Here is a 54785-nt window from a genome sequence, read left to right on the forward strand (position 1 = left end):
ATCCACCCCCAACGCCGCCTCCCCCGGCACGATCTGCGCCACCTGTTGCCTCAGCCACCCCTGCAGCGCGATCCGGTGCGTGCGCTCGTGCCACACCATCACCGTCTCGATCGACGGCACCTTCGTGGGCACCGGGTGCACCGTCAGCGGCAGAAAGCCCGCGAAGTGCCGGCACATCCAGAGCGGCAGCGTGGCGAGATGGTCGGAGCCGGCGACGATGTACGGGATCAGCATGACCGAGGACACGCGCACCATGCGCCGGCGTTCGAGGCCGGCGTCGGCCAGGCCTTGCGTGAGCGTCAGCTCCATCGTCGAGCGCGGTGAGAAGGGTGAGCCGAAGACGACGTGCGGCCGGGCCAGGTAGTCGTCGAGCGTGATGGGCTTCTGGCCCGGCGTGCGCGCGGTGATGCAGGCCAGCGGCTGGTCGAGCAGTGGCATCACGCGCAGTTCGGGCGCGGGCTCGGGGAAGTGGCCGATCGCGATGTCGCACTCGCCTTCGCTGAGCCATTCGCGCAGGTGCGTGGGGTCCGGCGCGCGCGCGTTCAGCGTGAGCCCGGGCGCCGCGCGCGACACGACCTGGGCGAGCGCCGGCATGTAGGCCATGCCCATCGAATCGGCCAGCGCCAGCGTCACCGTGCCGCTCGCGCTGGCCAGGTCGAGTGGGCCTTCGTCCGCGAAGATCTCGTCCATCAGTTCCAGGCCGCTGCGCACCTTGTGCGCGATGGCCTGGGCCCGCTCGGTCATGAGGAAACCATTGCCGGCGCGGATTAGCAGCGGGTCGCCGGTCAGCTCGCGCAGGCGGGCCAGGGCATTGCTCATGCCGGGCTGGCTCATGCCCAGGCGCTCGGCGGCGCGGGTGACGGACTTTTCGGTCAACAGCGCGTCGAGGCAGATCAGCAGGTTGATGTTGCTGCGTTTCATCGTCAGGGAGCAAAGGGCAGGGACAGGGACAGGGGGGAGAGGGCATCACGTCCACCGAATGGCGGCATTGCACGCGCCTCATTGTGGCGGCGCGGCGCGGGTGCTCGAATCGGTGGATATTCCCACCCCACGCCCCCACCCACGAAAGACTGCACACGACATGACCATCGCCACCGTCAAGCCCGCCCGATCCGAGGTCGTCTCCGGCCTCGCCCGCTTCGGCGACCTGCAGCGCTGCGAGGACGGCCTGCCCGACATGCAGCTGCCCGAATGCCGCCGCGCTTTTCTCAACGTGCTCGGCTTCGACCAGCCCAAGGGCGATGGCCAGTTCTCGCCCTTCGGCGACAAGGCCAAGGCGCGCGTGTCGCACATCAAGGCCGGTTTCGGCGTGTCCTTCATCGCGGCCGCGCCGGGCAAGGGGGTGCTGATGCACACCCACGACACCATCGAGACCTTCATGGCCATGAAGGGCCGCTGGAAGCTCGAGTGGCAAGGCGACCAGGGCGACGAGCACGTGATCCTCGAGCCGCTGGACTTCATCGCCATCGAGGTCGGCGTCCAGAGGCGCTTCGAATGCGTCGAAGCGCCGGCGGGCGAGGCCGAGGGCCTGCTGCTGGGCATGATCGGCGGCAACGCGCCGGCCGCCGAGATCGCACCCGAAGGCATCGAGCGGCTGGTGGAGGCCGGCATCTTCCAGCGCGAACCCGCAGCCGCCTAGCGCGACCGGCGCCGACGAGGGCAGGGCGAAGCGCCCACCCCTGCGACGATCGAGAGAGAAAAATCAGGAGACAACACGATGAAGACCGTTCTGCTGGCCGCCGCGGCATTCGCGCTGGCGGCGCCGCTCGTCCATGCCCAGTCGGCATGGCCCAACAAGACCCTGCGCATCGTCGTGCCCGCACCCGCAGGCACGGGCCCCGACATCATGGCGCGCGTCTACGGCGAGCACCTGAGCCGCAGCCTGGGCCAGCCGGTGGTGGTGGAAAACCGCGCGGGCGCCTCCGGCAACATCGGCGCCGAATACGTCGCCCGCGCGGCGCCGGACGGCACCACGCTGCTGTACGCCTACAACCAGATCCCGACGATGAACCCGCACCTGTTCGGCAAGCTGTCGTACGACATGCAGAAGGACCTGGTGCCGATCAGCATCACGCTGTCGACCGGCTACGTGCTGCTGGCCAACAACGACTTTCCGCCGAAGACGTTGGCCGAGGCCATCACCTACGCGCGCGCCCAGCCCGGCAAGGTGGCGTTCGCGAGCTATGGCCCCGGCACCGCGTCGCACCTGGCCTTCGAGATCATCCAGGAGCAGACCAAGACGCAGTTCCTGCACGTGCCCTACAAGCAGGGCCAGGTGACCGACGTGATCGCCGGGCAGGTCGCGATGGTGTTCGAACCCTTTCCCTCGGCCATTCCCTTCGCGGCCAGCGGCAAGACCAAGGCCATCGCCGTGACGACGCCCAAACGGCTGGCGGCGCTGCCCGATGTGCCCACCCTTGCCGAAGCCGTGCCGGGCTTCGACCTGCTGGGCTGGCAGGGCGTGTGGACCACGGCCGGCACACCGCCGGAAGTGCAGGCCCGGCTGCAGTCGGAGTTCGTCCGCATCACCCAGCTGCCCGAGATCCAGAAGCGCATCCGCGACCTGGCGTCCGAGCCGGTGGGCGGCAACGCGCAGGACATGGCGAAGCAGATCCGCTCGGAATACGACCGGTGGGGAACGGTGATCAAGGCGAAGGGCATTCGGCTCGACTGAACGAGCAGTGCGCGGCCCGAAGCGGCGCGCTCATCGGCGTCGCTGAGGTTTGAGGGTTGCATTCGCCATCAGCAACTCCGCAAACGCCTGCGCCGCCGGCGACAGGCTGCGCCCCGCCCGCCGCGTGATGCCGATGGTCCGGCTGATGGCCGGCCGTTCCAGCCGCACGCCCACCACCGCCGCTGGCTGGCGGGGCAGCGTGAGCTGCGGCACCACGGCGATGCCCATGCCGTTCTCGACCATGCCGATCAGCGTGGAGACGTGGCGCACCTCGCACACCGGCCGCGGCAGCGGCGGCAGCTCGGCGAGCGCCTGGTCGATGAAGAGCCGGTTGCGGCTGGCCTGCGACACGCGCGCGTGGGGGTACGCGGCCAGTTCCTCCCAGCCGACCGAGCGGCGCCGCGCCAGCGGATGGTCGGCGGGGCAGGCGAGCACGTAGGGCTCTTTCAGCAGCGGCGTGAAGTCGACCTCCGGGTCCTGCATGCCGATGTAGTTGAGCGCCAGGTCGGCCTCGCCCTGTTTCACGCTGGCGAGCACCTCGTCGGCCCCTTCTTCGATGATGCGTACCAGCACGTTCGGGTGTTTCTTGCGGAAGGCGTTGATCAGCGGCGGCATGAAGTGATGGACGGTGGAGAGCACGCACCCGATGGTCACGTCGCCCGTCTCCAGCTCGGCCGCGTCGCGCAGGCTGGTCACCGAGCGGTCGAGCTCCGCGACCAGCCCGCGCACTTGTCCCAGGAAGCGCCGGCCCAGCAGCGTGAGCTCGACGTTGCGCGTGGTGCGGTCGAACAGGCGCACGTCGAGCAGGTTCTCCAGGTGCGAGATGCGCCGCGACAGCGCGGGCTGCGACAGGTGCAGGGCACGCGCCGCCGCCGCGAAGCTCTGCGTCTCGGCGACGGTGACGAAGGCGCGCAGGTCGGCAAGCGATGGCTGGGTCATGGCGGGTGGCCTGGTTCTCACTCATGCAAGGAATGCAACAAAACACCAGAAGTTCGCAATTTACTGCAAGGGCCCGAATGCCGAAGATGCGTTCACAACAAGGAGACATCGATGCAACGTCGCCATCTGCTGCAGGCCGCGTCGGCGGCCCTCGCGCTGCCGGGCCTGGCGCTCGCGCAGTCCTACCCGGCCAAGCCGATCCGCTACATCGTGCCGGTGGCGGCTGGCGGCGGCAACGACATGATCGCCCGCGTGGTCGCCGAGCGATGGGGCCGCCTGCTGGGGCAGAGCATGGCGGTCGACAATCAGAGCGGCGGCGGCGGCGTGGTGGCCAGCCAGATCACCGCGCACGCGCCGCCCGACGGCTACACGCTGATGCAGGGCTACGTGGCCACCCACGGCACCACGCCGGCCACGCGCAAGGTGAACTACGACGCCATCAAGGACTTCACGCCCATCGGCATGATCGGCGCCACGCCCAACGTGCTGGTGGTCAATGCCTCGGTGCCGGCCAAGACCATCGACGAATTCGTGCAGTACCTGAAGAGCAGCGGCGCCGCGGTGAGCTACGGTTCGGCCGGCGCGGGCTCGCTCACGCACTTGACGATGGAGCTCTTCAAGCAGGAGACCGGCACCACCATCGTCCATGTGCCCTACCGCGGCATCGCGCCGGCCATCAACGACCTGCTGGGCGGGCAGACGCAGGCGATGTTCCCGGGCCTGGCGGCGGCCTTGCCGCACCTGCGCTCGGGCCGCATGCGCGCGCTGGCCGTCACCGGCAAGCAGCGCAGCCCGCAACTCAAGGACGTGCCTACGATGGAAGAGGCCGGCTTCAAGGGCTTCGATGCAATGCAGTGGTACGGCTCGGTCGGCCCGGCCGGCATGCCGGCGGACATCGTGCGCCGCCTCAACGAGACACAGGTGGCGGTGCTCAAGTCGCCCGACCTGGCCGAGAAGCTGGCCGGCGAGGCGGTGGAGCCCTGGCCGATGACGCCGGAGCAGTTCGGCCAGTACATCGCCACCGACATCGCACGCTGGACCGCGCTGGCCAAGGCCAGGAACATCCGGCTCGACGAGTGAACCGCTCGGCGGATTTCTCTTTTTCAACCCTTCTTCAACCATCTTTCCAACTTCCACCGAAGACTTCCCGTGGCCCGCAACACGCACGTCCCCGCCGACACCTCCGCACCGCCGATCACCGCCATCCTCGCCCGCTTCGTGGCGGGCCACCGCTCGCGCGGCTGGTCCGACGCGGTCGATCGCGAAGCGCATCGCACCTTCTACAACTGGCTGGGCTGCGCCATCGGCGCCGCGCGGCATGAAGCGGCCGAGGCCGCGCTGGACGCGGTGCAGATGCTGCAGCCGGCGCCGCAGGCCACCGTGCTGGGGCGCAACGAGAAGGTGGACATGGCCAGCGCCGCGTTGATCAACGGCATCACTTCGCACACCTTCGATTTCGACGACACGCACCTGAAGACCATCATCCATCCCGCCGGCCCCGTGGCCTCGGCCGTGCTGGCGCTGGGCGAGCAGCGGGGCGCCAGCGGCCGCATCGTGCTCGACGCGCTGGTGCTGGGCATCGACGTGGCCTGCCGCATCGGCAACACCATGTACCCCGACCACTACGACCGCGGCTGGCACATCACCGGCTCCACCGGCACGCTCGGCGCCGCGGCCGGCTGCGCGCGGCTGCTGGGGCTGGACGAACGGAAAACGGCCATGGCCTTGGGCATCGCCGCGTCGCAGCCGGTCGGCCTGCGCGAGCAGTTCGGCACCATGACCAAGCCATTTCATCCGGGCGGCGCGGCGCGTGCGGGGCTGCTGTCCGCGTTGCTGGCGAGCCGCGGCTTCACGGCCAGCGAGCGCGCGCTGGAGGCGCCGCGCGGCTTCGTGCAGGTGGTGTCGGACAAGCGCGCCTGGCACGAGGTGACCGATGAACTCGGCGAGCGCTTCGAGATCTCTTTCAACACCTACAAGCCCTTCGCCTGCGGCATCGTCATTCATCCGAGCATCGATGCCTGCGTGCGCCTGCGCGGGCAGGGCGTCACGGCGTCGCAGGTCGAACGCATCGAGCTGCGCGTGCATCCGCTGGTGCTCGAGCTCACCGGCAAGAAGACGCCCAAGGACGGCCTGCAGGGCAAGTTCAGCGTGTACCACGGCTGCGCCGTCGGCTTGCTGTACGGCCGGGCGGGCGAGGAAGAGTTCTCCGATGCGGTGGTCAACGATCCGCAGGTCTTCGCGCTGCGCGACAAGGTGCAGGCCACGGTGGACCCGGCCATCGACGAGGCGTCGGTCGCCGTCACGGCCGTGCTCACCGACGGCCGCCGCGTGGAGATGCGCGTGGACCACGCCATCGGCTCGATGCAGAATCCCTTGAGCGACGCGCAGCTGCAGGCCAAGTTCTATGCGCTGGTGGCACCGGTGCTGGGCCAGGCCCGCGCCGATGAGATCACTGCCGCCTGCCGGGCGCTCGACTCGGTGGAGGATATCCGCAGCCTCACCGCGCTCTGCGCAGGCTAGAACGATGACGAGCCAGACCCCCCTTCGCATCGGCGTCCTCGACGGCGACGACATCGGCCACGAGATCGTGCCGGCCGCCGTGCAGATCGCCCGCGCGGCCGCCGAGATGCACGCCGTGCAGATCGACTGGCATCCGCTGCCCATCGGCGCCCGCGCGCTGCAGACGCACGGCCACACGCTGCCGCCCGACACGCTCACGGCGTTGCAGACGCTCGACGGCTGGCTCCTCGGCCCCATCGGCCACCGTGCCTATCCCAAGGTGCCCAACGCGATCAACCCGCACCCGATCCTGCGCAAGCAGTTCAACCTGTTCGCCAACGTGCGGCCGACGCGCTCGTACCCCGACATCGGCTGCCTGCACGACGGCGTGGACCTGGTGATCGTGCGCGAGAACAACGAGGGCTTCCAGCCCGACCGCAACATGGTCGCGGGCTCGGGCGAGTTCCGGCCCACCGACGAGGTCACGCTGTCGGTGCGCGTCATCACCCGCACCGGCAGCCGCCGCGTGGCACGCGCCGCCTTCGAGCTGGCGCGGCAGCGCCGCAAGCACCTGACCTACGTGCACAAGGACACGGTGTTCAAGCTCGGCTGCGGCATGTTCGTGGAAGAGTGCCGCAAGCTCGCGGCCGAGTACCCCGACGTGCGCGTGGACGACGTGATCGTCGACACCTTCGCGATGCGGCTGGTGCGCGATCCGCAGACCTTCGACGTGGTGGTCACGACCAACATGTTCGGCGACATCCTGTCCGACGAAGCCGCGGGTCTGGTCGGCGGGCTGGGCATGGCGCCGGGGCTGTGCATCGGCGACGGCGACGTGGCGATGGCGCAGGCCACGCACGGCTCTGCGCCCGACATCGCGGGGCAGGGCGTGGCCAACCCGTACGCCATGATCGAATCGACCCGCATGATGTTCGAATGGCTGGGCCACAGCCGCGGCAACGAGGGCGCGGTGCGCATGGGCACGTCGATGGCGCGGGCCACCGCAGCGGCGCTGGCCGATCCGCAGGCGCGCACCGGCGACATCCGAGGCAGCGGCAACACCGGCAGCTTCACGCGGGCCGTGATCGACAATCTTTCTCCCTGAAACCCGACGGCGAAAGACGAGGCACCCATGCAGTCCTACTGGATGCAGATGAGCGACACGGGCACCACGCTGGAACTGCGCGAGACGCCGCCTCCCGTGCCGGGCCCCGGCCAGTTGCTGGTGCGCATGCAGGCCGCGGCGCTCAACCGCGGCGAGTTCCTGCTGGGCCACGGGCTGCACGGTCAGCCCGGCAGCTGGAAGGCGATCGGCGGCGAAGGCGCGGGCGAGGTGGTGACGGTGGGCAGCGGCATCGGCGGTGCTGGCGGCTTTCGCGGCGGCGACCACGTCATGGGCCGCTGCGCCGGCGCTTTTTCAGAGTATGCGTTGATGGAAGCGGCCGAGGCCATGCCGGTGCCGCCGGGGCTGTCGTTCGAGGAAGCGGCCGGCATTCCGCTGGCCTTTCTGGTCGCCTTCGACATGCTGGTGCTGCAAGGCCACTTGAAGGCGGGCGAATGGCTGCTGATCAACGGCGTGTCGTCGGGTGTCGGCGTGGCTTCGCTGCAGCTCGGCAAGATGCTCGATGCGAAGGTGATCGGCACGTCGGGCTCGGCTGCCAAGCTCGAGGCGCTGAAGTCGCTCGGGCTCGACGTGGGCCTGGCAACGCGCGCGGCCGACTTCGCACCGGCCGTGATGGAAGCGACCGGCGGACAGGGAGCGAACCTCATCGTCAACACCGTCGGCGGATCGGTCTTCGCCGAAGACATGCGCGCGCTCGCCTTCGAAGGCCGGCTCGCCACCGTCGGCCACGTCGACAACGTGCTCCATGCCGACATCGACCTGGAAGCGCTGCACCGCCAGCGCCTCACGCTCTTCGGTGTGTCGAACAAGTTGCGCTCCAAGGCTCAGCGCGCGTCGGCCGTGCCGCGCTTCATCGCCGAAGTGCTGCCGCATTTCGCGAGCGGCGGCCGCATGCGTCCGGTGGTCGACCGGGTGGTGAGTTTCGACCGGCTGCCCGAGGCCAAGGCCGACATGGAAGCCGGCGCGCACGTGGGCAAGATCGTGATTCGCATGCCCGGTGCGGCATGAAAGGAGACTCGATGAACGGCCCCATGACGACTCGACGCGCTGTGCTCGCCGCAGGCGCCCTCATGCTGGGCGGCTGCGCAGGCACGTCGCCGGCCGACACCCGTGCTGCCCGCCAGGCGATCGCGCCCGGCGGCACGCTGCGCGCGGCCATCAACTTCGGCAACCCGATCCTGGCCAAACGCGGCGCGGGCAACCAGCCGCAAGGCGTGTCGGTGGACCTGGCGCGCGAGGCGGCCAAGCGGCTCGACCTGCCCATCGAACTCGTGCAGTTCGATTCGGCCGGCAACGTGGTCGAGGCCCTGAAGGCGGGCCGTGTGGACCTGGCCTTCGTCGCCATCGATCCGGTGCGCGGCGCCGACATGGACTACACGGCGCCCTACGTCATCATCGAAGGCGCCTACCTCGTGCGCAGCGGCTCGGCGCTGCAGCGCAACGACGAGGTCGACCGCGCCGGCACGCGCGTGGTGGTGGGCCGCGGCAGCGCCTACGACCTGTTTTTGACGCGCGAGCTGAAGTCGGCGACGCTGGTGCGCGCGCCGACCTCGCCGGCCGTGACGGACATGTTCATGACGCAGAACCTCGACGTGGCCGCCGGCGTCAAGCAGCAGCTCGAGGCCGATGCGCGGCGCGTGGGTGGCGTGCGGCTGCTGCCGGGCCGCTTCATGGTCATCGAGCAGTCGATGGGGGTGCCCAAGGGCCGGGCCGCCGCACAGGCATGGCTCAGCGGCTTCATCGAGGAAATGAAGCGTTCCGGCTTCGTGGCGGCTGCGCTCGAGCGGCATGCGATCGAAGGCGCCGCCGTCGCGCCGTTGCGCGCGGGCTGATCCGCTGACGGGCTGAGCCTGAACTGTGGCCGAGCCACTCGGCCGTCACTCTTTCGCCGACGCCGCTGCGCAGGGCAACCATGCTCTATCGCATGGGCTTCGTGCTCGCGCCCGTGAGGCTTTTTCCTACGCCCGTGTCAGCCGCCGAGCATCGCCGTGCAGCTCAAGGGAAACCACTTAATGCCTTCGACTTGCCGGTGTAGGACAGCGGCAAATTCGGTTGAGCTTCGGCTCCGATTTTTCGGTTGTTGCGAGATGCTTCAGCTGCGAACAACACGCGGAAGAGGGCGCCACTTGTTCGGCAAAGGGCGCTGCGGCGAGCCACAACGAAGGCGGTTGGCTGCGGCAGGGGACGGTCTTTCTTGCAGGAGCATGAAGTGAAGATGCATCGACTCGTATGTACCGCGGCCGTGGTGGCCGCACTGGCCGCACTGGGCGGATGTTCTTCCAGCGGACGCGCTGGCTTCGCCCTCGGCGGCACGAGCAACGGCACGCCGGGCGGCATCGGCGACGGCAGCGGTGGCGCCAGCGGCGGTGCGAATGGCGGTGCCACCGGAGGCGCCGGCGGCGACGTGGCGGGTGGCGGCGGTGGCTCGGCCGGCGGAGGCGGCGGTACGGGTGGAGCGGGCGGCAACGGCGGCGGCACCGGCACGGTCGCCGCGTCGGCCACCGGCACCTTGCTCGGCAACGCGGGCAAGACGGTCAGCGGCCTGGGCACCACCGTGTCGGGCATCGGTCAGAACGGCGCTGCATCGGGCGTGCTGGCAAATGCCGGCAGCACGGTCGACAGCGCGGGCCTGGTGGTGAGCAACGGTCTCGGCAAGCTCGGCACCGGCAGCGACGCGATCGGCGGCACGCTGAGCGGCTTGCCGCTGGTGGTCGACAACACCGGCAAGACCGTGTCGAGCACCGGCGAACTCGTGACCGGCATCGGCAGCAACACGCCGCTGCGGCCCGTGACTGCGGCCGCGGGCGGCCTGGTCGACGGGGTCGGCAACACGGTCAGTTCCGTCGCGGGGCAACTCGGCGGCGTCACCGACAGCGGCGCGGTGCGCCAGGTCACCGGCCGGGTCAACGACCTGGTGGTGCCGATCGATCGCGGCGTGAGCACGCTGACCCAGCGCATCGGCGACGGCACCGGCATCGGGCAACCCGTCGCGGGCCTCACGCAGCAACTGGGCAGCGGCATCGCCGGTGGGCAGACCGAAGGCTTGCGAGCGAGCCTGGGCAGCACCGTGGCCTCGGTGGGTGGCATCGTGCATGCGCCCGACGGCAGCGCGCCGGGCAACGGCAACGGCTTGCTGGGCGGCACGCTCGGCGTGGGCGCGGGGCTCGGTGCGGTCGTCGGGGTCGGCGCGGGCACCGGGGCCGGCGGCCAGGGATCGAGCACGGGCACGGGCACGGGCACGGGCATTGGAGCCGGCGTGGGCGCGGGTGCGGGCGTGGGCCTTGCGAGCGCCGCGGGCACGGGCACTGCGGGCACCGTGGGCGGCCTCACCAACACCTTGGGCACCACCGTCAACAGCGTGACGGCACCGGCCGGTGCGCTCGTCCAGCCCGTGCTGGCACCAGTGACCGGCGCACTCACGGGCGGCAGCACGGCAGGCGGCAGCACGAACGGCAACCTCGTGAGCAACACGCTCGGCACCGTGAGCAGCCTGACCAACGGGCTGGTCGGCGGTCTGACGCAACCTCGCCGCTGACGGCGCGCGTGCCCCACGTCGTCGTGCGCCGCGGCGTGGCGCTCGGGTTCGCGCTCGCCGTGTGCGCCACCGGGCTGCATGCCCAGGCGCCGGCCGGCAACCCGTTGGACCGCTTGCCAGCGCCGCAGCCGATCGCGCCCACCGCGGGGCAGGCGCCGCGCGTCGACGTGCAAGCGCCACCGGGCCCGGCCGGCGACGTGCTGCAACGGCGCTTCACGGTGCGCCGCGTCGATGTCGAAGGCGTGGCCGCCTTGCCCTTCGCCGACATCGCCGGCCTGTTCGCGCCCTTCGCCGGACAGGAGGCGAGCGTGGCGCAGCTCGTCGCGGCTGCGGGGCAGGGCACGGCCGCTTACCGCGACCGCGGCTTCGCGCTGTCCTTCGTCTTCCTGCCGCAGCAGGACTTCGCCGATGGCGTGGTGCGCGTGGTGGCGGTCGAAGGCTACATCGCCGACGTGCGCATCGAGGGCGATGTCGGGCCTGCGGAGCCCAAGCTGCGGGCGATGGCGCAAGCGCTCCAGGGCGAACGGCCGTTGCGGCTCGAGCGCTTCGAGCGCGTCACGCAACTGCTGGCCAGGCTGCCCGGCATCACGATGGCGGCCGAGGCGGCGCGGCCCTCGACCACCGGCGGCGCCACGACCCTGGTGCTGCGTGCCAGGCGCAAGCCCTACAACGTGACGCTGGGCGCCGACTTGCGACAGCCGCGTTCGCGCGCGGTGCTCAGCGGCGTGCTCAACGATCCTTTCGCGCCTGGCAGTGAACTCAGCGCCTCGACGCTGGCAGGCGACTTTCGGCGCGAGAAGCTGCTGACCCTGGGCTACACGCAGTTCGTTGGCATCGACGGGCTCGCGCTGAAGGCGGCGTTCACGCGCTACAGCGGCTATCCCGACGCGCAGAACGGACGCGGCAGCGCCATCGAGCGCTTCAACACGAACCGCCGGCTCGAGTTTTCGGGCAGCTACCCGCTGATGCTGCGCGCCGCATCGAGCCTCACGCTGAGCGGCGGCTTCTATGCCGTGGACAACACCGACGACTACCGCGTGCAGGCCAGCGGCGCCCAGTTGTCCGAAGACACGCGGGTGCGCGCGCTGTTCGCACAGCTGGCCTACGCCGAGACGCGCGCCGACCGCAGCCGCGCCGCCAGCCTGATGCTGGCGCAAGGCCTCGACGGCGCCGGTGCGCTGGCGCGCAACCGCAGCAACGTGGCCGGGCTCGCTGGGCCCGGCAGCGCACGTCTCGACTTCACGCGCCTGCTGCTGGAAGCGAGCCAGCGCGACCGCTACGCCAACCAGTGGGGCACGGGCTTTTCATTCGCCGCGCAGCACAGCCCGCATCCGCTGGCAGCGTCGGAGCGCATCTCGTTCGGCGGGCCTCGCTTCGGCCGCGGCTACGCGCCCGGCGATGCCGCAGGCGACGCCGGCTGGGGCATCGGCCTCGAACTCAACCGGATGTTCAGGATGGAGGGCAACTGGCTCAAGCAGGTCGAGCCCTATCTGCTGCTCGAAGCCGCGCGCACGCGCCTGCATGCCCGGTCGGTGGCGCAGGGGCCGCAGAAGCTGCGCTCCGTCGCGCTGGGCATCCGGCTGTCGGACGCGAAGCGCTACAGCCTCGACCTGGCGGTGGCCAAGCCCACCGGCGATGCGACCAGCACCAATCCGAACCGGCGCGCGCGCCTGAGCGTGCTGCTGGCCTGGCAGCTCGAGCCGCAGTGAACGACAGGGCGCCTCAGTCGGTCACCGGCGCCGACGAGCGCGTGAGCCGCCAGCCCAGGTTCATGCCGGCCGCCGCGATCAGGATCGCGGCCGAGCCGACGAGCTGCAGCGGCTTCAGCCGATGATCGAAGGCCACGAAGTCCACCACCATCGCGAAGATGGGGTACAGGAAGGACAGCGCGCCGATCGAGTGCGTCGGCAGCTTCTGGATCGCACCGTAGAGCAGCGCGAACACCAGGCCGGTGTATACCGCGCCCATCACCACGAAGTCGACCCAGGCGCGGGTCTCCGTCGGCAGATGCGTGAGGTTGGCGAAGGGCGCGATCATCACCGTGCCTACGCAGACATGGATCAGCGCGATCAGGTGCGGCGGCTTGTCGCCGAGCTTCTTGGTCACGATCGCCGCGATGGCGTACAGAAACGCGGCGCCCAGCGCCATCAGCACGCCTGCGACGTACTCGCTCGACGGCCCGGCATAGGCGGCGGCCGAAGGGCGGGCATACACGATCAGCAACACGCCGGCGAAGGCGATGCCCAGCCAGCCCACCATCGTGGCGGTGATGCGCTCCGAAAAGAAGATCGCGCCCAGCGCGACCAGGATGAAGGGCTGCGTGTTGTAGACCGCGATGGCCACCGAGATCGAGGCCCGTGAAAACGACTCGAAGATCAGCAGCCAGTTGAGCACGATCGCGGTGCCGCCGAGAACCGCCCAGCCCAGTTGGCTCCACGTCAGTGCGCCGCCCTTCAGCGACCCCGTGAGCCAGCAAACGATCAGCAGCGCCGCGGCCCCGAAGACGCAACGCCAGAACAGAAGTTCGGTGATGGGTTGACCCGAATACACGACGAACCAGCCGATGGTCCCCGATATCAGCATGGCCGCAATCATCTGGAGCGTGCCGATTGTTTTCTTGTTCATGCTCGGTAGGTGACAGTGGGACTCCGCACTGTAGCGCCTCGGAAGCGCGTTCTCGTTTTATCAGTAAAACGTTGTTGCCGGCCTGCTTGTCCGCATCGCCGGCAGCCGAGCACGCAGGGCCACTACATGAGTTCCTTGCTCGACACCGCCGCGGCCTGCAGGTCGGGCACCAGCGTGAGCAAGCGGCGGGTCAGCCAGTACAGATGGGACGGGTCGATCGGGTTCGGCAGGCGAAGGATCTTGATCAGGCGCTGCGGCCGGTCACCGAAGGCGGGCGCCGCGCTCAACGGCTCCAGCATGCGTGCGAGCTCGGCGCGCACCTGTTCGTCGAGCAAGTCGTGTTCGTCGAGGCTGCGCCAGATGGCCTGCACCGCGCGCCTGCACAGGTCGGCATGCGACGACGGGCCCAGCACCGCCTGGTAGTTCGCGGTGTCGAGCGGCATCGAAAGCGTGCCGTGCGTGTCTCCGTATGCGGTGCTTCGGGATGAAGGCATGCAAGCCCTCCTTCACGCCGCCCACGATACGCCGCGGGCACGGCGATGGCAACGGGCGCCGCCCCGATGTGGTGCAAGCGCCTATGCCGCGCCGCGGAAGCAGGACAGGCCCCAAGGCGTGAGCTTCACCGGAAGGTGGTAGTGCTGCGAAGGGTCGGCCACGCCGAAGCGGAAGCACTGCACGTCCATGAAAGCCGGCTCGGGCAGGGTCTGTCCGCGCGCCCGGTAGTAGCCGCCGACGTGCAGCCGCATCTCGTAGACGCCCACGTCGAACACCTGCGCCTCTGCTTCGATGCCGTCCACCACGCCGTTGCGGCCGACCGTGCCGGTGACCATCGGCTCCCAGCGCTCGGGCCGGCCGCGCTCGACCTCGCCCTTGCGCAGGATCTCCACCTTCATGCCCGTGGCCACGACGCCATTGGCCACGTCCACCACATGAATCGATACAGCTTGCATTCCCGCCTCCTCGCGTGTTGCATGACCGACAGAGGCGTGACTGTAGTGGATCGTGGCGTGGACGGAGCCGGCTGTTTTCAGTTCGCTCGGCGTCTCACGCCTGTCGTCGGAATTTCGCAGGCACGCACTCTGCGACGTTGTGGCTGACCGACACGATCAGTTGCCACAGGATGGCCGGACATGCCGGTGGATGCGGGTGGTTCGGAAATCGGCGGCCACCTTCGACCGCGATCTCGCGCTCGCATCCCGTACAGCGATAGATGCCGCTGTAGGCCGCGTCCATATGAGGCCCGAACGTGCGGTCGAACGCCTTCGAGGACGAAGGTCGCACCCTGCGCATCTCCTTGAAGATGGCCATCGCGCTCTCCCGGTTTCGACCGGCTGGAAGCGTTCCGGCGGAATGCTCCTTCAACGGTCGCACCGTAAGCGTAGGCGGCGCCGAAAGGCTTGCCTGTAGGGCGGCATCTCGTGCTGAAAGGCACTGTGAACTTTCACTCAGCTGTGTACTAACTGATTCACTGCTCGCTGAATGCTTAGGGTTTCAGCTGAGTACATCACTTCGTGCGCGTGTGCAGTAGTCGACGTTTGGAGCACAGCCCCGGCGACCTGGAAATCGCGCCGCGCCTTACAAACGCGCCGCGGCATCAATCCTCCAGTTCAATTTTTCTACCCCACCACCATGACTCTGCTTCCTTCGTTTCAACTGAACCGTCTCGTGATCGCCTCGGCCGTCGCCGCAGCGCTTTGCGTGGTGTCCGGCTGCTCCTCCAGCGGCCGTGCCGGCTTCGCCCTGGGCGGTACCAGCGGTGCCACGCCAGGTGGCCTGGGCGCCGCCGCGAGCGCCGACGCGTCCACCGCGAGCAGCAGCCAGACATCCGCCAGCGGCGGCGGCACGACCGGCCAAGGCAACGGCGGCAATAGCGGCAACGGCGGCAACGGCGGCAACGGCGGCACCGGACCCAGCGTCGTGATCGGCGGCGGGCCGATCCCCGGCGTTCCGGACGTCGGCGACGGCACCATCACCGTTGCGAACGTCGGGAACGCAAAGACCGGCAACATCCTCGACGGTGTCGGCCAGGCCGTGACCGGACTGGGCTCGAAGGTCGAAGGCGTCGATGCGGGCGCAGCCACCGGCCTGCTGCAGAACGTGGGCCGCACCGTGGGCAGCACGGGCGAAGCCGTCAGCAATGGACTCGGCCGCCTCGGCCGAGGGACCGAAGCGATCGGCGCAACGCTGGATGGCGTGCCCGCCGTGATCGACAACGCGGGCAAGACCGTGTCGAGCGCGGGCGACCTGGTGCGGCAGATCGGTGCGAACGGCGCGCTGGAACCCGTGACCGGCAGCGCGGGCCGCCTGGTCGACAACACCGGCCGCGCGGTCAGCGGCATCGCTGCGGGCGTCGACAGGGTGGTGGACGGTGTGGCCGTGCGCCAGCTGACCCGATCCGCCAACGACCTGGTCGTGCCCATCGAGAGCGGACTCACCACGTTGACGCAGCGCGTCGGCGACGGAACCGGCGTCGGACCCGTGGTGGCCGGTGTCGCCAATGCAACCGGCGACGCGCTCGCGCGCCAGCAGTTGCTGGGCCTCGGCAACGGCTTGGGCCAGACCTTGAACGCGGCGGGCACGCTGGTGCATGCGCCCGCGTCCGTCGCCGGCGCTTCGTCGGCCACCAGCGCGACGTCGGCCACGCCGGCTGCCGGACTCGGTACGACACTCGCATCGGTCGCACCCGTCGGGGTGTCCCAGACTGCCGTGCTGGGCACGAGCGTGAGCGCGATCGCCAACAACACGCCGGTCCTGAATGCGGTTGCACCGACACTGAATTCCGCCCTGAACGCGACCGTGGGCGCCGTGTCGCCGGCTGCCGGCTCCACGGTCTCCGCCGTGGCGCCGATCGCCAGCGCGGCCGTCTCCACCGTCTCGACGATCGCAACGCCCGTTGTCGGCGCGGTGTCGCAGGTCGCCTCGCCCGTCCTGTCCTCCGTCGCGGCCCCGGTCGCGTCGTCGATCGTGAGCCCCGTCGTGAGTTCTGTCGTGAGCCCTGTGGTCACCTCGGTCGTCGCGCCGGTCGTTTCGACCGTCGGTACCGTGGTCGCGCCCGTTGCCGCCACCGCCACCGGCGCAGTCAGCGGCGTGGGCAGCACGGTCGGCAGCACGCTGTCCAACTCGTTGGGGCTGACCGGCAATGCGCTCAACGCACTGGGGCGCCGCTGATCCGCCGACAACCGATCTTCCGATTTCCTGATCCTTCCCCATGCCCCGACGACTCCATCGTGTCGGCGCGGCGCTGGCGCTCGCCTGCGCCGGCGCCGCACTGCACGCGCAGACGCCGCCTGCCGGCAACCCGCTCGAACGACTGCCCGCGCCGGCGCCCATCCCCGGTGCGGCGGCACCCGCGCCCCGGCTCGACACGCGCACGCCCGAAGGCGCGGCGGCCGCCGGCCTCGCGCGCCGTTTCACGCCGCGGCGCTTCGACATCGAGGGGGTGAACGCTCTGCCCTTCGCGGACATCGCCAAGCGCTTCTCGCCGCTGGCCAATCAGGAGGTCAGCGTCGCCCAGCTCGTCGCCGCCGCACAGGCCGGCACCGCGCTGTACCGTGAGCAGGGACATCCGCTCTCGTTCGTGTACCTGCCCGCGCAAAGCTTCGAGAACGGCGTCGTGAGGGTGGTCGCGGTCGAAGGCTACGTGGCCGAAGTCCGCATCGAAGGCGAAGCCGGCCCGGTTGCCGGCAAGGTGCGCGAGATTGCCGAGGGCCTGACGAAGGAACGGCCGCTCACGCAGAAGAGTTTCGAGCGCGTGACTCAGTTGCTCATGCGCCTGCCTGGCCTCAGCGTCGCAGCCAATGCCGCAATGCCGTCGACCACCAGCGGCGCGACGACGCTCGTCCTGCAGGTCAAGCGCGTGCCCTACAACGTCTCGGTGGGTGCCGACATCCGCCAGCCGCGCGCGCGGGCCGTGCTGAGCGGCGTGTGGACCGACCCCGTGGTGCCCGGCAGCGAGCTGTCCGCGTCGACGCTGGCCGGCGACTTCCGGCGCGAGAAGCTGTTGACGCTGGGCTACAGCCAGTTCGTCGGCAACGACGGCCTGGCCTTCAAGCTCGGCGTGTCGGACTACCGCGGCTATCCCGATCCGGCGTCCGGGCGCGGCGCCACGCTCGAACGCTACAACACCAACCGCCGGCTCGACCTCGCGGCCAGCTACCCGCTGCTGCTGAACGCACGCAGCAGCCTGATGCTCAGCGGCGGGCTCTACGCCGTCGACAACGTCGACACCTACAGCGCGCCGGCCAGCGGCGGCTGGCTCGCCGAAGACACGCGCGTGCGCGCGCTCTTCGCGCAGCTCGCCTACACCGACGCCACGCCCGAACGCAGCCGCACCGCCAGCGTGCTGTTCGCGCAAGGCATCGACGGCCTGGGTGCGTCCGCGGTCAACCGCAGCAATATCGCCGGGCTCTCGGGCGCCAACGCGGCGCGCACCAGCTTCAGCCGCGTGGCCGTCGATGCGGCGCAGCGCGATCGCTTCGCAGGCGGCTGGGGCACCGGCTTCTCGTTCGGCGGCCAGTACGGCACAGGGCCTCTGGCCTCGTCGGAGCGCATCTCGTTCGGTGGCGCACGCTTCGGGCGCGGCTATGCCGCGGGCGATGCGGCCGGCGACTCGGGCTGGGGCGTCGGCGCGGAACTCAACAAGGTCTGGCGCACCGACTTCGCCTGGCTCAAGCAGGTCGAGCCTTACGTGCTGCTCGAAGCAGCCGGCGTGTCGACGCGGCAGGGCCAGCCGTCGCCGCAGAAGCTGGGCTCGTTCGCGCTCGGCGTGCGGCTGTCGGACGCGCGGCACTACAGCCTCGACCTGGCCGTGGCCAAGCCGACCGGCGATGCCGCGGCCAGCAACCCGCAGCGCAAGCCGCGCCTGAGCCTGATGCTGAGCTATCAGCTGGCATCGCCGTCGTAGGCGCAGCAACAGTCGGGCGAAGCCAGGCGTCGAGACGCCTGGTGCAGACACGGGACGGCAAGACCACGACCTGGCGCGCCTGCTGCCTAGCATCCGGGGACATCGCAACACCGGAGCGCGCCATGCCCCTTTTCACGGATCACCTGCACGACGAGTTCGGCTCCTGGCCGCTCGGCTTCATTCCTTACGGAGGCGCCGACCATGGCGAGATCGCGGCCGTGGGCCGTGCCGTCGCCGATGCCGGCGGCAGCGACGATGCCTTTCACGCGGCCTGGTCCGAAGCGGCCGAGCGCCTCGCGGTGCAGGCCGAAGCTGCGCTCGCGCACGGGCATGTCGCCAGCGCACGAGGTCTCTTCCTCCGCGCCAGCTGCTTCCATGCGGCGTCCTACCACCCGCTGTACGGCGAGCCTGTCGACGCCAGGCTGCTGCAGTCGTTCCGGCGCCAGACCGACTACCTCGCGCGCGCACTGGCGATGGGGCCCGAGCCGGCCCTGCCGCTGCGCATTCCTTTCGAAGGCACCACCTTGCCCGGCTTTCTGCTGCCGGCCGAGGGCCGCGCGAGCGAGCGGCGGCCGCTGCTGATCCTCACCAACGGCTACGACGGCACGCTGAGCGACATGTACTTCGCGAGCGCGGTGGCGGCCACGCGGCGCGGCTACCACTGCCTGGTGTTCGATGGCCCCGGCCAGGGCGGCGCGCTCTACGAGCAGGGGCTGCGCATGCGCCCCGATTGGGAAACCGTGGTGCGCGCCGTGGTGGACCACGCGATCGGCTTCGACATCGTCGATGTCGGCCGCATCGCCTTGAGCGGCTGGAGCCTGGGCGGCTACCTCGCACCGCGCGCCGCTTCCGGCGAGCACCGGCTGGCCGCCTGCATCTGCGACCCCGGCTTGTGGAGCGTGGCGTCGGGCTTTCGCAACGCGGCGGTGCAGATGGGCGTGCCGCCCGAACTCGCCGCGCATCTGGGCGACTTGCCGCAGCCATGGCTGGACAAGCTCGAGCGCGTGGTCGCGGCCGACCGCAGGCTGCGCTGGGCCGTGATGCAGCGCGGCTACTGGGTGCATGGCGTCGGTTCGCTGCGCGAGTACCTGGCCGCGGCCGAGCAGTTCACGCTCGACGGCCGGCTCGAGTCGATCCGCTGCCCCACGCTCGTCACTGTCGCGGAGGGCGACAGCTTCGGCCAGTCGGCGCCGGCGCTCTTCGATGCGCTGGGGTGCCCGAAGAAGCTGCTGCGCTTCACCGCGGCGGAAGGCGCGGGCGGGCATTGCGAAATGCAGAACCGGTCGCTGCTCAATCAGCGTGTGCTGGACTGGCTCGATGAGCAGCTCGGTTGACCTTCGCCGCGATGGCCGCCGGGCGGGCCGAGACTATCCGGCAGCGGCCCCTGCGTCTCGCGCCCACGGCAGCCGACCGTCGAAGCGCCGCAGCATCTCCGCGTTGCCTCGGATGAAGAAGTCGGGCTGCACCGACAGCGGCGTGCTGCCGACCAGGTAGTTGACCGAGTACTCGTAGGTGCAGTCGTAGCTCGGCGCCAGCTGCCGCAGCGCATGCGCGATCACGCGGTCGACCTCGGGCTGGCCCGGCTCGCGAAACTTGCGATACCAGAGCGGCGACACCTGCACGGCCAGCAGCTTGGGCAGGAAGTAGCAGTTGACGTCGATGAACAGATCGCTCGGGTGCAGCACGCTGGGCCACTTGCCCAGGCTCTCGCAGTCGTCGCGGCACAGAAAGCGGTGCTGTGCATCGACGATGTTGCGCAGCGAATAGGCCCAGGCGTGGCCGGCGGCGCACGTGGCCAGACACTGCCGCACATGGCCGGGCTCGAGTGAGTTGTCGTCGTCCAGGAACACCAGGTAATCGCCGTCGGCGATGTAGGTTCCGGCACCGTAGATGCGATGCCCGTTCCATCGGTCCTTGCCGATGGAATAGGGCAGTTCGATCAAGTCGACGCGGTGCCTGTCGATGTCGTTGTCGACTTTGCCGACCGCATTCAGCACCGCGCGCGCATGCGCCCAGGTGGCCGGGCCGTCGGCGACGACCAGGTGCTGGATGTTGTCGTAGTCCTGGTTGCGTACCGATTCGACGCATCGCTGGAGCAAAGGGTTGCCTGCATGTGCGGTGACGATGGTGACCAGGGGCGTGGGCATGGAGTGGCGCGGGTTGCTGTCATTCTGCCCGCGCCGGCTCCACAGCGCGTGGTGCTCAGCTACAACTGAGCTTCATGGCTTCGATGCGCCCGCCGAAGCCCAGCTTGGTGATCAGCCCGCCCTCGCGGCTGTTGGCCGGGAAGCTGACGGTCCGGTCGCGGAACATGGCGTGTTCGTAGACCTGCAGCGTTGCGCGGGGTCCGACGCGCACGCTGTCGATCTCGCGCTTGAGCTGCCGCGCCGTGCCGTTGTCCATGCTCATGATCTGCGACGGACCCACCAGCGTCATCATGTCGCCTTCGAAGTTGCGCTTCGAATAGAACTGCGCCCAGCAGCCGGACTGCAGGGCCGGGTCGTTGATCTGCACCGGCACCAGCAGGATCGTCGGGTCGGGCTGGTTGGTCGCGACGGGCGCCGGCGATGACGACTTCGACGTCGTGCCGCAGGCGCCGAGTGCCAGCGTGGCGGCGAGGCCGAGGGAAAGCAGGAGACGGTTCTTGGCGTGGCTTGGGTTCATGAGAGTTCGGTGAGCTGTGAATCGAGCGATCGAGTTCAGCATGCCATCACCGCCGCGCCGGTCCGCCGATCGCGCGGCTGTGGCGAAGGCTGTTCCTACAGCCGGGGGCTCAACGTACAGGCGGCTCGGCATGATCGGGGTCGATGGCGTGGCCCCCGGCCAGACCCATACCCGCGCCCATTCCCGCACCCATGCCCGCGGCGCTCTGCGCGCCACCTCCACCGCCGCCACCTCCGCGACCGGACCCTCCGCCGGCGCCCTCGCGATCACCGCCGCCACCACGGCGCGATGGCGATCCCGCAGCGATGCGCAGCGGGCCCTGCGATGGAATGGGGAGCCCTGACGGAATCGCATCGAGATCGAGCGCGTGGCGGATGAAGCTCCGAAGCGACGTGACCAGTGCCGCGACCTCCACCGATCGCCCCGCGACCAATTCCGCCGCGGCCTGCGCGGCGAGCCGAACCTGCTCTTCGGTGCCGAGCAGGATCACATCGGACAACGCGGCCTCCACGGCGTCGCGAATGCGGCGGCGACGTTCCGATGCGGACTCGGATGCACCGGCGATGCCTCCCGCCTGCCGCTGGCGATGGTCGCGCAGGTGGGTCGGGTCGACGCTGAGGTTGCCGGTGAACGACCCACCGAGCACCTTGTAGGCCGCGATCAAGGTCTTCAGCCGCTCGTTGATCTGACGGTTCTCGCGCTCGCGGCGCCGCTGCACCGTCTGCATGAACAGCAGCCGGATGCCAACCGCGACCAGCGACACCACGGCGAGGCCGAGCAGTGTCGAGAGCAGGCCGGACCAGGAACTGAAGTCGATGGCGTTGCGCAATGCGGTGCGGAGTCGAAGCGAAGGATGTGCGCAGCATGCCAGAGACAGGGCGCGCGTCGATCCGGGCGGACGGCGCGAACCGAAGTCAGCCGCCGCCGTGCTCGCCGTCCGCCGCCGCCTGGTCGAAGCGCAGGCCGCCGGAACCTTCGATGCGCAACTCGCCCACGCCCTTGCCCGCGCTCTTGTAGTCGCCGAGCACGCCGGCGGTGGCGACGCGCCGCAGCCGGGAGCGTGGCCGACCAACCAGTCGAAACAAGAGGGCGGGTAAACCCTCGAATCGCCGCCCCCTATGTTGCGTACACTGTACGCAATAGAGCCGATCACGGGTTCTCAATCATCCCGAACATCACCGCGCAAGCGGCTTCGAACGGGGCAGAAGAGGTGGTTGCACACGTGCTTGAGATACATCAACTGGGCATGACATTCGGCGGCGTCCACGCGCTCACCGATGTGTCGCTCACCATCGAACCAGGCCGCATCTATGGCTTGATCGGCCCCAACGGCGCCGGCAAGTCGACGGCCATCAATGCGATCACCGGGACGATCGTTCCCACGGCAGGCCACATCCGGTGGCGCGGCGAAGAGGTCTCGCGCTGGCCGCAGTTCAGGCGTGCGCGCGCCGGCCTGGCGCGCACCTTCCAGAACCTGGCGCTGTTCCAGAAGCTGTCGGTGCGCGAGAACGTGACCTGCGGTGCGATTCATGCGCACGGCGACGCGGAGTTGCGCGCTGCCGTCGATGCTGCGCTCGATGCCTTCGGCTTGAGTGCGATCGCCGACGAGCCCGTCGGCGTGCTGTCGCTCGGCACCCGCAAGCGTGTCGAGATGGCGCGTGCCACGGTCTCGAACCCGCAGTTGCTGTTGCTGGACGAGCCCGCCGCAGGGCTCACCGGCAGCGAGATCGCCGAGTTCTCCGAACGCATGCGCGAGTTTCGGAATCGCGGCGGTGCCGTGCTGCTGGTGGAACACGACATGGGCCTCGTGATGTCGTTGTGCGAACAGCTCTTCGTTCTGGACTTCGGCAAGTTGATCGCCGCCGGTGCACCCGACGAGGTGCGCGCCGACGCGGCGGTGTAGGCCGCTTACTTCGGAGCCGGCGATGACACCTGCCACTGAAGCGAACTCGACACCGCTGCTCGCGGTCGGCGGCGTGACTGCCGGCTACGGCGGGCCCGCCGTGGTGCGCGACGTGTCGATCGAGATCAACGAGGGTCGCATCACCGCCTTGCTGGGTGCGAACGGCGCCGGCAAGTCCACGCTGATGCGCGCCATCTGCGGCATGGTCCAGTCCACGGGGTCGATTGCGTTGGGGCGCAAGAACATCGCGGGCCTGCGCACCGAGCAGATCGCGCGCCTGGGTGTCGCGCACGTGCCTGAAGGCCGCGGCACCTTCATCGACCTGAGCGTCGAGGAGAACCTGCGCGTCGGCTGCTTCGCGAGAAGCGACAAGGGCGGCGCGGCGGAAGCGATGGAGCGCATCTACGGCTGGCTGCCGCGCCTGGCCGAGCGTCGCAAGCAGCGCGCCGGCAGCCTGTCGGGCGGCGAGCAGCAGATGCTCGCGATCGGCCGTGCGTTGATGGCGAAGCCGCAGGTGCTGCTGCTCGACGAGCCCTCGTTCGGCCTGGCGCCGCGCGTGGCTGCTGAAATCATGCGTCTTCTGCGACGCCTGCAGCAGGAGGCCAGCATGGGCATCCTGCTCGTCGAACAGAACATCGAGATCGCGCTGGCCCTGGCCGACGACGCCTACGTGCTTCGCACCGGCGCGGTCGCCGTCAGCGGCCCGGCCGCCCAGCTGCGCGACAGCGCCGCACTGCGCGACGCCTACCTGGGAGCCCACTGATGGAAGCACTCGTCAACCAGATCGTGGCCGGGCTCACCACCGGCTGCGCCTATGCGCTGATCGGCTTGGCGCTGGTCATCGTCTACCGCACGACCAGCCACGTCAACTTCGCGCAAGGCGAGATGGCGACCTTGACGACATACGTCGCCTGGACGCTCCTGCAGGCCGGCGTGCCCTACTGGATGACCTTCGCGTTGACCATCGCGGCGGCGTTCGTGTTCGCCGCGAGCCTGGAGCGATGGGTGATCGGGCGGCTGGGTGCCGCATCGCCGATGGCCACCGTGGCCGCATTCATCGGGCTGTTCATGGTCATCCACAGCCTCACCGGTTATGTCTGGGGACACGACGTGCGCGAGTTTCCGAGCCCCTTCCCGAGCGGCGCGCTGGCGGGCGGGCTGATCTCGGGCCACCAGCTGGGCGTCACCGCGGTCACGGCGGCCTTGCTGGTCTTGCTCTGGGCCTTCTTCCGCTTCACGTCCGTGGGCCTGGCGATTCGCGCCGCGGCGCAGAACCCGAGCTCGGCGCGCCTGAACGGCATCTCGACCAAGGCCATGGCCGCCTTCGGCTGGGGGCTGGCCGCCGCGATGGGCGGGGTCGCCGGAATGATGGTCGCGCCGCAGCTCTACCTCGACCCCCACATGATGAGCGGCGTGCTCATCTACGGATTCGCCGCGGCCTTGATGGGCGGCATCCAGAGCGTGCCCGGCGCGGTGCTCGGCGGGCTCGCGTTGGGCGTGCTCGAGAACCTGCTCGGCGCCTATGTGGTCGGCACGCAGCTCAAGCTCACCGTCGCGATGGTGCTCATCGTCGGCATCCTGGTGTGGCGTCCCGACGGGCTGCTGGGCCGACCCAGTGCAAAGCGAGTCTGAAGAAGCCATGAACACCACCTCCAACCGATCGATCCTGGCCGTGGCACTCGTGGCCGCAGTGCTGCCGCTCTTCCTGCCCGCCTTCCTGACCTTTCAGCTGACGCAGACGCTTGGCCTGGGCATCGCGCTGGTCGGGCTCAACGTGCTGACCGGCATGGCCGGCCAACCCTCGCTGGGACACGGCGCCTTCTTCGCCATCGGCGCCTACGCCACCGCGATGCTGATCGGCGCCGGGCTGCCCTGGTGGGTCGCTCTGCCGCTGGCATGCGGCTTCGGCGCGGTGATCGCCTACGTGATCGGCAAGCCCATCCTTCGCCTCGAGCACACCTACCTGGCACTGGCCACCTTCGCCATCGCGCTGGCCGTGCCGCAACTGGCCCGCAACGCCATGGTCGAGCGCTGGACCGGTGGTGCGCAGGGGCTGCAGCTCGATCGTCCGTCGCCGCCGGCGTGGCTGGAGGCCTGGGTCGACCAGGATGCCTGGATGTACTGGGTGGCGCTGGCACTGGCCGTCGTCGTCGTCCTTGCGGTGCGGCGGCTGGCACGCGGCAGGCTGGGCCTCGAGCTTCGCGCACTGAGCGACCACACCGTGGCCGCTGCAGCCTGCGGCATCGACGTCGCGCGCAGCAAGGCCATGGCCTTCGTGCTGAGCGCGGTATGCGCTTGCGTGGGCGGTGGCCTCTATGCGCTCAACGTCCAACTCGTCACGCCGGACAGCTTCACGCTGTTCCTCTCGCTGACCATGGTCGCGGGGCTGGTGGTGGGCGGGCTCGGCACGATGCTCGGCCCGTGGATCGGCGCGCTGTTCGTGCAGTTCGTTCCGTCGCTGGCGGACCGCATCTCCACCGCTGCACCGTGGGCCGTGTTCGGCGTGGCGATCCTGCTCGTCGTGTTCCTGCAGCCGCGCGGCATCGCCGGCTTGATGCGTCTGCCCGTGCGCCAAGGGAGCCGCTGATGCCGCGCGCCAAGACACCTCAAGAGCGCGAGACGATGCGCGAGCTCATCTGCCGCGGCAGCGAGCGCCTCTTCGTCGAGCGCGGCGCCAACGGCGTGAGCATGCGCGACCTGGCCGCGGAGCTGGGCATCAGCCCCATGGCGCCGTACCGCTACTTCAAGGACAAGGCCGAGATTCTCGCGACCGTGCGCGCCGCGGCCTTCTCGCGCTTCTCCGACACCATCGAGACCGCGTTCGCGAGCGGCACGACGCCGACCGCGCGCGCCCGCGCCATCGGCAAGGCGTACCTGGGCTTCGCGCTCGACGAGCCGGACGCCTACCGTCTCATCTTCGACCTGGTGCAGCCCGAGGAAGACCAGTACCCCGAGCTGGCCTACCAGAGCGCACGCGCCAAGGCGATCCTCACGCGGCAGTCCGAGGACCTGATCGCCGCCGGGCTCGCGCCGGACGACACCGAGCAAGTCACGCATTCGCTGTGGTCGGCCGCCCATGGCGTGTGCGTGCTCTACATCGCAGGCAAGTTCAAGAGCACGGACAGCGTGCGCGATGCCTACCGCTCCACCATGCGCTGGCTGTTCATGGGCCTCCGGGCCGACGCAGAGCTTGCGCGCGACTCCGCTTCCAAACCGATCAAGGAGACCCCATGACACTCGACCGACGCACGCTGCTGCTCGGCGCGCTGGCTTCGATGGCGACACCGTTGCCGGCCCTGGCCCAGAAGCGCTACGGCCCCGGCGTGACCGACACCGAAATCAAGATCGGATCGACGATGCCCTTCAGCGGCCCCGTCTCGATCCTCGGCACGCTCGGCAAGACGTCGCAGGCCTACTTCGCCAAGCTGAATGCCGAAGGCGGCATCAACGGCCGCCGCATCAAGCTGATCCAGTACGACGATGGCTACAACCCGGGCAAGGCGCTCGAACTGACGCGCCGGCTCGTCGAGCAGGACGAGGTGTCCTTCATCTTCGAGACCGTGGGCACCGCCACCAACAACGCCACCTACCGCTACCTCAACGGCAAGAAGATCCCGCAGCTGCTGATCTTCAGCGGTGCCAGCAAGTGGACCGACGTGAGCACCGCTCCGTTCACCATCTCTGGCCAGCCGACGTACCACGCAGAAGGCAAGGTCTACGCGCGGTGGATCCTCGACAACATGCCGACGGCCAAGGTCGCGGTGCTCATGCAGAACGACGACTTCGGCCGCGACTACATGGCCGGCATCAAGGCCGGCCTGGGCGCCACGGCGCAGGAGATGCTCGTCGTGAGCACCTACGAAACGACGGATGCGTCGGTCGATTCGCAGGTGGTCAGCCTCAAGGGCAGCGGCGCCACCGTGTTCATCTCGTTGTCCAACGGCAAGTTCACCGTGCAGTCGATGAAGAAGGCGCACGACATCGGCTGGAAGCCGCAGGTGATCCTGCCGCTCGGCAGTTCGTCGCTGTCGGCCATCATGCGGCCGGCAGGTGCGGATGCCGGCAAGGGCGCGATCACGGCCATCTACAACAAGCCGGTTTCCGATCCGCAGTTCGACAAGGATGCCGGGGTCGTCGGGCTTCGCGAGTTCCTCAAGAAATGGCTGCCCGAAGCCGACCCCAGCGATTCGTTGGTGGGTGGCGGCTACACCGCCGCGCAGATCCTCGAGGCCGTGCTGCGCCGCTGCGGCGACGACCTGACGCGCGAGAACATCATGAAGCAGGCGAGCAGCCTCTCGGGCCTGACCACGCCGCTGCTGATGCCGGGCATCACGTTGACGACGAGCGACAAGGACCACGAGCTCTACGGCCACCTGTGGCTGCAGCGCTTCGACGGCAATGCCTGGATTCCGTTCGGCAAGGCCATCTCGGTATGAGCTACCCACATCTGGTCTTCGCCGGCGAAGAAAGCGCGGCGACAACGGTGCGTGAACACGCGTTGAAAGCGGCCTCGGGCTTCGCCGCCCTCGGCGTCGGCGAAGGCGACGTCGTGGCCGTCATGCTGCGCAACGAACCCGAGGCCATCGAGGCCATCCTCGCGGCCGGCCATCTGGGCGCCTACTGGTGCGGCCTGAACTGGCATTTCAAGGGCGAAGAGGCGGCCTGGGTGCTGGCGGACTCGCGGGCCAAGTTGCTCGTGATACATGCCGACCTCATCGCCCAGGTGCAGGACGCGCTGCCTCCGTCGCTGCCCGTGATCGCGGTCCGGCCGCGCGCGTCGACCCGCCGCATGTACGGGCTGCCGGACGCGATCGACCTGCCCGATGGCATGCCCGAATGGGACGGCTGGATCGCGCGGCTTCCGGCCAGCAGGGTGGCGCCCAAGCGTCCGAAGGGGCTGATGCCCTACACCTCGGGCGTCAGCGGTCGTCCCAAAGGCGTGGTCCGCATTCCGCTGCCGGAACCAGAGGCCGAGGCGCTTGCCGCAGCAGCGGCCAAGCTCGCCACCCAGGTGCTCGGCGTGACCGCGCAGGCGCGCTGCCTGTTGGCGGCCCCGCTGTACCACAGCGCACCCGGCAACTACGTGGCCGCATGCGCTCGTGCGGGCGCGCGCCTGTGGCTCGAACCCCGCTTCGATGCCGAGCGGCTTCTGCAGCTGATCAGCCAGGAGCGCATCACCCACCTGTACCTGGTGCCCACCATGTACCAGCGGCTGCTGGCGCTGCCGCGCGAGCGCCGCGTCGGGTACGACCTGCGTTCGGTGCAGTTCGTGGCATCGACCGGCTCGCCGTGCCCGGCGAGCGTCAAGCACGCGATGATCGAATGGCTCGGGCCCGTCATCCACGAGGCCTACGCTTCGAGCGAAACGGGCTACCTCACCTTCATCACGGCCGAGGAGTGGCTGCGCAAGCCCGGATCGGTGGGGCGCGCGGTCGGCGATGCGGTGATCCGCATCCTCGACGAACATGGCGCGGCGCAGCCGGCCGGCGAAGTCGGCGTCATCTACGGCCGCCAGCCCGCCTCGCCCGACTTCACCTACATCAACAACGCCGAGGCGCGCGCGCGGATCGAACGGAACGGGCTCGTCACGGTCGGCGACCTGGGCTACGTCGACGACGACGGCTATCTCTTCATCTCGGGCCGGCAGTCGGACATGGTCATCTCCGGCGGCGTGAACATCTACGCGGCTGAGATCGAAGCGGTGCTGAGCCGCATGCCAGGCCTGGCCGACTGCGCCGTGTTCGGCGTGCCCGACGAGGAGTGGGGCGAGGCGCTGGTCGCGGCCGTCGTGCCCGACGCCGATGGCGAGCACGTCGATGCGCAGGCCGTGCGTGCGTTCGTGCGCGAACACATGGCGGGCTACAAGGTGCCGAAGTTCGTCACCGTCGAAAGCAGCCTGCCGCGTGAAGACACCGGCAAGGTCTACAAGCGCCGCGTTCGCGAAGCCTTCCTGGCGCGCAAGGCTGCAGCCGCGCCCGCTTGACCGATCGACGTCCCGAGCCCTTCTTCAACTTCAACTCTCCACCTCCACCTCATCATGAAGACCCGAATCACAGAACTCTTCGGCATCCAATACCCGATCGTGCAAGGCGGCATGCACTGCGTGGGCCTGGCGCCGCTGGCCGCGGCCGTGTCCAACGCAGGAGGGCTGGGCATCATCACCGCGCTCACGCTGCCGACGCCCGAGAAGCTGGCCGAGGAAATCCGGCGTTGCCGCGAGATGACCGACAAGCCCTTCGGCGTGAACCTCACCTTTCTTCCGAGCGTCCGCCAGCCCGACTACCCGGGCTACGTGCGCGCCATCATCGAAGGCGGCGTCAAGGCCGTGGAGACCGCCGGCAACAACCCGGAGCGCGTGCTGCCCGCCTTGCATGACGCAGGCGTGAAGGTCATCCACAAGTGCACGTCGATCCGGCACGCGCTCAAGGCCGAACGCATCGGCTGCGACGCGGTGAGCGTCGACGGCTTCGAATGCGGTGGCCATCCGGGCGAAGACGACATTCCCAACTTCATCCTGCTGCCCAGGGCGGCGCAGGAGCTCAAGGTGCCCTTCATCGCTTCCGGCGGCATGGCGGACGGCCGCTCGCTGGTGGCCGCCATGGCACTGGGCGCGGACGGCATCAACATGGGCACCCGCTTCCTCGCCACGCAGGAGGCGCCGGTTCACCAGAACGTCAAGGACGCGATCGTCAAGGCGTCGGAACTCGACACGCGCCTGGTGCTGCGCCCGCTGCGCAACACGGAGCGCGTCCTGACCAACGAGGCGGTGGAGCGCCTGCTCGTCAAGGAGCGCGAGATCGGCGACAAGATCCAGTTCAGCGACATCGCACCGGAAGTCGCGGGTGTCTATCCCAAGGTGATGTACCAGGGCGACATGAATGCCGGCGCCTGGAGCTGCGGCATGGTGGCTGGCTTGATCGACGACGTTCCCACCGCCGGTGAGCTGGTGAGGCGCATCGTGGAGCAGGCGCAGTCGATCATCCGGAGCCGGCTCGGCGCGCTGGCGGCCTAGCGCGCCGACGCGGGCGCCAGCGGGCGATGACTATCCCGCTTCGACCCGCGCGCAGTAGGCGTCGATGGTGCGCTTCCAGGCGGGGCGGGCGAAGCACCTGTCGCGGTACGCGGCGACGCCCGGGTACGGGGCCATCAGCTGCTCGTTCCTGACGCCCGTGAGCACGTGCGCCATCAGGATGTCGGCGACGGTGAACTCCGCCGTCGCCACGAACTCGCGGCCGGCGAGCCAGCGTTCCAGGTTGCCCAGCACCCGATGCACCCAGCCGACGAGGAACTCGCGGTGTTTGCCGCAGCTGCCGTCGGCAGTCCAGTCCAGCACCATCAGGCCGAGCACCGGCGGCTCGACGGTGTTCATCGCGGCGAAGCTCCAGCGCATCACCTGCACCTCGTCGGCGTGGCCGGACGGGATCAGCCGGCCGGACTTCTTCGCCAGGTAGATGAGAATCGCGCCGGATTCCGACACCACCAGCCCGTCGTCGTCGATCGACGGAATCTGCTCGAAGGGGCTGAGCCGGCGATAGGCCTCGGTGCTCAGGTCGTGCGCCGGATGGTCCATGCCCGCCAGCTCGTAGGGAAACTGCATTTCCTCGAGCGCCCACAGCACGCGCAGGTCGCGCGTGTGGCCGCGGGCACCGGCGTTGACTTTGGAGAAACCGTAGAGCTTCAGCATGTGGTCGTCTTCGTTGAATTTCGTTGAATTGGCCTGGTCGACACCGTAGCGCGTCATGCCGATGCCGAACAGCAGTCGTGGGACGACACGAGAGGTCGGAGTCATCCCACAAGACAAGGCGCGCGCAACGTGCGGCTGGCATCATTGGCGGTGGCGATCGACGGTCGCAACGGTCTCGGGCCGTCCGTCCTTCAAGCATCTACGCACTCCAACCGAATGAACCTTCTGAACTTTGCAAACCCGCGCGTCCGCGCCTGTGCCGCAGGTCCCGTCATCGCCTGTCTCATGGCCTTCACGCACGCCGCCAATGCCGCCGACCCCGCACTAAGCAAGCAATACAGTGCCTGCATGGACAAGGCCGGCGGCGTGACGGCCGGCATGATCGACTGCATCGGCGCCGAGGTGCAGCGGCAGGACGCCAAGCTCAACGCCGCGTACAAGGCGCTCATGTCGTCGGTGGTGCCGGCACGGCAGACGCAGCTTCGCGATGCGCAGCGCGCGTGGATCAAGTACCGCGACGCCAACTGCGCCTTCTACCTCGACCCCGACGGCGGCACGCTGGCGCGCGTGGAGGCCAACGATTGCGTGCTGACCAGCACGGCGGCGCGGGCTGCCGAACTGGAGCGGCTCAAGCAGTAAGCCGGTAAGCCCATCCCGACCGGGCGTAGGCAAAGAGCCAAAGCAGCGCCCGCGTCAGCTTGAACGCAGATCGGCCCGGCTATGCTGCGGCCCTCGTCACACGGGGGTTCTGGTGCGATCTCTGCGCGGCCAACTGGTTTTTTTCTGGGTGCTGATGCTCGGCGTCTGCGCGACGTTGGCGGTGGTCATGGTGACGCTGTACCGCAGCAGCGCGGGCGCGCAAGTGGCCGATGGCCAGGCGGTGGCGGAGCAATCGTGCCGCGCCATCGCCACGCGCTACGCGAAGTCGGTGTCCGACCCGGCGCCCGGCGCACCGCAGATCGATCTTCTGCAGGTGTTGCTGCAGCTGGTGCTGATCGAGGCGCCGCATGTCGAAGGCGGTGTCTGGCAGGCCTCGGGCGGCCTGATCGCCTATGCCTATCCCACCTACGAAGGCAGCAGCGTCAAGCGCGACATTCCGGCTGCAGAGCAGCCGCTGATCGTGGAGCTGGCGCAGCGCGCGGCACGCACGCAGCTCTTGCAGACCGACGTGGTGCGCGGCAGCCGCGAGGCGCTGATCGTCTCGTCATGCCCGCTGGCGGCCCCGGGCCAGGACCTCGCCGCCTGGACGATGACGCGCACGCATGCCGGCGCGCTCGCCGCCCAGAACACCCTGCGCATCGGCCTGGGCGTGCTCACGGCCATGGTGCTGGCCTCGGGCCTTTGGCTCGGGCTAATCCTGCGGCGCGGGCTGCGGCATGTCCAGCAACTGGAGGCGCGCCTGGTACAGGCCGAGGGCGATGCGGTGCCGCGGCTCGAACGCACCGGCGTGCGCGAGCTCGACCGCATCGTCGACAGCTTCAACCACTACCGCCTGCGCTTCGAAGAGGCGCGCACCGGCCTGCGTGCCGCGGCGCAGCAGCGCAGCCGCGACCAGCGCCTGGCGGCCCTGGGCCGCATGACCGGTGGCATCGCGCACGAGATCCGCAACCCGATCGCGGCGATGCGGCTGAAGGCCGAGAACGCGCTGGCCGCTGCGCCCGAGCGGCATGGCGACGCGCTGCACGCCATCGTCGGGCAGATCGATCGGCTCGAAGGCCTGGTGCAGAGCCTGCTGGCGCTCGTGCAGCCGGTGGTGCTGGCACCGCAGCGCGTCGCACTGGCGCAGTGGCTCGACGAGCGCCGCCAGGCCATCGCGCCGCGTGCGGCCGAGAAGTCCGTCGCGGTCGACGTGCGGCACGGCGGCGCGGCGCAGGCGCTGTTCGATCCGGTGCACCTGGCCCGCGCCGTCGACAACCTGCTCGACAACGCCGTGCGCCACGCGCCGGCCGGCGGCTGTGTCACGCTCGAAGCCATGGCGGCCGAGGGGCAGTCGCTGATCCTGCATGTCGACGACGACGGCCCGGGCGTTCCGGATGCCTTGGTGCCGCAGTTGTTCGAGCCTTTCGCCACCGGCCGGGCCGACGGCACCGGGCTCGGCCTGGCGCTCGCGCGCGAGGTCGCTCTGAGCCATGGTGGCGAGCTGCGCCACGTGGCGCTGAAGCCCGGCACCCGATTCGAACTGGAACTGCCATGGCGCATCTCCTGATCGTCGACGACGACGACGCGTTTCGCGAGACGCTCGCCGAGACCTTGCATAGCCTCGGCCACACCTCGGTGGAAGCCGCCAGCGGCGCCGACGCGCTCGCGGCGCTGCAGGGCGCGCGCTTCCATGCCGTGTTTCTCGACCACCGCATGCCGGGCATGGACGGCTTGCAAACGCTGGCGGCCATGAGGGCCCGGTCCGCGCGGCTGCCGCCCGTGATCGTGCTGACGGCTTATGCGAGTGGCGGTAACACGATCGAGGCGATGCGCCTGGGCGCCTTCGACCACCTGGCGAAGCCGATCCGCCGCGACGCGGTGATCGAAGTGCTGGATCGAGCGCTGCACGCCGAGGCGCCGGCCGCAGCGTCGGGCCACGGCGCCGACCCCGATGCCGACGACGACGAACTCGTCGGTCCGAGCGACGCCATGCGCGACGTGCACAAGCGCATCGGCCTGGCGGCGGCGAGCAGCGCTCCCGTGCTCGTACTCGGTGAAACCGGCACCGGCAAGGAAATGGTGGCGCGTGCGCTGCACCGCCACTCGGCCCGTGCGGACGCGCCCTTCGTGGCAGTCAACTGCGCCGCCATCCCCAAGGAACTGCTCGAAAGCGAACTCTTCGGCCACGTGCGCGGCGCGTTCACGGGCGCCACCACCGACCGGCCCGGCTGCTTTCGTGCGGCCGACCGCGGCGTGCTGCTGCTCGACGAGATCGGCGACATGGCGCTGCACGTGCAGGCCAAGATCCTGCGCGCGCTGCAGGAAGGCGAGGTCACGCCGCTGGGCAGCCACAAGACGGTGAAGGTCGACGTGCGCGTCATCGCCGCCACGCACCGCGACCTGGCTGCGGCAGTGCGTGACGGCAGCTTTCGCGAAGACCTGTTCTATCGGCTCAACGTGCTGGCGATCCACGTGCCGCCGCTGCGCAACCGCCTGGCCGACATCATTCCGCTGGCCGAGCACTTCCTGCGCCGCGCTGCAGTGCCTGGCGATGCACCCAAGGCCTTGTCGGCATCGGCCGCACAGCAACTGCTTCGCCATACGTGGCCCGGCAACGTGCGCGAGTTGCGCAACGTGATGGCGCGCTGCCAGGCGCTGGTACGGCATCGCGTGATCGGTGCGGCCGATCTGGTCGACGACCTGGGTGCCGCGGACGATGCGTCGGCGTCGCGCGAAGGCGGCGCGCTGCCGGGCGACTGGCTCGATGCCGAGCTGCCGGCCGCGGTCGAGCGGCTGGAGCGCCTGCTCATCGCGCACGCGCTGGCCGCCACTCAAGGCAACCGGGCCGAGGCCGCGCGCCGGCTCGGTATTCATCGCCAGCTGCTCTATCGCAAGCTCGAGCAATACGGGCTGGCCTGAACGTCCGCAAAGCGGACACCGAACTGTCCCGCCTTCATCCACCGCGCGGGCACCGATCGACGCAAGTCGTTGATTTCAAAGGCCGCACGCGTTGGCACGTCGCTTGAGTGGTGTGGTGCATCCCAACTGGAGTGCACCATGCCACTGAACTACCGTCCCGCCGCCTTCGCTGCCCTCGTGCTCGTGGGCGCCAGCGCCTTCGCGCAGATGCCGCCACCACCGCCACCGCTGGCACCGCCTGGAGGTCCGGCGCCTGCAGAGCCTGTCGCGGCCGGCGAGCCATCGGCCGCCACACCCGTCATCACCGGCCGCATCCAGCGCTGGCTGCTCAATCCCAACGGCGAGGTCGACGGGCTGCTGCTTGCAGATGGCACGCAGGTCGCGTTTCCGCCGCACCTGTCGGCGTCCGTGCTGCAAGTGCTGAAGCCCGGCGACAGCGTGCAGGTCAACGGATGGCGCGCAGCCAACGTGCCGGTGGTGCGCGCCGAAACGCTCACCGCGACGGCCAGCAACCGCAGCGTGATCGACCAGCCGCCCGCCATCGGAACCCGTCCGCCGCCGCCGCGCGACCCGCGCGCACTCACGGCCATGAGCGCCAGCGGGCGGGTGGAGCGCGTGCTCTACACCGACCGCGGCGACGCCAACGGCGTGGTGCTCGACAGCGGCACCATCGTTCGCTTTCCGCCGCACGTCGGCATGCAGCTCGCGTCCACCTTGCAGCCGGGCAGCACGCTCCACGCCAAGGGCTGGGGCAGCCGCGGCGCGCAGGGCAGCGCGCTCGAAGCCACCGCGCTCGGCGCCACGGCCGACGGCATGCGCGAGCTGTTCGCCGGGCCCGGCGTGGAGCCGCCGCCGCCGCGCCGTCCGCATGGCCCGCGCATGCCGCGCGCCGAACGCCCGCTGCCGCCGCCGCCGGCTTCCTGATCGCCCCTCGTTCATCTGCTGATCCATTTCTTCTTTGCCATTTCTTCATCCGCCTCTTCTTTGCATCGAACAAGAAAGTCCCCCATGCCACATCCCCACGAAGCCATCCCCGTCTGGTCCGTCGAAGGCCGCTTCCAGCACCTGATCTACAGCCCCAAGGGCGCCGTCGAAGGCGTGCTGATCGACACCGACGGCATTTCCACGCAGTTCGTGATCGACCCGCACGACCCGTCCGTCGCCGAGCAGTTCACCGGCCTTCGCGCCGGCCAGACGCTGGTGGTCGAAGGCATCGAAGCAGGGCCGTCGCCCAAGGGCGAGCCCGCGCACACCGTCTATGCCTTCGAGCGCCTCGCCTCGGTCGACGGCAAGGAGCCCGCAACCGTGCGGCCACACGAAGAGGCCGCGGGCACCGTGGTCCGCTTCAACTATGCGAAGCACGGCGCCGCCAACGGAGTGGTGCTCGACAACGGCGACTTCATCCACACCCGCCCCGAGGGGCTCGACAGGCTCGGCCTCAAGATCGGCGACAAGGTGAAGGCCGAAGGCGCCGCCCGGCCGCTGGTCACCAGCACCGGCCGGGTGATCGAGGCGCGCAGCGTCAACGGCAAGCCGGTTGCGCCGGCCCACTGAGGCGACGGCGATGCGCGGCCGATCGAGCTCTCTGCTGGCGTTGAGCTGGCTGGCCTTCTTCATGGCCGACGTGCGCGACGGGCTGGGCCCCTTTCTCGCGACCTGGCTGCAGGAAAGCAAGGTGCAGCAGGAGCTCATCGGCTACACCATGACCGCGGGCGGCCTGGCCGCCGTGGCCATGACGCCTTTCGCGGGTGCCTGGGTCGACCGATCCAGCGCCAAGCGCGCGATGACGGTGGCTGCCGCCGTGGCCGTGCTCGGCGCGAGCGCGATCGCCTTCACCACGCTGTCGGCACCGATGCTGGTCGCATCGCAGCTCGTCACCGGCGTGGCCGGTGCGGTGCTCGCGGCCACCATGGCAGGCCTGACCCTGGGGCTGGCCCGGTCGGCCGGCTTCAAGCGGCAGACCGGCCGCAACGAGGCTTTCAGCCACGCGGGCAACATGATCTCGGCCATCGGCGCGGGGCTGGTCGCGCATCTGTTCGGCGCGCCGTGGATGCTGGCCGTGATGGGCGGCATGACGGTGGGTGCCTTGCTGTCCTTGTGGGCCATTCGCGCGTCCGACATCGATCACGAAGCCGCGCGCGGCAGCGAGCCGCAGGACGGGCCTGCGCCCGCTGCCGATGCACACGGCCATGAGCCGATCCGAGTTCTGTTGCGCAACAAGCCGCTGCTGCTCTTCGCGCTGGCCTGCGCCTTCTTCCATCTCGGCAACGCGGCAATGCTGCCTCTGCTCAATCAGCGGCTCGCCGCCACCGTGGCCGATTCGGCGCCGCTGCTGTGGACCGGCATCGCCATCGTCGTGGCGCAGCTCACGATGATTCCGGTCGCGTTGTGGGTGGCGCGCAGCCGTCGCTTCGACGTGGCCTGGTTCGTCTACGCCGCCATCCTGGTGCTGCCGGTGCGCGGTGCGCTGGCCTATGCCTTCGCGAGCGAGTGGAACAACATCCCGGTGCAGATCCTCGACGGCCTTGCTGCCGGCGCGCTCGGCGTGGCGACGCCGCTGCTGGTGCAGCGCTTCACACGCGGCAGTGGGCGCTTCAACACGGCGCTGGGTTTCGTCATGACGCTGCAGGGCATCGGCGCCGCGCTGAGCCCGGGCATCGCGAATGCCGTGGTGGGCGCGGGCCAGCATTTCGGCATCGCGTTCGTGGTGCTGGCCGCGGCGGCGGTGCTGGCGCTGCCGATCTTCTGGATGTCGCAGCGCCTTTTCGCCGACAACGTGCCGCTTTCGAGGCCGCATGCACAACCCAGGACGGTCATTGGCAAAGTGACAAGCATGTGAAAAGGCCGGACACGCGCCGGCTCGCCAGCACGAACGCGGACCAGCGGCTATGCTGGCCCACCCCTTCACTCTGCAAAAGGTCGCGACCGCCATGCCGCCACGTCTTACCGCCCAGGACTTCGACCAGGAACTGCTGATTCTTTTCGATGCCTACGTGCATGGCGACCTGGACCGCCGGGGCTTCCTGGGACAGGCGCAGAAGTTCGCCAAGGCCGGCATGACGGCCACGGCTTTGCTGGCCGCGCTGAGCCCCAATTTCGCCGCGGGGCAGCACGTGCCGCCCAACGACGCGAACCTCAAGACCGAGCGCGTGAGCTACCCGTCGCCTTCCGGCAGCGGCACGGTGCGCGGCTACCTGGCCCGCCCTGCGAGCACCGGCGACAGGCGCCTGCCGGCCGTGCTCGTCATCCACGAGAACCGCGGACTCAACCCGCACATCGAAGACATCGCGCGCCGCCTGGCCCTCGATGGATTCATGGCCTTCGCGCCCGATGCGCTGAGCCCGCTGGGCGGCTACCCCGGCGACGAAGACAAGGCGCGCGAAGCCTTCGCCAAGCTCGACCAGGCGCATGCTCTGCAGGATTTTCTGGCGGGCGCGGCCTGGCTCCGGTCGCGGCCCGATGCGAACGGCAAGCTCGGCGCGGTCGGCTTCTGCTACGGCGGCGGCATCGTGCACCAGCTGTCGATCCGTCTGCCGGACCTCGATGCCGGCGTGCCCTTCTACGGCAACACGCCCGCGCCGACGGAAGCGGCCAAGGTCAAGGCGCAACTGCTCGTGCAGCGCGCCGAGGTCGACGAGCGCATCAATGCGGCATGGCCGGCCTACGAGGCTGCGTTGAAGGCCGCGGGCGTGCAGTTCACGGCGTACCAGTACCCGGGCACGCAGCACGGGTTCAACAACGACACGACGCCGCGCTATGACGCGGCGGCGGCGCAGCTGGCCTGGTCGCGGACGGTGGCGTTCCTGAAAGCGCGGTTGGGAAGCACGTGATGGTTGATGGCGCATGCCGCTGCAGGCGATTGCAGGCGTGCGCCACTACTTGCCCTGTCCGAGTTGCTGCGCGAGCAGCGCTGCCTTGTCGCGCACCAGGCCGGGCGAGCGGCCTGACTCCAACCAGATCTTCAGGTCGCACAGCACGAGGGTGAAGCCTTCGGTCGCGCCGATGGCCGTATCCGCATCGGCGAACCCGCTGGCAGCCACTGTCACCACGACGGCATTCGGTGCCTGGTCCTTGAACCGAAGATCGACATGCACACCGTCGGACCAGTCGAAGCCGAGGTGACGGGGGCGGTCGAAGGCTTTCACGACGACCGTTTCGTGTGCGCCCGGAACCATGAATTCCCAGTCGACGGTGGCGCCTGGCGCCAACGGCCCTGAACTGCGGGCCAGCCAGAACTGCGCCAGTTGGTCGGGCTCGACGAAGGCATCGAAGGCACGCTGCGCGCTGGCGTGGATCAGCAGTTCGGCCTTGGCGGCGGGGGTGGACGAAGAGGTCATGTTCATCGAGCTCCGTGCAGGATCGAAGGGGTGGCGCCATCGTACTTCCCGTGCTGCGATGCGTGTCCATCTCTTCCGGGTGGGCGATCGCAGCGCCGGTGGACCTGCCGACCCCGGACCGTAGTCCCGGGTCCGCGAGGCTCGAACGTCGTCGGCTTCCATGTTCCTGGGACCAGCGCCTCATGGGTTGCAGCAGCGCATGGCCGAAGAATCAGCACATCGCCACAACCACTCGAGTCGAGGAAGCAACCATGTACACGTCCCATGCCTCTGCGCCTGAAGCCCGCTTGCTCTGCGTCCACGGCAGTGCGACGGTCGGTCGCTTCTGGGCTCCCCTCTTCGAAGCAATCCCGGTCCATCTCGACGTCGCGATGCCGGACCGCCTGGGCTGCAGTCGCGGCGAATGCTGGCCGGTCGGCGCACCGGCATCCTTCGAGGCCGAAGCCCGCCACCTCGAGCCGTATCTCCATGCGCATCCGGAAGGCGTTCATCTCCTCGCCCATTCCTACGGCGCTGCGGTGGCGATGGAAATCGCGCTGCGCTGGCCGCACCGCGTGCGCACCCTCACGATGTACGAGCCGAGCCGATTCGCAGTGCTGTTCCATCGCGAAGACGCCGTCGACGAGCGCGACCAGATCGTGTCGGTCGGCCGCATGCTGATCTCGTGGGTGGTCGCCGGGCGCTGGCGCGACGCGGCTTCGATGTTCGTCGACTACTGGTCGGGCCCCGGCTCGTTCCAGTCGCTCGACGAGCGCCGTCAGCAAGTCATCGTGAGCAACATGCCGAAGGTGGCGGCGGAGTTCGAGGCGGCCTTCGGCGATACGACGCCGACGGCGCGCTTCGCGCAGCTCGACATGCCGGTGCGCTTGCTGTGCGGCAGCGCCTCGCCCGCGCCGGTGCGCCGCATCGTCGCGATCCTGGCCGACATCCTGCCGAACGCCGACGTGGTCGAGCTTCCCGGGCTCGGGCACATGGGGCCGATGACGCATGCCGCTCGCGTGCGACAGCATCTGCCCGAATGGCTCGTGCCGGCACCGGTCGGCGAGGCGGCGTGAAGCACGACAATCCCGCGCATGGAATTGCCGCTGGACCTGTTGCTGACGACCGAAATGCCCTATGGCAAATACAAGGGAACGCCGATCGCCGACCTGCCGGGCAACTACCTGAACTGGTTCGCGCGCGAAGGATTTCCGAAGGGGCAACTCGGCCGTCTTCTCGCCTTGATGCACGAGATCGACCACAACGGCCTCAAGCATTTGCTGGAACCGCTTCGGGAAGCGCACCGGGCCGGGCGATGAGCGGCCGCTGCCGGCGGCTGGTCGCAGCGCCGGCAGTTGCGTCGATCGACTTCAAGGGTCAACATGCCGCATGGACGCCCCGTACGACATGCCGGATCCGCATCGCATTTTTTCCGCTGGCGCCATCTGGCTCATCGACTTGCCGCGCTTTCAAGTGAGGCTTGATTTCCGCGATCGACGAGAACTCGACCTGACAGTGGTCAACGGCGACAACGCCGGGTTCGCCGATCGTGTCGACTACGAGGGCAAGCTGCTGCGCGACGGGTTCGCGCTGCTGACATGGCGGGAGCACATCGGGTCCACGGTCGTGCATGTCGTGGATCTGAGCGCGCGCACCACCCATTGCTTCGTCACACCGGCCAAAGGCGACTTCATGCGCCTTTTGGGAACAGTGGCGTTCACGCACGTCGAAAAGACCCGATCCTGAGGCATCTGATGCAGCATCGCGCTGCCTCCGCCTGAACGGTGACCCGCCTGCGCCGAGTCCGTGATTGCACGCGAGCGTGGCCGTTATCGATGAGATGGCACGCTGCTTGCATCGAATCCTCATCCAAGCGCGTCCTGCGGCGGAAGCGCACCGACTTGGACCGGTTGTCTCCTCCACCTCCCTTGGTGGATTTACTCCCGAGGCGCAAGCCTCGGGAGCCTTCTTCCATCCGATCGGAAGTCAGGCCGGAGGGCAAAGGCCTCTACGTACCCCGGCGCTACCTGCCAGCGATGGTTAGGTGGTATGTGATGTCCTGCATGCCTCCGGCAGCGCAGCCCTGTGCGATCCAGCGAAGCTTGTGCTTGCCGGTCGAGAGCGGGTAGACGAAGAGGTAGTAGCCCTGTTCCGCGCTCGGCACCAGCGCGAGGTCACGGGCGTAGTTCGCCACGGCAGGGTCGGTTTGCGCGCCGAAGATGTTGTTGGGCGGCAGTTGCGCATTGAACACGGGTGACGGACTGCCGCCAGGCCCGGTGATTCGGTGGCAAAGCGCTTGGCCGTGCTGCGATGCACAGCTCTTTTTGTGACGTCGATTACAAGGTCTTGCGCCGATGAGGTCTGCGCGGCATGGGCGTCACGCGACGTCAATCATTTCGACCGCCGCGGGCTCATCCTCGGTATCCAGCGCGGGACTGCAGCACGGAAAGCCTCGTACTCTTTTCCAAACGTCTGCACCAGCATGGGTTCTTCGTATGCCACGACGAACACGTGGAAGAAGAGCCAGAGCAGCGCCCCATAGACGATGAGGCGCCAATCGCCCAACAGCGCCGCCTGACCCAGGATGATGGCAGTGACCGCGACGTACATCGGATTGCGCACATGGCGGTAGAGCCCGGTCACCACGAGATTCTGGGGCGGCGCGATGGGCGCGGGAGTGCCGAGACCCAGCAGCGCGAAGCGCGCGAATGCGTCGACGAGCCCGGGCACGCCCGCGAGAATCATCACCGCGCCCAGGCCGCGTATCAGCTCCAGACCCAGGAACGGCGGCTGCACATGCCAACCTGTGATCGACCATGGGACGAGCCCCGCGAGCGTGCACGGGGCTACCACGAAGAAAGCCGCCGAGCCCAGGACGGCGATGGTTCGTTGCACGACGGTTCCCGACACTTGTCGCTGCGATCTCATCCCGACCCCCTCAGGCCGCGTACCCTCGCGACCCATCGCCTTGCAGATACTCGCGTAGAAGAGCGCGGCCGCGATGAATACGGCTCTTGCATGCTTCGCGGGTGATGCCCAGGCGATCGGCCGCCTCGACGACGGTGAGCTGCTCCTCGATCTGCCCGATCACAGCGAGCATCGTAGACAAGGAGGGGTGTTCGGTCGAAAAGGGTTCAACAAGGCGTCGTGGCGATAGCAACTCCCCTGCAGCAGCCTAGAGGAGGGGGGCGAACCGCCCGATGCCCGCGTTCGAGTCATCAAAAACTCGCCGGACGCTCCCCCAGCGGCACACCGCCCGCGCCTGCCTTGAAGGTCAGCGGCGCCGCCGTTTCGGTCTGGCCGACGCCCGGACGGCTCCAGTCGCACACGCCGCCCGGAAACGCGGTCTGCAGGCGCGACCATTGGCCGCCGGTGAACGTGACCGGGGCGTAGTCGGCGGTGGCCAGCGGCTTGAGTTGGCACTTGAGGATGTCCTCGGTCAGCGGCCCGCCCGCCACCTGCCGCGGCGAGCGCTGCGGACGCAGCAGCGGGTCGGCGTCGCACGTGGCCTGGTCCAGGATCTTGGTGGTGCGGGTCAGGTCGGTCGACAGGTAGCACAGGTCGGCTGCGGCCGTCGGTCGCGCAGCGGCGACCTGCAGCTGCGTGCGGCTCGCATTGGTCCAGTCCTTGGGGCTCGACGCGACGAGCGCCGACAGCCACGCGTCCATGGCGACGAAGGAATCCAGCGTCGTGGTGGCCGCCGAGCCGGCCGGGCCGAAGCGCCAGAGGGCGTGGTTCGCGTGGCCGCCCGCCGCCGCATCGATGCGGGCGCGGTGCGAGTAGCTGCGCCAGTACTGGTGGATGCCCGCCTGGCCGATGGGCAGGTTGTAGGTCTCGTCGTAGGTGCGCAGGTCGATCGTCGCGACGTTGGCGAGGCTCTTGCCCGGCGAGACCAGGCCTGCCCGGTAGGCGATGGCGAGCGACGCCGTGTCCGCCACCGCGCGTGCCGTCGACAGCTTGCCGTCGGTGTCCGACCCGCCGATGCGCTCGTTGAGCGTGACGAACTCCTCGGCGGAGATCGCGCCCGACTGCAGCGCCTTGAGGCCGTACTGGATGCCGACGTTGTCCAGGTTGCTCAACGCCCGCGTCCCGCCCGACGCCAGCGCGTTGGCCGTCGCTCCGTACACGCCCACGGCGCCATCGGTGATGCCGCAGCGCGGGCCGGTCGGGTTGGCGACCGGGTCGTAAACCTGCGATGCCGGCAGCTGGCAGTTGTTGGTCGGCGCACCGGTCGCGACGATGGCGCCCGTGGCGTTGTCGGCGACGCCCACCGGCGTGTAGTTGCCGGCCTTGAGCAGCCCGCCGAAGAAGGTCGTCCAGCCATGGCAGGCGGTGTGGTCCAGGTGGCCGTTGATGGCGGCTTTCTTGGCATTGACCTGCGTCGGCGTCTGCCCGGCCTGCAGCGCCGTCCAGGCCGTGGATTGGTAGAAGTTGACGAGCTGCACGCAGTCCATCACCTCCATCGCCGTCGTCTCGGAATCGGCGAAGTCGACCCCGAGCTGCGTGCCGTCGATCACGCCGGGAAGGATCGACGCGACGCTGTTCTGGTTGATGGCGCCGCCCGACCCGCCGTTGCCCATCAGGTAGAGCACCTCGCCGTAGGTGTCGATGATGTGCTCCTTCATCATCAGCGTGGTCTCGGCGTTGAGATAGCGGTTCCCGTTGAGCTGGGAGTCCGTCATGCTGTTGTCGACCACCATGAAGCCGCGCGACAGTGCCGCGTCGTCGGCCCAGTTCTGCGACGACCGGAACTGGAGCCGCGGGAAGCCCGTGCCGGCGCCGAAGGAGTACAGCACCTTGCGGTTCCACTGCGATTGCGGCGCGGTCGCGGTCCAGGCGGCGGCCGTGGGGTCGAAGAGCACGGCGATGTCGTAGATGCCGCGGTTGATGGTGCCGCGCTCCACACGCACGATGTAGGGTACTTGCGCCCCCGTCGTCGTGGTCGTGAGCGCGACGGAGCCTGCTGGCGTCGTGCCCTTCGTGTAGGGCTGCAGGCAGGAATTGGCGGGCGTGGGTTGCGACGTGCCCTGCGCGGTCGGGCTCGGGTCCGGCAGCACGAAGGAACAGCCGCCGTCGCCCGCCGCCACGGAAACTGGCGTCAGCGTTCGGTAGAAGAGCTTGTACTCGGTGGCGATGCTGCACTGCGCATCCGTGGCGTTGGTCGACAGGCCGCTGGCGTTCGTGCCCGGCGCCGACGTGCTCGCTGCCGTCGGCGCCGGTGTGGCGCAGACGAAGGGCGTCGTTTGCACGCTGGACAGCACGGGCCCGCTGCGCGGCGCGTTCGTCACCGTGAGCGTGGCTTCGCGGCTGGCCTTTGTGCTGGCCTTGAGCGTGTTCGCGCCGACGGTCAGGCCGGTGGCCACCCCCGTGATGCGGCCGTCGGCGCGCTTGCCGAACGCGCTGCTGATGTCGGTGCCGTTCAACGTGACCTTCAGGCCGGTGGCATCGCCGCTTTCAGGCAGCACCTCGAGCAGCACATCGCCCCCGCTGACGAGGTCGGCGCGCGTCGACAGGGTTCGCAGTTCCATCTTGGCGGTGCCGGGCCCGTCGCCGGCAGGCAGCGGGAAGAAGGGCACGCCGCCGCCGCCACCTCCGCCGCAGGCGACGAGCGACAGGACGAGCGCCGCCGCGGAACCGAGTCGAAAGGTCCGTCGTGCAGCGCCCGGGCGGGGTTGAGTGAAATTCGGCATGTCGTTGTCTCCTTGTATCGATGCGGGGCGCTCGTCGGGTGGCGTTGCGCGGCATGAAGAAGACATGCGGTGCGGCGTGCGCCAGCGGGCATCGCGATACTGGAGCGAAAGGGCGCGGCAGGGCCTATCTTTGGGGCGCCAGTCGGATGACTTGGCGGGCCACTAAGGGTTTGCGAGGGAGGGGCGGTCGGGGGCCACTTTGAAGAGCTTGACGAACCAACGTTCGGCGCATTTCGGCCAGAAGGCGTCATTCGATCAAGACCGCTATCGACTTGCCTGCCATGATCGACAGCTATCAAACTTAGACGGAGACGGAACGGGCAATGGACACGAAGTTAGACGCCGAGCCATACAAATTTTTCTCGGGGTACGAATTGGTGCTCTCGCGATTCGGTCAATGGCCGAGCTTTCACGATGGCGAAGTGCATCGTCTCGTCCTCGACCGAATGAACCGGAATGCTCAGGGTTCATACGTTCCGACCGTCGAAATTCATGTGCGCGGCTGGACGATGAAGATGGTGGATGGGCGCTATGTGCTTGAGCACGACTCGGTTGTTCACCTGTTGTTCGAGGACGTGTTCGATTTTGAGCTTGAAGGATTCAATAGTCAGAACGTCCTGTCGTCGCTCAATCTTGAATTGGTGCCGGATGCAGGCGGCTGCACACGGGCGCTGCACATTGAGCTTGAGCACTGCTATATGTTCTGCGGACAGTTCAGCGCTCGCAAAGCTACGGTGCTTAAGGTGGAACCTTTCGCGGATTGATCGGCCCTGTCACAGTCGCCTGAGGCGCAACTGAACGACTGCTCTCTACGCCCCGCAGGGGTCACTGGAAGTCAGCTCACGACCCTTCGGCGTCACGAGCGGACGGCAGATTCAGGCCAGAACCAGACCTTCACAAGCAGGTTAGATTTGTGCCCATGACACGTTCACGAACGCCTCTCGAGACCGCCGCCGGCAAGCTCATCGCGGCGATTCAGAAGGAGTGGGGCATCGAAGCTGGTCAGCCGGAGTCGGCTGCAAGCGAGAACGTGATGCATGCTGCGCACGTCCTGCTTCAGGCAGCGTCCAAGTACGGGTCAATCGCGAGCGTCATCGGCTCGAACTCCGTTTCGACGTCCTTGGGCGAGCAGTGGGTTCAGGCCCATCCGCAAGTCCTGCCATACATCGCGGCCCTCGAAGGCGCTCAATGAGCGACGGACGCCAGACGGCCATGAGCGGGCCTTGGGCCGACTTCAATTTCAGGTGTCTCCGGAAGAGCCGTTGGCTATACGACGCTCGGCAGCTGCCTTCAGGTTAGGCCAACCCTCAAGAATCGAGATTGCGCCAGCGTGTCCTTGCGCTGCAGACATCCGCAGCAGAGCCTCGGCACGCGCGAGGACTACCAAGGAGCGATCTCTCATGGCCTTGCGATGCAACTCCATGAAGAGCTGGTGTTGCGCGTCTGGGTCGCCGGCCTCTGCTTGCTGTTCGCACTCCGCAACAAATGCTGCTCGCGCATGGTCAGCCTCGGCCTCGTAGTCCCTTATGCCGATCTTCGTTGCGTTGTTCAGGTCAATGAGGGAGAAGACCAGGCGACCAAGCTTCATCTCAGCCTCGTCCGCAGACCCTTCACGAAGAATTGCCACCTCGGGACATACCCCGTCAAACTCTTTCGCGCGAATCGCCGCTGTGTTCTCTACATCAGTTGAATAGAAGATGACCTTGCCGAGTTGCTCGTCAAGGTGAACCACCAGGTCCCGCTTCTTGCCTGCCATGCGTGTTCCCAATAGGTCGGATGTGTCATTCTGCATCCGGAGCGAACGGCAGGTTTCGAGGACTCTGGTTGACTGCAGTGGGCCCGAAGCGGACATGCTGGATGTCCTCGGCGCCACGCATCAGTCCGACTCAGGGAAGTGATCTCTGAAGGCCGTCCCGAAGGCAGGTGATCCAGTCACCGTAAGAGCAATCGTCACTCTGCCGGGCGACTGCGCCACGTCGACCCGCTGGCGCGCCAAGTCATAGGCAATCTTGAGCGGCGCATCGTGCTCGCCGACCGCTTGCAACTCGAAGTCCCACTCGCCGTTTTCCTGGACCGCTGACGGTTCGCCGAACTCGCGACACGCCCAGTTCAGCACGGCCTCCACCTCACGGAGCAGTTCCGGGACGCGAGCAGGCAGAACCGATGCCATCGCGTCGAAGCTGCAGGCGCCGCTTTCCTCGTCGGTAGATTCGAAGAGTAGGTATTCGAGTAGCACTGTCAACTCAGAGGCTACGCTCACTTCAACACATAACTCGCCAATACACTCTGCACCTCGTAGATGCTCAGCTTCTTGTTGAACTGCTTTTGAATCGGCGCCGCCGTGCCCGATATCCAGATCTTCAGCTCGGCATCCAGGTCGAAGGTGCCGGCCGTCTCGATGCTGAAGTGCGTGATGCTCTTGTACGGGATCGAGTGGTACTCGGTCTTGCTGCCCGTGATGCCTTGCTTGTCGACGAGCACAAAGCGTTTGTCGGTGAAGACGAAGTAGTCGCGAATCAGCTGGTATGCGTGCTCCACGATTTCGCCCGGCGCGAGGATCTGGCTGAACTCGCGTTGAATTTTTGTCGCATCGATCTTGGCTGCGTTGCCAAGCATTCCATCAAGCAGTCCCACGACCTTGTTCCTTTTCTGTGGAGTCGGCGCGCATCGTCGGGATGCGCAGGCTGCATTGTTGGGCAAATTCGCCGGCCGGCGTCAGGCGAAGCGGGGAAACAGCCCCTCGGCGTTGCCTCGGTCGATCGCAGCGCGCACGTCATGGTGAAGCGCGAACTCGTCGAAGAGGCGCGTGAAGTGCAACGAGCGTTCCTTCGGCGCATAGGGCCAGTCGCTGCCGAAGGTGATGCGCTGCGGGTCGGCGAAGGCCAGCAGTGACGGCAAGGCGTAGGGGCTGCTCGACAGCGCGGTGTCGAAATGAAAGCGCCGCAGTTGCTCGATGCCCTTGACGGGGTCGCCGTCCGGCGAGCACATGCGGGCGATGCGTTCGGCGGCGTAGGGAATGAAGCCGCCGCCGTGCGACAGGATGATCCTCGCACCGGGAAAGCGATCCATCCAGCCTCGTCGGCACATGTTGATGCCGGCGCGGGTGGTGTCGAGCAGGAAGTCGGCGACGAAGGGCGGGATGCCCGGCACCGGTGGCGTGGGCAGTTCGGAGGGATGCACGAACACGACGGCACGGCGACGGTCGAGCTCCTCCATCAAGGGTTCGATGGCCGCATCGCCGAGATAGGTGCCGCGCACGTTGGTCAGCAGCACCACGCCATCGGCGCCCAGTTCGTCGAGCGCGTAGGCGGCCTCGGCCAGCGCGCCGTCGACGTCGGGGAGCGTGAGGGTCGCGAAGAAGCCGAAGCGGCCCGGATGATCGTGGGACACCTGCGCGGCGAACTCGTTCACCTTGCGTGCCATCGCGCGGGCCTGTGCGTCGTCGCCCAGGTGCACGCCGGGCGTCGACACCGACAGGATGCCGGCGGCGATGCCGGCGCTGTCCATCAGGTCGAGCGCGCCTGCGGCACTCCAGTGAGGAATGGGCAGCCCGCCTGCCAGCATGCCCTGCTGGTCGAGCCAGGCGGCGTATGCCGGGGGCACGATGTGCTGGTGGGTGTCGATGCGTCGTGAGTCGTCGGCCATGGTCGGGTCCTGCAAGTGGTTGTCGGAATGGTCACTCGGCCTTCAGGCCGGCTTGTTGAACGGCGAGGGCCAGCTTCTTCTTCTCCGATGCAAGGAATTGGCGCGCATCGTCGATCGAGCCTCCGACCGGGTAGTTGGCCGTGGCCTGCAGCTTCTGTATCAACTCGGGCGACTTGAGCGCCGCGTTCACGGCCGCGTTGATGTCATGGAGCCGTGCCGGTGGCGTGCCCTGGGCCGCGAAGAGCATGAACCAGCCCGTGAGTTCCAGCCCCGGCACGGTGTCCTTGGCGAGCGGCATGCCTTCCAGGCCGGCAAGGGGGCGGTTGGCGGTCACGCCCAGTACGCGGAGGCGACCGGACTTGACGAGCGGCAGCAGCGGCGCGATGCCGTCCACCGACATGGCGGTGTCGCCGCCGACCACCGACTGCAGCGCCTGGCCGCTGCCGCTCATGGGCACGTTGTTGAACTGCGCGCCGCTCAGTTGCCCGAGCAGCACGCCGGCCAGATGCGGGACGGAGCCGCGCGTGGTGCTGCCGAGGGTCACGGTGTCGGGCTTGGCCTTCGCCTGCGCGATGGCGTCGGCCAGCGTCTTCGGTCCGGCGCTCGGGTTGGCCACGAACATCATGGGCGTGTCGGCCACGGTCACGACCGGCTCGAAGTCGGTGGCCAGGTCGAACTTCGCGGCGCGGTAGGTCAGGGGCGTCACGGTGGCGACGGCCGCGTGCACGAAGAGCAGGGTGTTGGCCCGGTTCGCCGCGGACCTGGCCGCCATCACCGCGACGATGCCGCCCGCACCGGGCTTGTTGTCGACGATGAAGGGCTGGCCCAGCCGGCGCTGCAGTTCGTCGGCGATCATCCGCGCGACGATGTCGGGCGCGCTGCCGGCCGGGGCCGGAACGACCATGGTCATCGGCGTGGCCGGTGCCTTGGTCTGGGCCTGGGCCGGCGCGGTTCCGGCGATGAAGAACGCGAAGGCCGTGCAGGCCGTGGCGCATCTGAGCAACTGCAACATCGACGTGTCTCCATCTCTTGTACGAATGGGTGCAGCGTAGGCCCAGCGCGAATTTCTGAATAGTGCAACGGGGCGAACTCTAGAATCCACCGCATGGATATCAGGTCGGTCGACCTCAACCTGCTGCCCGTGCTCGACGCGCTGCTCCGGCACCGCAGCGCAACACTGGCGGCACGCGAACTCAACATGAGCCAGTCGGCGCTGAGCACGGCACTGGGCCGATTGCGCGCGCTGCTGGGCGACGAGCTGTTCGTTCGCACCGGCCGGGGTTTTCGCCCCACGGCGCGCGCGAGCGAACTGGCCGAGCCCGTGGCGGAAATCATCGAGCGCGTGTCCGACCGGATCCTGCAAAGCTCGAGCTTCGACCCGAAGACGGCGCGTGCCGATTTCCGCATCGCTCATTCCGACGTGGGTGCCTATGTGCTGTGGCCGCGGGTGGTGCGCGCGGTACGTGCCAGGGCGCCCGGCGTGCAGTTGGCGTTGAAGACGCTGCAGCAGGACGAGATCGCGCCTGCGCTGGCCGAGGGGCAGGTCGACCTGGCCGTTGGCAGTTACCCGGGCCTGCCGGATTCGTTGTTTCAGCAACGCCTGTTCGAGCGCGTCTACGTCGCGCTGATGGCGGCGACGCACCCGCTGGCAAAAAAGACGGTGACGCTGCGCAGCTTCGCCGCATCACCGCAGGTGGTGGTGCGCGCAGCTTCGGGCGTGCAGGACCGCATCGACCAGGTGCTGTCGCAGCAGGGCCTGGCGCGGCCCCGGTGCGTCGAACTGCCCTCGTACCTGATGATCCCGCCCCTGCTGGAGGCTGGCGACTTCCTGGCCGTGGTGCCGGGCCAGCTGGCAGACGCTTTCTCGCGCCACGGGGGCTTCGTCAGCCGCAAGCTGCCGTTCACGGTGCCGGCCAGTGTCATCCGCATGCACTGGCACCGGCGCTTCAACGACGATGCCGCCAACCGCTGGCTGCGCGCGCTGATGGTCGAGGAGTTCGGCGCCGAGCCCGATTCGGCGAAGGGGCGCCTGCCTAAGGTCGCGCCTCGAACACCAGGTTGAACGGCGTCTGCGTGGCCCGCCTGAAGCGGCTGAACCCGCCTTGCCGGGCCACGTCGGCCAGCCGCCGCTCGCCGGCCTGTGCGCCGAGCGCCAGCCCGACCTCCTGCGAGAGCGAGCAGGGCGTGCAGACCATGGTCGACGCGGAATAGAAGATGCGGCCCACCGGGTTGATGTTGTCTTCCAGCCTGTCGTTGGCGAAGGGCTCGACGATCATCCAGATGCCGTCGGGCGACAGCGTTTCGCGCACGTGCGTGGCGGCGCCGACCGGGTCGCCCATGTCGTGCAGGCAGTCGAAGAAGGCCACCAGGTCGAAATCGCGGCCAGGGTAGCTCTTGGCGCTGGCCACCTCGAAGCGCACGCGGTCGGCCACGCCTGCCGCGGCGGCGCGCTCGCGCGCGGCGACGACGGAGGGTTCGTGGAAGTCGTAGCCCACGAAGGTCGAGGCCGGGTAGGCCTGTGCCATCACGATGGTCGACGCGCCGAAGCCGCAGCCGACGTCGGCCATGCGCGCACCGGCCTCCAGGCGCTCGCGCATGCCTTCGAGCGCGGGGATCCAGCTGGGTTCGAGGTTGGCGTTGTAGCCGGCGCGGAAGAAGCGTTCGGTGCCGGAGAACAGGCTCGGGTGATGCTCGTGCCAACCGAGCCCGGTACCGTCGCGGAAGGCCTTCTGCACCTTGTCCAGGTCGATGTACAGCGAACTCAGCACCTCGAAGCCGCCGACCATGAAGGCCGGGCTCGTGTCGTCGGCCAACACGAGGGCAGCCTCGGGCGACAGGGTGAAGGTCTGGGCGCCCGGGTCGTAGTCGACGAAGCCGCTCGCGGCCTGCGCGTTGAGCCACTCCTGGGCATAGCGCAGGCGCAGCCCGGTGCGCTCGCTGAACTGGTCGACCGTGACCGGTCCGGTGCCTGCCATGGCCTTGTAGAGACCGAGCCGGTCGCCGAGCATCACGAGCGGTGCGCTGGCGAGGGCGCCGAATTCTCCGACCATTCTTTCGAGCAGGGCATTGAGTTTGTTGTCATCGATCTGCATGGCTTGCTCTCTTTCCGAGGGAAGGGACGATCGAACCCGGCCACACGGCATGACGCACGCGGCCGGGCCACGCTGGAGCATGGGCTCCGCTCGGGTATTCGGATGGTCTTGCGCCGCGGTTACGGCGCCGGCGCTCAGCCGTAAGCCAGCAGCATCTTCAAGAAGCTGATGCCGTTGCGCTGCCCTTTGTCCTCGTCGCAGTTGTTGAAGATGATGTGCTTGTGCCTGGCCTTGTACGCCAGGCGCACCACCTCCGCAGCCAGTTCCTGCAGCTCGGGGTCGGGGTAGTCGTAGTCGAAGCGCTCGGCAGCCGATGCCGCGCCGCGGATGTTGTAGGTGTCGGTGTTGCGGCCGTGCAACCGCAGCAGCAGGTGGTCGGGGTTGGTGCTTTCCCACACGGCGGGCACGCTGTTGTCGGCGCCCTGCGGGCCGTCGACGATGGTGTGCACCAATTGGTGCTCGCGCAGAAAGGCCAGCGTGCTGGCGGTGCGCTCGGGGCTGTCCCACCACGACTTGTGGCGGAACTCGATGCTCAGCGTGTGGCCGGGCAGCCAGCCGATGCAACGCTCGATGTGGGCCAGGGCCTCGGGGCCGTACTTGAGGCGCGGCGGAAACTGGAAGTGCACCAGGCCCAGCTTGCCCGCCAGTCGCAGCGGCGCCAGGGCCTCGACAAAGCGCTTCCATAGCTCGGCGCGGATTTCCTCGGGCACGTCCTTGTAGACGAACTTGCGGCCCAGGCCCAACGCGGGCTGCAGGTCCTTGTGCAGCACCTTGGTCTCGGTGAGGTGGCCGGTGAAGAGCCGGAAGGCCTTGACGTTGAAGACGAAGGCCGGCGGCGTGCGCTCCACCCACAGCTGCGCGGTGGCGGGCGCGGGCATGGCGTAGTAGCTGCTGTCCACCTCCACCAGCGGAAAGATCGATGCGTAGTAGCGAAGGCGCGCCTCGGGCGTCTTGCAGTCGGCCGGGTAGAAGCGGCCGCAGTCGAGCAGGGTCTTGTCGGTCCAGGAGGCGGTGCCCACGAGATAGTCGTCCATGAGCGCATTCTGGCGGGCTGCGGCGAACTTCGTGAGGGCGCGGCGATGGTCACACGAGCCGAGGGCTGTCAGGCGAGCCGCGCTTGCGGTTCCGGGGCGGCGCGCGGCGCGGCCACCGCCGAGACGATGAGCGCGCGCATCTGTGCCGTGATCGCTGCATTGAGCGCCTGTGCCGTCTGGGTTCCGGCCTCGCGCGAAACGCCGAACTCGACCCGTGCCACCAGGTCACGGTACCGCGGCAGCGCCACCTGCAGCGCCGCGGCCAGCTTCTCCTTGTCGTGCGCCGTGCGGCGCAGCCACGTGAGCGGATGCCGCTGCGCGTCGGCAGAGATCACGTGGCTCACGAGCGCGGGCACGAAGCGCGTGTGCGGCGCGAGCCGGCCGAACAAGGCGTAGCTGTTCGACCAATTCAGCAGCGACGCCGCGGCCCGCGCCGGGCCGAAGGTGGCGGGGTCGGGCTCGATCTCGCCGGCCGGAAAGGTCAGCAGCGCACCGCCGTCCTGCAGATGCCGGGCGGCGGCCCGCACCACCGCCATGTGCCCGCTTTCGTCTTCGGGCAGAAAGATCAGCTGACGCGCGACGTTGGGCAAGGCGCGAAGAAAAGGGCGGTCGAGCGCGATCACGCGCAGGTCGGGCCGGCACGCCAGGCTGGTGAAGAGCGCCACGGTGTCCGTCATGCCGGGATGGTTGGCCAGCACGACCACAGGCCCTTGCGCAGGCACGTGCTCCAGGCCCGAGGTGAGGATGCCCGAGGTCATGCGGCTCACCAGCCATGCACTGCCCTTCGACAGCCCATGCTCGCCGACGCGCGTGTCGAACTCGTGCGCGGTCCGCGCGAAGCGCCGGGCCGAGGGCCGCAGCACGCGGCACAGCGGCGTGCCGCGCAGGCGCAGCAGGCCGATCGCATCCAGCAGGTCGGCGATGTTGAGTTCGGTCAGCGTCTCGATCGATGGGGCGACGGTGGTGCTCATCTCTTCATGGGCCACCCTTGCGAGCCGGCGGCGCGTCCGGCTCGAAGATGGGGTAGCGATGCGGCGTCCAGTATCGTCCCTGCGGGAAGCGGTTGCCCTCGGTGGTTTTCTTGTAGTAGTCCTGCCAGTGCCGGGCCGCGGCCCAGATGGCCTCGGGGCACGACGCACGCGACTCGAGCCCCGGCGTCAGGTCGAATTGTGCCGCGGCGCAGGCGATCTCCAGCATGCACGCGGACGGGATGCCGTAGTTCTCGTGCAGCGGATTGGGCGTGCGCGCGGCACCCCACGAAAACGCCAGCCAGCGGATGACGTGCTCCAGCGCGTCGAGCGTCGATCGGCTGCGCTTGAAATCCTCGATGCGCTCGAGGATCTGCGCCTGCGGTGTCGGCAGCGCGATCACCGCGATGTTGGGGAAGCGGGTCGCGTCCTTGAAGCGGCCGATCGGCACCTCGACCACGCCGTTGACCTTGGTCGAGAACGCCGGCGGCCCCGGCTGGATCAGCGGCACGTGGATGGCCGTGGCGCCCTTCAGCGACGGCCGCACCAGCTTGACCAGCATCGCGTCCGACCAGAACGAAGGCAGCATGTCGCGCCGCAGGTGCGACTGCGCGAGCCGCAGGCGAAAGGCCATCATGTCGTCGCCGCCCAGGAGCACCACGTAGGTCCACTGCGTCTGGTCGCCGGTCTGCATCTGGGCGACGGCGCGCTCGCCCCAGGCGAGGTTGTCCTCGGCGTCCCCGCGCTTCAGGGCCGTCAACTCGGGATTCTCGGCGGCGCGCGATCGGTCTCTTCTGATCATGGGCGTGCTTTCAGGTGGGCCGGAGCGAAAAAGGGCCGAAGGAACGGGACTTGGCGAGCGCCTTGTCCCGCGAGATGCCGTAGTAGGTCACGCTGAACTCCGCGCCGGCGCCCGCGCGCGCGAACGACACCATGGCCACCTGGTCGCCGATCAGCGAGGGCTCGACGGCATCGATCAGGTAGCGGCCCTTGGGCCCGAACTGCTTGGGCACCTTGGCGGCGTCGGCGTGGCGTGGCCAGGGCCGGGCGGCGTTGAAGGTGCGGTTCTTCCAGGCCGTGAAGGCGTCGGTGGGGCTGTCGATCAGGCACGACGGCGAAGAGATCACTTCGTACAGGGGCGTGCCCCGGCTCGGCAGGTCGGTGCCGCGGGCGACGCGGCCCCAGTGCACGTCGCCGGTGATGTAGACCAGCGGTACGCCGTGATCGGCCAGACGGGCGATCTGCGCCGAGAGCTCGTCGAACTCCTTGTAGTTGGGCATCTCGGCATCGGCCAGGTGCTTTTCGAGGATGTTGGGCTTGCCGATGAACAGGGCCTGGCCCGAACTCAGCACGCCGATCGACCGGTCGCCCTGAAGCAGGTCGTCGATCCAGCGGTCGAAGGCGGCGCGCGCGGGCGGCTGCATCAGCCGGTCGCCGTCGTTGTCGCGGCCGCTGCGCAGGTCGAGAAAGAGCATCTTCAGCGGGCCCACGTCCAGGCGCGATGCGCCGTCCGTCGATGCGTCCGAGGCCTGGTAGTCCTCGAAGAGCTCGAGCGACGCGGCCTTCCAAGCATCGAAGGCCTCGCCCGACAGGGTGTCGGGAATCTGCGCCTGCCGATAGGGGTAGTTGTTCCAGAACTCGTGGTCGTCGGGCACGCAGACCACCGGCGCACGCGCCAGCACCGAGCCCAGGCCTGGCGTGCCGAGCGCGGTCGACGCCCAGTTCTGCCGGTACTTGTTGCCCAGGTCGGTGCGGATCTCGTCCGCGCTGCGGGGCCGCCGGAAGGTGTGCAGCGGCAGGTCGGCATAGACCTGGTCGCCGGCCATCAGCGTGAGGTTCGGCCGCAGCTTGATCTGCGACACCACGTCGCCCAACAGGCCGCGGTCGTCGAGCGGCTGGTAGTAGCAGGAGCACAGCAGGATGTTGAAGCCGC

At 68.6% G+C, this 54785-nt stretch carries 59 protein-coding genes (1 of these 59 running past the window's edge); 33 read left to right on the forward strand and 26 right to left on the reverse strand.

Features of this window, described 5'->3' with window-relative positions; all coding sequences use genetic code 11:
* Nucleotides 1-921, reverse strand: a 921-nt coding sequence (locus B0W80_RS05770; RefSeq protein WP_076998164.1) for a LysR family transcriptional regulator, incomplete at its 3' end; no start/stop codon positions are given.
* Between the two features lie 160 nt (nt 922-1081).
* Here B0W80_RS05770 and B0W80_RS05775 point away from each other — a divergent pair.
* Together B0W80_RS05775 and B0W80_RS05780 are read left to right on the forward strand one after the other, a co-directional pair.
* Nucleotides 1082-1639 (forward strand): hypothetical protein, encoded by a 558-nt coding sequence (locus tag B0W80_RS05775; RefSeq protein ID WP_076998165.1) that lies wholly within the window; start codon nt 1082-1084, stop codon nt 1637-1639.
* Between the two features lie 78 nt (nt 1640-1717).
* Nucleotides 1718-2674 (forward strand): tripartite tricarboxylate transporter substrate binding protein, encoded by a 957-nt coding sequence (locus tag B0W80_RS05780; protein ID WP_076998166.1) that lies wholly within the window; start codon nt 1718-1720, stop codon nt 2672-2674.
* A gap of 30 nt (nt 2675-2704) precedes the next feature.
* Here the strand turns inward: B0W80_RS05780 and B0W80_RS05785 are convergent, their stop codons facing one another.
* Complete coding sequence (locus tag B0W80_RS05785) at nt 2705-3613, reverse strand: LysR family transcriptional regulator (RefSeq protein ID WP_076998167.1); 909 nt, start codon at nt 3611-3613, stop codon at nt 2705-2707.
* 111 nt (nt 3614-3724) lie between these two features.
* Between B0W80_RS05785 and B0W80_RS05790 the strand changes: the two genes are divergently transcribed.
* From B0W80_RS05790 to B0W80_RS35365, 7 genes are all read left to right on the forward strand, one after another.
* Nucleotides 3725-4693, forward strand: a complete 969-nt coding sequence (locus B0W80_RS05790; protein ID WP_076998168.1) for a tripartite tricarboxylate transporter substrate binding protein — start codon at nt 3725-3727, stop codon at nt 4691-4693.
* Between the two features lie 69 nt (nt 4694-4762).
* The gene (locus B0W80_RS05795) at nt 4763-6133 is read left to right on the forward strand and encodes an MmgE/PrpD family protein (RefSeq protein WP_076998169.1); all 1371 of its coding nucleotides are present in this window, start codon (nt 4763-4765) and stop codon (nt 6131-6133) included.
* 4 nt (nt 6134-6137) lie between these two features.
* A complete protein-coding gene (locus tag B0W80_RS05800) occupies nt 6138-7217 on the forward strand; it encodes an isocitrate/isopropylmalate dehydrogenase family protein (RefSeq protein WP_076998170.1) in 1080 nt (359 codons plus the stop codon).
* A gap of 27 nt (nt 7218-7244) precedes the next feature.
* On the forward strand, nt 7245-8243 hold the full coding sequence (locus B0W80_RS05805; RefSeq protein ID WP_076998171.1) for a zinc-binding dehydrogenase: 999 nt from the start codon (nt 7245-7247) through the stop codon (nt 8241-8243).
* A gap of 62 nt (nt 8244-8305) precedes the next feature.
* Nucleotides 8306-9067 (forward strand): ABC transporter substrate-binding protein, encoded by a 762-nt coding sequence (locus B0W80_RS05810; RefSeq protein WP_076998266.1) that lies wholly within the window; start codon nt 8306-8308, stop codon nt 9065-9067.
* A gap of 383 nt (nt 9068-9450) precedes the next feature.
* Nucleotides 9451-10770, forward strand: a complete 1320-nt coding sequence (locus tag B0W80_RS05815) for a collagen-like triple helix repeat-containing protein (RefSeq protein WP_256856503.1) — start codon at nt 9451-9453, stop codon at nt 10768-10770.
* An 8-nt stretch (nt 10771-10778) separates the two neighbouring features.
* A complete protein-coding gene (locus tag B0W80_RS35365) occupies nt 10779-12479 on the forward strand; it encodes a ShlB/FhaC/HecB family hemolysin secretion/activation protein (RefSeq protein WP_076998173.1) in 1701 nt (566 codons plus the stop codon).
* 13 nt (nt 12480-12492) lie between these two features.
* On the opposite strand, the gene B0W80_RS05825 is transcribed toward B0W80_RS35365, so the two are convergent.
* The 4 genes from B0W80_RS05825 to B0W80_RS05840 form a co-directional block, all read right to left on the reverse strand.
* A complete protein-coding gene (locus B0W80_RS05825) occupies nt 12493-13395 on the reverse strand; it encodes a DMT family transporter (protein WP_076998174.1) in 903 nt (300 codons plus the stop codon).
* Nucleotides 13396-13517: 122 nt separating this feature from the next.
* Nucleotides 13518-13889, reverse strand: coding sequence for a hypothetical protein (locus B0W80_RS05830; protein WP_143684494.1), 372 nt, complete (start codon nt 13887-13889; stop codon nt 13518-13520).
* Between the two features lie 81 nt (nt 13890-13970).
* Entirely contained in the window at nt 13971-14345 is a 375-nt protein-coding gene (locus B0W80_RS05835; RefSeq protein ID WP_076998176.1) for a hydroxyisourate hydrolase, read from the reverse strand.
* Nucleotides 14346-14439: 94 nt separating this feature from the next.
* Nucleotides 14440-14703, reverse strand: a complete 264-nt coding sequence (locus tag B0W80_RS05840; RefSeq protein ID WP_076998177.1) for a hypothetical protein — start codon at nt 14701-14703, stop codon at nt 14440-14442.
* Nucleotides 14704-15024: 321 nt separating this feature from the next.
* Here B0W80_RS05840 and B0W80_RS05845 point away from each other — a divergent pair, with 321 nt between their 5' ends.
* The 3 genes from B0W80_RS05845 (at nt 15025) to B0W80_RS05855 (ending at nt 19632) form a co-directional block, all read left to right on the forward strand.
* The gene (locus B0W80_RS05845; protein WP_143684495.1) at nt 15025-16563 is read left to right on the forward strand and encodes a collagen-like triple helix repeat-containing protein; all 1539 of its coding nucleotides are present in this window, start codon (nt 15025-15027) and stop codon (nt 16561-16563) included.
* A 40-nt stretch (nt 16564-16603) separates the two neighbouring features.
* Nucleotides 16604-18298 (forward strand): ShlB/FhaC/HecB family hemolysin secretion/activation protein, encoded by a 1695-nt coding sequence (locus tag B0W80_RS05850; RefSeq protein WP_076998179.1) that lies wholly within the window; start codon nt 16604-16606, stop codon nt 18296-18298.
* A 122-nt stretch (nt 18299-18420) separates the two neighbouring features.
* Nucleotides 18421-19632: a S9 family peptidase gene (locus tag B0W80_RS05855; protein WP_076998180.1), complete on the forward strand. Its 1212-nt coding sequence runs from the start codon at nt 18421-18423 to the stop codon at nt 19630-19632.
* A gap of 33 nt (nt 19633-19665) precedes the next feature.
* Here B0W80_RS05855 and B0W80_RS05860 read toward each other — a convergent pair whose 3' ends face one another.
* The 4 genes from B0W80_RS05860 to B0W80_RS35370 all read right to left on the reverse strand — a co-directional run bounded on the left by B0W80_RS05860 (nt 19666) and on the right by B0W80_RS35370 (nt 22047).
* Nucleotides 19666-20445: a glycosyltransferase family A protein gene (locus tag B0W80_RS05860; RefSeq protein WP_076998181.1), complete on the reverse strand. Its 780-nt coding sequence runs from the start codon at nt 20443-20445 to the stop codon at nt 19666-19668.
* Between the two features lie 55 nt (nt 20446-20500).
* Entirely contained in the window at nt 20501-20962 is a 462-nt protein-coding gene (locus tag B0W80_RS05865) for a beta/gamma crystallin domain-containing protein (protein WP_076998182.1), read from the reverse strand.
* A gap of 109 nt (nt 20963-21071) precedes the next feature.
* Nucleotides 21072-21791 carry a hypothetical protein gene (locus B0W80_RS05870; protein ID WP_076998183.1) on the reverse strand — a complete coding sequence of 240 codons (720 nt, stop codon included), beginning with the start codon at nt 21789-21791 and terminating at the stop codon, nt 21072-21074.
* Nucleotides 21792-21876: 85 nt separating this feature from the next.
* Nucleotides 21877-22047, reverse strand: a complete 171-nt coding sequence (locus B0W80_RS35370; RefSeq protein ID WP_179106841.1) for a hypothetical protein — start codon at nt 22045-22047, stop codon at nt 21877-21879.
* 161 nt (nt 22048-22208) lie between these two features.
* Here B0W80_RS35370 and B0W80_RS34735 point away from each other — a divergent pair, with 161 nt between their 5' ends.
* The 8 genes from B0W80_RS34735 to B0W80_RS05910 are packed head-to-tail and all read left to right on the forward strand — an operon-like array spanning nt 22209 to nt 29877.
* Complete coding sequence (locus tag B0W80_RS34735) at nt 22209-22865, forward strand: ABC transporter ATP-binding protein (RefSeq protein ID WP_076998184.1); 657 nt, start codon at nt 22209-22211, stop codon at nt 22863-22865.
* A 22-nt stretch (nt 22866-22887) separates the two neighbouring features.
* The gene (locus B0W80_RS05880) at nt 22888-23628 is read left to right on the forward strand and encodes an ABC transporter ATP-binding protein (RefSeq protein WP_076998185.1); all 741 of its coding nucleotides are present in this window, start codon (nt 22888-22890) and stop codon (nt 23626-23628) included.
* Complete coding sequence (locus B0W80_RS05885; protein WP_076998186.1) at nt 23628-24497, forward strand: branched-chain amino acid ABC transporter permease; 870 nt, start codon at nt 23628-23630, stop codon at nt 24495-24497. Before B0W80_RS05880 ends, B0W80_RS05885 begins: the two co-directional genes overlap by 1 nt.
* Before the next feature lie 7 nt (nt 24498-24504).
* Nucleotides 24505-25452, forward strand: coding sequence for a branched-chain amino acid ABC transporter permease (locus tag B0W80_RS05890; RefSeq protein ID WP_076998187.1), 948 nt, complete (start codon nt 24505-24507; stop codon nt 25450-25452).
* Complete coding sequence (locus B0W80_RS05895) at nt 25452-26099, forward strand: TetR/AcrR family transcriptional regulator (protein WP_076998188.1); 648 nt, start codon at nt 25452-25454, stop codon at nt 26097-26099. The genes B0W80_RS05890 and B0W80_RS05895 overlap by 1 nt, the downstream gene beginning before the upstream one ends.
* Nucleotides 26096-27301, forward strand: coding sequence for an ABC transporter substrate-binding protein (locus tag B0W80_RS05900; protein ID WP_076998189.1), 1206 nt, complete (start codon nt 26096-26098; stop codon nt 27299-27301). Before B0W80_RS05895 ends, B0W80_RS05900 begins: the two co-directional genes overlap by 4 nt.
* Entirely contained in the window at nt 27298-28848 is a 1551-nt protein-coding gene (locus B0W80_RS05905; RefSeq protein ID WP_076998190.1) for an AMP-binding protein, read from the forward strand. The genes B0W80_RS05900 and B0W80_RS05905 overlap by 4 nt, the downstream gene beginning before the upstream one ends.
* Nucleotides 28849-28902: 54 nt before the next feature.
* Complete coding sequence (locus B0W80_RS05910) at nt 28903-29877, forward strand: nitronate monooxygenase family protein (RefSeq protein ID WP_076998191.1); 975 nt, start codon at nt 28903-28905, stop codon at nt 29875-29877.
* Nucleotides 29878-29907: 30 nt separating this feature from the next.
* On the opposite strand, the gene B0W80_RS05915 is transcribed toward B0W80_RS05910, so the two are convergent.
* The gene (locus tag B0W80_RS05915) at nt 29908-30654 is read right to left on the reverse strand and encodes a glutathione S-transferase family protein (protein WP_256856498.1); all 747 of its coding nucleotides are present in this window, start codon (nt 30652-30654) and stop codon (nt 29908-29910) included.
* A gap of 180 nt (nt 30655-30834) precedes the next feature.
* Here B0W80_RS05915 and B0W80_RS05920 point away from each other — a divergent pair, with 180 nt between their 5' ends.
* From B0W80_RS05920 to B0W80_RS05950, 7 genes are all read left to right on the forward strand, one after another.
* Nucleotides 30835-31188 (forward strand): lysozyme inhibitor LprI family protein, encoded by a 354-nt coding sequence (locus B0W80_RS05920; protein WP_076998268.1) that lies wholly within the window; start codon nt 30835-30837, stop codon nt 31186-31188.
* A gap of 112 nt (nt 31189-31300) precedes the next feature.
* A complete protein-coding gene (locus B0W80_RS05925) occupies nt 31301-32755 on the forward strand; it encodes a HAMP domain-containing sensor histidine kinase (protein WP_076998192.1) in 1455 nt (484 codons plus the stop codon).
* Complete coding sequence (locus tag B0W80_RS05930; protein ID WP_076998193.1) at nt 32740-34107, forward strand: sigma-54 dependent transcriptional regulator; 1368 nt, start codon at nt 32740-32742, stop codon at nt 34105-34107. Before B0W80_RS05925 ends, B0W80_RS05930 begins: the two co-directional genes overlap by 16 nt.
* Nucleotides 34108-34245: 138 nt before the next feature.
* Nucleotides 34246-35031 carry a hypothetical protein gene (locus tag B0W80_RS05935; protein WP_076998194.1) on the forward strand — a complete coding sequence of 262 codons (786 nt, stop codon included), beginning with the start codon at nt 34246-34248 and terminating at the stop codon, nt 35029-35031.
* Nucleotides 35032-35115: 84 nt separating this feature from the next.
* Nucleotides 35116-35661, forward strand: coding sequence for a hypothetical protein (locus tag B0W80_RS05940; RefSeq protein WP_076998195.1), 546 nt, complete (start codon nt 35116-35118; stop codon nt 35659-35661).
* A gap of 10 nt (nt 35662-35671) precedes the next feature.
* Nucleotides 35672-36946, forward strand: coding sequence for an MFS transporter (locus B0W80_RS05945; protein WP_076998196.1), 1275 nt, complete (start codon nt 35672-35674; stop codon nt 36944-36946).
* A gap of 49 nt (nt 36947-36995) precedes the next feature.
* Nucleotides 36996-37937, forward strand: coding sequence for a dienelactone hydrolase family protein (locus tag B0W80_RS05950; RefSeq protein ID WP_256856499.1), 942 nt, complete (start codon nt 36996-36998; stop codon nt 37935-37937).
* 45 nt (nt 37938-37982) lie between these two features.
* Here the strand turns inward: B0W80_RS05950 and B0W80_RS05955 are convergent, their stop codons facing one another.
* Complete coding sequence (locus B0W80_RS05955) at nt 37983-38444, reverse strand: SRPBCC domain-containing protein (protein WP_076998270.1); 462 nt, start codon at nt 38442-38444, stop codon at nt 37983-37985.
* A gap of 251 nt (nt 38445-38695) precedes the next feature.
* Here B0W80_RS05955 and B0W80_RS05960 point away from each other — a divergent pair, with 251 nt between their 5' ends.
* From B0W80_RS05960 to B0W80_RS05970, 3 genes are all read left to right on the forward strand, one after another.
* Nucleotides 38696-39499: an alpha/beta fold hydrolase gene (locus B0W80_RS05960; RefSeq protein WP_076998197.1), complete on the forward strand. Its 804-nt coding sequence runs from the start codon at nt 38696-38698 to the stop codon at nt 39497-39499.
* An 18-nt stretch (nt 39500-39517) separates the two neighbouring features.
* A complete protein-coding gene (locus B0W80_RS05965) occupies nt 39518-39742 on the forward strand; it encodes a DUF3820 family protein (RefSeq protein WP_076998198.1) in 225 nt (74 codons plus the stop codon).
* A 70-nt stretch (nt 39743-39812) separates the two neighbouring features.
* The gene (locus B0W80_RS05970) at nt 39813-40169 is read left to right on the forward strand and encodes a hypothetical protein (protein WP_076998199.1); all 357 of its coding nucleotides are present in this window, start codon (nt 39813-39815) and stop codon (nt 40167-40169) included.
* Between the two features lie 277 nt (nt 40170-40446).
* Here B0W80_RS05970 and B0W80_RS05975 read toward each other — a convergent pair whose 3' ends face one another.
* From B0W80_RS05975 to B0W80_RS05990, 4 genes are all read right to left on the reverse strand, one after another.
* Nucleotides 40447-40674, reverse strand: coding sequence for a hypothetical protein (locus B0W80_RS05975; RefSeq protein ID WP_076998200.1), 228 nt, complete (start codon nt 40672-40674; stop codon nt 40447-40449).
* Nucleotides 40675-40814: 140 nt separating this feature from the next.
* Entirely contained in the window at nt 40815-41318 is a 504-nt protein-coding gene (locus B0W80_RS05980) for an isoprenylcysteine carboxylmethyltransferase family protein (protein WP_218668873.1), read from the reverse strand.
* Between the two features lie 43 nt (nt 41319-41361).
* Complete coding sequence (locus tag B0W80_RS34740) at nt 41362-41523, reverse strand: RNA polymerase sigma factor (RefSeq protein WP_143684505.1); 162 nt, start codon at nt 41521-41523, stop codon at nt 41362-41364.
* 118 nt (nt 41524-41641) lie between these two features.
* Nucleotides 41642-44113: a DUF6351 family protein gene (locus B0W80_RS05990; protein ID WP_076998202.1), complete on the reverse strand. Its 2472-nt coding sequence runs from the start codon at nt 44111-44113 to the stop codon at nt 41642-41644.
* Between the two features lie 323 nt (nt 44114-44436).
* Here B0W80_RS05990 and B0W80_RS05995 point away from each other — a divergent pair, with 323 nt between their 5' ends.
* Both B0W80_RS05995 and B0W80_RS06000 read left to right on the forward strand, forming a co-directional pair.
* Nucleotides 44437-44877: an Imm50 family immunity protein gene (locus B0W80_RS05995; protein ID WP_076998203.1), complete on the forward strand. Its 441-nt coding sequence runs from the start codon at nt 44437-44439 to the stop codon at nt 44875-44877.
* 149 nt (nt 44878-45026) lie between these two features.
* Nucleotides 45027-45305 (forward strand): hypothetical protein, encoded by a 279-nt coding sequence (locus B0W80_RS06000; RefSeq protein ID WP_373038280.1) that lies wholly within the window; start codon nt 45027-45029, stop codon nt 45303-45305.
* Nucleotides 45306-45353: 48 nt separating this feature from the next.
* Here the strand turns inward: B0W80_RS06000 and B0W80_RS06005 are convergent, their stop codons facing one another.
* The 5 genes from B0W80_RS06005 to B0W80_RS06025 form a co-directional block, all read right to left on the reverse strand.
* Nucleotides 45354-45869, reverse strand: a complete 516-nt coding sequence (locus tag B0W80_RS06005; protein ID WP_143684497.1) for a hypothetical protein — start codon at nt 45867-45869, stop codon at nt 45354-45356.
* Between the two features lie 120 nt (nt 45870-45989).
* Nucleotides 45990-46355 (reverse strand): hypothetical protein, encoded by a 366-nt coding sequence (locus B0W80_RS06010; protein ID WP_143684498.1) that lies wholly within the window; start codon nt 46353-46355, stop codon nt 45990-45992.
* Between the two features lie 14 nt (nt 46356-46369).
* Complete coding sequence (locus B0W80_RS06015) at nt 46370-46747, reverse strand: PH domain-containing protein (protein WP_076998206.1); 378 nt, start codon at nt 46745-46747, stop codon at nt 46370-46372.
* Nucleotides 46748-46828: 81 nt separating this feature from the next.
* Complete coding sequence (locus B0W80_RS06020; RefSeq protein ID WP_076998207.1) at nt 46829-47758, reverse strand: amidohydrolase family protein; 930 nt, start codon at nt 47756-47758, stop codon at nt 46829-46831.
* A 31-nt stretch (nt 47759-47789) separates the two neighbouring features.
* On the reverse strand, nt 47790-48770 hold the full coding sequence (locus B0W80_RS06025; RefSeq protein ID WP_083745213.1) for a tripartite tricarboxylate transporter substrate binding protein: 981 nt from the start codon (nt 48768-48770) through the stop codon (nt 47790-47792).
* A gap of 93 nt (nt 48771-48863) precedes the next feature.
* Between B0W80_RS06025 and B0W80_RS06030 the strand changes: the two genes are divergently transcribed.
* Complete coding sequence (locus tag B0W80_RS06030; protein WP_076998208.1) at nt 48864-49820, forward strand: LysR family transcriptional regulator; 957 nt, start codon at nt 48864-48866, stop codon at nt 49818-49820.
* Here the strand turns inward: B0W80_RS06030 and B0W80_RS06035 are convergent.
* From B0W80_RS06035 to B0W80_RS06055, 5 genes are all read right to left on the reverse strand, one after another.
* The gene (locus B0W80_RS06035) at nt 49792-50850 is read right to left on the reverse strand and encodes a class I SAM-dependent methyltransferase (RefSeq protein WP_076998209.1); all 1059 of its coding nucleotides are present in this window, start codon (nt 50848-50850) and stop codon (nt 49792-49794) included. The two genes, B0W80_RS06030 and B0W80_RS06035, sit on opposite strands and share 29 nt — an antisense overlap.
* Before the next feature lie 134 nt (nt 50851-50984).
* Nucleotides 50985-51884: a DUF72 domain-containing protein gene (locus B0W80_RS06040; RefSeq protein ID WP_076998210.1), complete on the reverse strand. Its 900-nt coding sequence runs from the start codon at nt 51882-51884 to the stop codon at nt 50985-50987.
* 68 nt (nt 51885-51952) lie between these two features.
* Entirely contained in the window at nt 51953-52855 is a 903-nt protein-coding gene (locus tag B0W80_RS06045; protein ID WP_076998211.1) for a 1-acyl-sn-glycerol-3-phosphate acyltransferase, read from the reverse strand.
* 4 nt (nt 52856-52859) lie between these two features.
* Nucleotides 52860-53654, reverse strand: coding sequence for a hypothetical protein (locus tag B0W80_RS06050; RefSeq protein ID WP_076998212.1), 795 nt, complete (start codon nt 53652-53654; stop codon nt 52860-52862).
* A gap of 10 nt (nt 53655-53664) precedes the next feature.
* Nucleotides 53665-54785, reverse strand: the 3' portion of a protein-coding gene (locus tag B0W80_RS06055; RefSeq protein ID WP_076998213.1) for an alkaline phosphatase D family protein. Its footprint extends 301 nt past the window's final position; 1121 of the gene's 1422 nt are visible here — the last part of the coding sequence; its start codon lies beyond the right edge, outside the window; its stop codon occupies nt 53665-53667.

The sequence above is a fragment of the Variovorax sp. KK3 genome, assembly GCF_001984055.1.
In the GTDB taxonomy this organism is placed as follows: Bacteria; Pseudomonadota; Gammaproteobacteria; order Burkholderiales; family Burkholderiaceae_C; genus Variovorax.

Excerpts from the sequence above, each read along its gene's own strand:
- B0W80_RS05775 (WP_076998165.1), top strand. The coding sequence starts at position 1,082 with ATGACCATCGCCACCGTCAAGCCCGCCCGATCCGAGGTCGTCTCCGGC.
- B0W80_RS05780 (WP_076998166.1), top strand. The coding sequence starts at position 1,718 with ATGAAGACCGTTCTGCTGGCCGCCGCGGCATTCGCGCTGGCGGCGCCG.
- B0W80_RS05785 (WP_076998167.1), bottom strand. The coding sequence starts at position 3,613 with ATGACCCAGCCATCGCTTGCCGACCTGCGCGCCTTCGTCACCGTCGCC.
- B0W80_RS05790 (WP_076998168.1), top strand. The coding sequence starts at position 3,725 with ATGCAACGTCGCCATCTGCTGCAGGCCGCGTCGGCGGCCCTCGCGCTG.
- B0W80_RS05800 (WP_076998170.1), top strand. The coding sequence starts at position 6,138 with ATGACGAGCCAGACCCCCCTTCGCATCGGCGTCCTCGACGGCGACGAC.
- B0W80_RS05805 (WP_076998171.1), top strand. The coding sequence starts at position 7,245 with ATGCAGTCCTACTGGATGCAGATGAGCGACACGGGCACCACGCTGGAA.
- B0W80_RS05810 (WP_076998266.1), top strand. The coding sequence starts at position 8,306 with ATGCTGGGCGGCTGCGCAGGCACGTCGCCGGCCGACACCCGTGCTGCC.
- B0W80_RS05815 (WP_256856503.1), top strand. The coding sequence starts at position 9,451 with ATGCATCGACTCGTATGTACCGCGGCCGTGGTGGCCGCACTGGCCGCA.
- B0W80_RS05825 (WP_076998174.1), bottom strand. The coding sequence starts at position 13,395 with ATGAACAAGAAAACAATCGGCACGCTCCAGATGATTGCGGCCATGCTG.
- B0W80_RS05830 (WP_143684494.1), bottom strand. The coding sequence starts at position 13,889 with ATGCCTTCATCCCGAAGCACCGCATACGGAGACACGCACGGCACGCTT.
- B0W80_RS05835 (WP_076998176.1), bottom strand. The coding sequence starts at position 14,345 with ATGCAAGCTGTATCGATTCATGTGGTGGACGTGGCCAATGGCGTCGTG.
- B0W80_RS05840 (WP_076998177.1), bottom strand. The coding sequence starts at position 14,703 with ATGGCCATCTTCAAGGAGATGCGCAGGGTGCGACCTTCGTCCTCGAAG.
- B0W80_RS05845 (WP_143684495.1), top strand. The coding sequence starts at position 15,025 with ATGACTCTGCTTCCTTCGTTTCAACTGAACCGTCTCGTGATCGCCTCG.
- B0W80_RS05850 (WP_076998179.1), top strand. The coding sequence starts at position 16,604 with ATGCCCCGACGACTCCATCGTGTCGGCGCGGCGCTGGCGCTCGCCTGC.
- B0W80_RS05855 (WP_076998180.1), top strand. The coding sequence starts at position 18,421 with ATGCCCCTTTTCACGGATCACCTGCACGACGAGTTCGGCTCCTGGCCG.
- B0W80_RS05860 (WP_076998181.1), bottom strand. The coding sequence starts at position 20,445 with ATGCCCACGCCCCTGGTCACCATCGTCACCGCACATGCAGGCAACCCT.
- B0W80_RS05865 (WP_076998182.1), bottom strand. The coding sequence starts at position 20,962 with ATGAACCCAAGCCACGCCAAGAACCGTCTCCTGCTTTCCCTCGGCCTC.
- B0W80_RS34735 (WP_076998184.1), top strand. The coding sequence starts at position 22,209 with ATGACATTCGGCGGCGTCCACGCGCTCACCGATGTGTCGCTCACCATC.
- B0W80_RS05880 (WP_076998185.1), top strand. The coding sequence starts at position 22,888 with ATGACACCTGCCACTGAAGCGAACTCGACACCGCTGCTCGCGGTCGGC.
- B0W80_RS05885 (WP_076998186.1), top strand. The coding sequence starts at position 23,628 with ATGGAAGCACTCGTCAACCAGATCGTGGCCGGGCTCACCACCGGCTGC.
- B0W80_RS05890 (WP_076998187.1), top strand. The coding sequence starts at position 24,505 with ATGAACACCACCTCCAACCGATCGATCCTGGCCGTGGCACTCGTGGCC.
- B0W80_RS05895 (WP_076998188.1), top strand. The coding sequence starts at position 25,452 with ATGCCGCGCGCCAAGACACCTCAAGAGCGCGAGACGATGCGCGAGCTC.
- B0W80_RS05900 (WP_076998189.1), top strand. The coding sequence starts at position 26,096 with ATGACACTCGACCGACGCACGCTGCTGCTCGGCGCGCTGGCTTCGATG.
- B0W80_RS05905 (WP_076998190.1), top strand. The coding sequence starts at position 27,298 with ATGAGCTACCCACATCTGGTCTTCGCCGGCGAAGAAAGCGCGGCGACA.
- B0W80_RS05910 (WP_076998191.1), top strand. The coding sequence starts at position 28,903 with ATGAAGACCCGAATCACAGAACTCTTCGGCATCCAATACCCGATCGTG.
- B0W80_RS05915 (WP_256856498.1), bottom strand. The coding sequence starts at position 30,654 with ATGACTCCGACCTCTCGTGTCGTCCCACGACTGCTGTTCGGCATCGGC.
- B0W80_RS05920 (WP_076998268.1), top strand. The coding sequence starts at position 30,835 with ATGGCCTTCACGCACGCCGCCAATGCCGCCGACCCCGCACTAAGCAAG.
- B0W80_RS05930 (WP_076998193.1), top strand. The coding sequence starts at position 32,740 with ATGGCGCATCTCCTGATCGTCGACGACGACGACGCGTTTCGCGAGACG.
- B0W80_RS05935 (WP_076998194.1), top strand. The coding sequence starts at position 34,246 with ATGCCACTGAACTACCGTCCCGCCGCCTTCGCTGCCCTCGTGCTCGTG.
- B0W80_RS05940 (WP_076998195.1), top strand. The coding sequence starts at position 35,116 with ATGCCACATCCCCACGAAGCCATCCCCGTCTGGTCCGTCGAAGGCCGC.
- B0W80_RS05945 (WP_076998196.1), top strand. The coding sequence starts at position 35,672 with ATGCGCGGCCGATCGAGCTCTCTGCTGGCGTTGAGCTGGCTGGCCTTC.
- B0W80_RS05950 (WP_256856499.1), top strand. The coding sequence starts at position 36,996 with ATGCTGGCCCACCCCTTCACTCTGCAAAAGGTCGCGACCGCCATGCCG.
- B0W80_RS05955 (WP_076998270.1), bottom strand. The coding sequence starts at position 38,444 with ATGACCTCTTCGTCCACCCCCGCCGCCAAGGCCGAACTGCTGATCCAC.
- B0W80_RS05960 (WP_076998197.1), top strand. The coding sequence starts at position 38,696 with ATGTACACGTCCCATGCCTCTGCGCCTGAAGCCCGCTTGCTCTGCGTC.
- B0W80_RS05965 (WP_076998198.1), top strand. The coding sequence starts at position 39,518 with ATGGAATTGCCGCTGGACCTGTTGCTGACGACCGAAATGCCCTATGGC.
- B0W80_RS05970 (WP_076998199.1), top strand. The coding sequence starts at position 39,813 with ATGGACGCCCCGTACGACATGCCGGATCCGCATCGCATTTTTTCCGCT.
- B0W80_RS34740 (WP_143684505.1), bottom strand. The coding sequence starts at position 41,523 with ATGCTCGCTGTGATCGGGCAGATCGAGGAGCAGCTCACCGTCGTCGAG.
- B0W80_RS05990 (WP_076998202.1), bottom strand. The coding sequence starts at position 44,113 with ATGCCGAATTTCACTCAACCCCGCCCGGGCGCTGCACGACGGACCTTT.
- B0W80_RS05995 (WP_076998203.1), top strand. The coding sequence starts at position 44,437 with ATGGACACGAAGTTAGACGCCGAGCCATACAAATTTTTCTCGGGGTAC.
- B0W80_RS06005 (WP_143684497.1), bottom strand. The coding sequence starts at position 45,869 with ATGGCAGGCAAGAAGCGGGACCTGGTGGTTCACCTTGACGAGCAACTC.
- B0W80_RS06020 (WP_076998207.1), bottom strand. The coding sequence starts at position 47,758 with ATGGCCGACGACTCACGACGCATCGACACCCACCAGCACATCGTGCCC.
- B0W80_RS06025 (WP_083745213.1), bottom strand. The coding sequence starts at position 48,770 with ATGTTGCAGTTGCTCAGATGCGCCACGGCCTGCACGGCCTTCGCGTTC.
- B0W80_RS06030 (WP_076998208.1), top strand. The coding sequence starts at position 48,864 with ATGGATATCAGGTCGGTCGACCTCAACCTGCTGCCCGTGCTCGACGCG.
- B0W80_RS06035 (WP_076998209.1), bottom strand. The coding sequence starts at position 50,850 with ATGCAGATCGATGACAACAAACTCAATGCCCTGCTCGAAAGAATGGTC.
- B0W80_RS06040 (WP_076998210.1), bottom strand. The coding sequence starts at position 51,884 with ATGGACGACTATCTCGTGGGCACCGCCTCCTGGACCGACAAGACCCTG.
- B0W80_RS06045 (WP_076998211.1), bottom strand. The coding sequence starts at position 52,855 with ATGAGCACCACCGTCGCCCCATCGATCGAGACGCTGACCGAACTCAAC.
- B0W80_RS06050 (WP_076998212.1), bottom strand. The coding sequence starts at position 53,654 with ATGATCAGAAGAGACCGATCGCGCGCCGCCGAGAATCCCGAGTTGACG.